Below are 55,161 nucleotides of genomic sequence, written 5' to 3'. Positions count from 1 at the left end.
CGGACCGCCGGGTGGTCGCCATGCGTGCCCGCGAACTCGGCCGCACCCCGGTGGTCGTCGGTGACCGTGTCGGCGTCGTCGGGGATCTGTCCGGCCGGCCCGACACCCTGGCCCGGATCGTGCGGGTCGATGACCGCAGCACCGTCCTGCGCCGCACCGCCGACGACACCGACCCGTATGAGCGGATCGTCGTCGGCAACGCCGATCAACTGCTGATCGTGACCGCACTGGCCGATCCCCCGCCGCGGACGGGCTTCGTCGAACGCGCGCTGGCCGCCGCGTATGCCGGTGGTCTGACCCCGATCCTGTGCCTCACCAAATCGGATCTGGCCGGACCGGACGAGTTCGCGGCGCACTTCGCCGACCTCGACCTCCCGGTGGTTCTCGGCGGGCGCGACGACGAGCTGGGCCCGCTCATCGAGATCCTCGACGGCAAGCTGACCGCACTGATCGGGCATTCCGGGGTCGGCAAATCGACCCTGGTGAACCGTCTGGTGCCGGACGCCGATCGCGCCACCGGCCGGGTGTCGGGAGTCGGCAAGGGACGGCACACCTCCACGCAGTCGGTGGCCCTGCCACTTCCCTCCCGCTCCTCGAGCTTGTCGAAAGGTGAATCACGGGGATGGGTCGTCGACACCCCGGGAATCCGCTCGTTCGGTCTGGCGCACGTCACCCCGGACGAGATCGTCGATGCGTTCGCCGACCTGCGCGACGCCATCGAGAACTGCCCGCGCGGCTGCACCCATCTGGGCCCGCCCGCCGATCCCGAATGCGCGCTGGATCAGCTGACCGACGGCTCGTACCGCCGGGCGATGGCGGTGCGTGAACTGCTGGTCGCGGTCCGCGATACCGGGCCGGACACCGAGGAAGCCGTGTCCGCGGCGCCGGAGCCCCCGAACGCCTGACCGGCTAACGCCGGGCGCGTTTGGCGGCCTTGCGCGACTCGCGCAGGCGGCCCAGCGCGGTCTTCAGACCCTTGGCCCGCGGCACCTGGCCGTCGAAGCGCCGCTCGGATGCGGTCTCAGGAGCGTCGTCGCTGGTGGCCTTCAGGAACCGGTCCGGAAGCGCCAGCTTGTTGATGGTGCGCAGAGTCCGCAGGTACTGCACGGTCAGCGACTCGGTGTTGTACGGAAGGTCGTACTTCTCGCACAGTTCACGCACCGGCACCGAGATCTCGGCCATCCGGTTGCTCGGCAGATCCGGGTAGAGGTGATGCTCGATCTGGTAGCAGAGATTGCCGCTCATGAACGCCATCGCCGGACCCGCCTCGAAGTTCGCGGTGCCCAGCATCTGCCGCAGGTACCACTGGCCCCGCGTCTCGTTCTCGATCGACTCGATGGTGAACTTCTCGGCACCGTCCGGGAAGTGTCCGCAGAAGATCACCACGTACGCCCACAGGTTGCGCGCCAGGTTGGCGGTCAGATTGGCGGTCAGGGTGTGCTTGAAGTTCGGGCCGGTCAGTGCCGGGAACAGGAGGTAATCCTTGCCGACCTGCTTGACGATCTTCTGGGCGAACAGCTTCGCACCCGGTTTGGCTTCCTCCCATGTCTGCTCGCCCTTGAGCACACCGGTCAGGTTGAGGTCGTGCAGACCGATGCCCCATTCGAATCCGGCGGCCAGCAGCAGATTGGAGATCGGCTGGTAGAGAAACTTCGCCTGCCACGGCTCGTCACGGGTCACGCGCAGCAGCTTGTAGCCCACGTCGTGGTCCATGCCGACCACGTTCGTGTACTTGTGGTGGATGTAGTTGTGCGAGTGCTTCCAGTGCGGCGACGCGCACACCATGTCCCACTCCCACGACGTGGAGTGCACCTCGGGGTCGTTCATCCAGTCCCACTGCCCGTGCATCACGTTGTGCCCGAGCTCCATGTTCTCGATGATCTTCGCGGCGGCCAGCGACGCGGTGCCCGCCAGCCACAACGACTTCTTGTTGCTGCCGAACAGCGCGAGACGACCGGCCACTTCGAGGGCACGCTGGGCGAAGATGGTGCGGCGCAGGTAGCGCACGTCGCGTTCACCCAGATCCGATTCGATCCGGCGGCGCAGAGCGCCCAGTTCGGCGCCGAGGGTTTCGACGTCGGCTTCGCTCAGATGCGCGTACTCATTGATGTCCGAGATCGCCATTGCAGTCCATTATGCCCGGGCGGTGATGAGTCCGCGAGACGAGTGGGCGGGAAGATCTCAGGCGGCCGGCGACTGCGGGTCGGTGGACCGGGTGACCACTGCCGACACCGGACGACGACGTGCCCGACGCTCACGCAGAGCCGAGATCGCCGACTTCAGTCCGCGGCGGCGGCCCGTCTCCGGATCGACCACCGACCGCAGGTGCTGCGCCGGGTCGGTCTTGAAGCGCAGTTCCGAAGCGGTCTCCGGGGCGTCGTCCGCGGTGGCCTTCAGGTACTTGTCCGGCAGGGAGAGCTTGGCGATGGTGCGCCACGACTTCGCGTACTGCATCGGGAACGAGCCGGTGGTGTACGGCAGGTCGTATTCGTCGCAGATGGCCTGCACGCGCACCGAGATGTCGGCGAGACGGTTGCTCGGCAGGTCCGGGAAGATGTGGTGCTCGATCTGGTACGACAGGTTGCCACTCAGGAAGGCCAGGACCGGACCGGACCGGAAGTTGGCCGAGCCCAGCATCTGGCGCAGGTACCACTGGCCGCGCGACTCGTTCTCCAGGTCGCGCTTGGTGAACTTCTCGGCACCGTCCGGGAAGTGCCCGCAGAAGATGACGGCGTTGGTCCAGATGTTGCGGATGACGTTGGCGAGCAGATTGGCGCTCAGTGCCTTCCGCCAGCCGAGCTTGGAGCGGGTGACGCCGCCGACGATCGCCGGGTAGACCACGTAGTCCTTGGCGACCTGGCGGCCGATCTTCTCGCCGGCGTCGCGCAGGTCCTTCTTGAACTGCAGCTGCTCTTCTTCGGTGGTGCGCTTCTTGCCGAGCTCGAGGTGCTGGGCGGCGACGCCCCATTCGAAGCCGAGCATGAGCAGGGTGTTCCACAGCAGGTTGCCGAGGTAGAAGGGGCGCCAGCGCTGGTCGCGGGTCACGCGCAGCAGTCCGTAGCCCACGTCGTCGTCCATGCCGAGCACGTTCGTGTACTTGTGATGGATGAAGTTGTGCTGGTGCTTCCAGTGCGCGCTCGGACCGGTGTTGTCCCATTCCCAGGTGGTCGAGTGGACCTCGGGGTCGTTCATCCAGTCCCACTGCCCGTGCATCACGTTGTGCCCGAGCTCCATGTTCTCGATGATCTTGGCGACGCCGAGCGTGCTCGCGCCGGCCCACCACAGCGATCGGCGTGTGGAACCGAAGATCATGGCCCGGCCGGCCACTTCCAGGCTGCGCTGCAGCGCGATCGTGTTGCGCAGGTATCGGGCGTCGCGCTCACCGCGGTCGGCCTCGACCTCGGCGCGGATGGCGTCGAGCTTGGCGCCGATCTCGGCGATGTCTTGATCGGTCAGGTGCGCGTACTCGGGGATGTCGGCAATCGCCACCGGGAACTCCTCACTACGTTTCCGTAACTTACGTAATCGTATGTTACGGAGTCGTAGGTTGTCTACCCCCGAGCTCCATGTCCCTACCGCCCCGTATGAGTGCACTGCGCGCGCGGAGCGGGCTCAGCTCGGCTATACGGGGGAGTTGGGGGCACGAATGGCGGGATCGAACGCGCCCAGACGCGCCCAGCTGTGCCCGATGTGGCCGGACGAATCAGACGGGGGTCAGACGTCCAGGGTGCAGTCGCCGGCGGCGGCGCAGACACAGGTCTGGATCCGCTCGCCCTCGACGTGTTCGACGCCGGTACGCAGATCGCGGACGCAGCCCTTGTCGAGCATGACGACGCAGGTCTGGCAGATACCCATACGGCAGCCGTAAGGCATCTGGACGCCGGCCTTCTCCCCCGCCTCCAGCAGCGTGGTGGCACCGTCGACCTCGATCGACTTGTCGCGAGTGCCGAAGGTGACGGTGCCGCCCTGCGCGCCGTGCGAGCCCCGCTCCAGAGCGAACCGCTCGATGTGGAGACGGTCGGGATGTCCGGCCTTCTCGTACGCGCCCGTCAGCATGTCCAGGAAGCCACCCGGACCGCACGCCCACGTCTGCCGGTCTGCCCAGTCCGGGACCAGCGCGGCCAGCCCCTCGGGAGTGAGCCGGCCGTCGCTGCCCGTGTAGCGCAGGTGCAACGTCATGACCCCCCGGTCGGCGAGCTCAGCGAGCTCGTCGCCGAACATGACGTTGTCGGCGCTCGGCGCCGAATGCACCAGCACGACGTCGCCGTGCCGGCCGCGGCGCGCCATGGTCCGCAGCATCGACATGATCGGCGTGACACCGCTGCCCGCCGTCACCAGCAGCACCTTCTCCGGCAGCGGTTCGGGCAGAACGAATTCGCCGGCCGGAGCGGCCAGGCGTACGACGGTGCCCGGTTCGAGCCCGTTCACCAGGTGCGTCGACAAGAACCCCTCGGGTAGCGCCTTCACGGTGATCGCCACTGTCTTGTCGCCGCGCGAGGTGTCCGGGTCGCTGGTCAGCGAATACGAACGCCACGTCCATCGGCCGTCGACCGGCACACCGATTCCGATGTACTGGCCGGCGATGTAGTCGAACGAGAAGCCCCATCCCGGCTTGATGACGATGGTCGCCGAATCGTCGGTCGTAGGCGTGATCGAGACGATGCGTCCACGCAGTTCGCGCGCGGACCACAGCGGATCGATCAGGTGCAGGTAGTCGTCGGGCAACAGCGGGGTGGTCACCCGGGACACGGCCGCACGCACCCACTGCGCCGCCGCGCTGTTCGCCGACGCCGCTCGCGCGGGCGCCTCGAAACGCTGTCGCCAGTCGACCATCAATCCACCTCCGAGATCAGATCCTTACGGAACCGTAACCTACGGTAGCGTAACCCGGGCTCGAGCGAAAAACTCGGGTTCGTTCTCCGGCGTCAGAGCAGTTCCAGCAGGAAGGGCAACTCCTGCGTCGCATACCAGCCGAGGTCGTGGTCCTCGGCGTCCCCGACCGCCAGCTCCGCGTCCTCGTCGCCCAGATCCGCGGCATCGATCACCTCGACGGCCTTGCGGACCGCCGGTTCCGCGTCGGCACCGTCGACGTGGACCGCCACGACGGCGTCCTTGCCGATCGGACCGGATACCTTCACCACCGCGTCGTCGAGATCGGGACGCGGTGTGGCGTCGGCGTCCTCGGCCACGATCACCACCCGTCGCACGGGACGGTCCGGTTCCTCGTCGGCCGACAACAGCCGAAGGCTGGCCCGCGCGGCATCGCGCATGGCGACCTCGGCGAGTTCCTCATCGTCGCCGGCGGTATAGGCCTCCCGCAGCGCCGGCGTCACCGCGAAACCGGTGGCGCCCAGCGGCATCCACTGACCGTCGTCCAGCAGCCGCTGCACATCCGACAGGGTGGCCGGCAGAAACACTCGCATCGCTCAGATCCCTTCACCGGCACCGCGCGGCAGCGGCGTGTTCCCGGTCAGCAGTTCTTCATAGGACTCGTTCACATAACCGGCCATCGCCGGCAGGTCGGACACCACGTTGCGGTCGGCGAGGAAGCCGAACTCCACCTGGTCGACGTATTCGTTGACGCTGATCGCCATCGCCCGCTGCGCGATCAGCGGCGGCAGCGTGTACAGGCCTCCGACCGGGACACCGCGCACGTACCGGCGGTCGATCAGCGACTCGCTCATGCTGATCGGCACGTTGTAGGAGCGGTGGAACAGGCTGTTGAAGGCGCGTGCCGACCGGTCGGCGAACGGCACCACCCCCAGTTCCCCGAACGGCGGGCGGACGCCGGGGGCGAGCCGCCGCTGGGCCTGCGAGTACCGGTCCGCCAGTCCCGCCACCTGCATCAGGCGGACCGTCGGTGCGTCCTCCCCCAACGGCAGGTCAGTGATGAACTCGGCGCGGCCCTCGCTGAACCAGCCGCTGGCCCCGTCGACCACCGCATCACGCGCGCCCAGCGGCAGGACCGCCCGGACGGTGGTGTCGTGGCCCACCGAGTCGGTGACCGACAGCATCCAGCGACGCAGGACGCCGGTGATGATGCCCAGCACGACGTCGTTGAAGGTGCACTCGTAGCGTTCGGCGATCGTCTGGCAGCCGTCGCGCGGAACATGCGCGAAGGTGACCAGCCGCGCCGACGTCGCCGACGAGTTCAGCGGGCTGTCGGGGGCGGTGTTCACCGCCTGCTGCACCGTCTTGCCGAGGAACCGGGCCGACCGGTCCGCCAGCGACAGGATGTCGGCGATCGGGCCGCCGCCCCGGAACACCGTCTCGGCGAGCTCACCGGGACGCGTCATGGCGTCGGTGATCGCGTTGAGGGTCGTCTCCCCCGGGCCCGGCCGCCGGGCGGGCAGCCACAGGTCGTCCTTGAGCGGCTCGGTGTCCGGCTCGACGTCGGTGATGACCTCGCTGATCTCGGGATGGTCGCCGTTGCCGAGCAGGCAGCGGTGCGTCTTGGTGAGCAGGGCGAGACGCCCGTCGGCCAGCCCCTCGATCAGGTACAGCTCCCAGAGCGGCCGGTCGCGGTCCAGCGGACGCGACAGGATCCGCGCGATGAACTCCTGCAGCTGGTCGGTGGTTCCGGGCTGCGGAAGCGCCGAGAGCCGGACGTGGAAGGTGACGTCGAAGTCGCGGTCGTCCACCCACAGCGGGCGCGCCAGCCCCAACGACACCTCTTCGACCACCTGCCGGTAGCGCGGCATCAGTTGCAGCCGGTTCTCCACCAGCGAGACCAGGCTCGCGTAGTCGAGGGTGCGGTCGGCGTCCGGCTCCAGGATCAGCAACGCGCCCAGGTGGGTGGTCGTGCCAGACCCGTCCAGGAAGTAGAACATCGCCTCTTCGGGCGACAGCCGGTTCACCATGATGGTTGAATCCTATGCCGCGGCAGGCCGGCCGGCCGCACACTACCTCGATGCGTCGCCGGAGACGGCGTTCACAGGATGGTGAACTCGCTGAGGACCCAACGATCCTCCACACGGCGAGGCACGACGCCCGGCCGGGACACCCGGACCGGACTCAGGTCGAGCCGGCCCGCCAGCGCCCGTACCCGGGGCCCGCGGGCGAAGGTGCCGAAGAACTCGGCGGCGCGCTCGCCGCTGAGCTGAACGTGCACCCGGTGCAGCCGCGCACAGCTCTCCCGGTCGGGGCCGCCGTTCTGGATCAGTGCGGTGATCTGCGCCAGCACACCCGATGCGACGCACGGTGCCAGCTGCGACCTCGGGCGCCGCCCGTCGAGCACCTCCAGGGTCCGGGCGAGCGCGGTGATCGCCGCCGTCCGGACCGTGGTCGCGATCTGCAGTTCACCGGTTCGTTCCGGTGCCAGAAGAATCCTTGTCATGCATTGTTCGACGCACCGCAGCCCTCATCGGTTCCACGACACTCCGACATGGGAGAGACCCGGCATGAGAGGGAGAACGAGATACAAGCGAAGACCGCCGGCCACCCGAGGGGTGACCGGCGGTCTCACGTTCTGCGCAGCGCACTCAGTTCTTGCGGCGGTTGCGGCGCTCAGCGGCGCGGCGCTCCTTGCGCGAACCCGTCGGTGCCGCGGCGGCCTCGGGGGCCGAGTGCCGGCCGCCGGCCTGCGGCGACTGGAAGGCCGCCGGAACCTGGTGGCCCTGGCCACCCAGCACCTCAGACGGGGTTCCCGACGCCATCTCCTCGGTCTGCGAGTACTGCTCGGGGTCACCGGCCTCGTCCGGACCGCTGTAGCTCATGGCCGGGTTGGCCGCCGCACCCTCCGGGTCGTACGGGTCGCCACCGGACAGTCCGCTGCCCGACAGCATGTCCGAGACGGTCGCACCAAGCTGCGGCTCCGGCGCCTGGGTCTGCACCTGGGCGTTGAAGAGGAGCTGAACGGTCTCCTCCTTCATGCCTTCGAGCATGCCCATGAACATGTCGTAGCCCTCGCGCTGGTACTCGACCACCGGGTCACGCTGCGCCATCGATCGCAGATGGATGCCCTCGCGCAGGTAGTCCATCTCGTAGAGGTGGTCACGCCACTTGCGGTCCAGGACCATCAGCAGGATCGACCGCTCCAGCTGGCGCATGCCGTCCTCGCCGGCGATGGCGGCGATCTCCGCCTCGCGACGGTCGTAGGCCTTCAGCGCATCGTCGACGACGGCGTCGCGCAGTTCGTCACGGCTGACGTCGTCACGTTCGCCGTACTTGTTGACACCGAACAGCGTGTCCTTGTCGAGCGTGATCGGGTACAGGGTGCCGAGCGCGTCCCACAGCTTGTCCAGATCCCAGTCCTCGGCGTACCCCTCCTGGGTGGCGCTGTCGACGTAGTCGCCGGCGACGTCGGCCACCATCTGACGGATCTGGTCGCGGTGGTCGTCGCCCTCGAGGATCTCGCGGCGCTCGCCGTAGATGACCTTGCGCTGCTCGTTCATCACCTCGTCGTACTTGAGGACGTTCTTGCGGATCTCGAAGTTCTGCTCCTCGACCTGCGTCTGCGCGGACAGGATGGCGCGGGACACCATCTTCGCGTCGATCGGCATGTCCTCGGGCAGGTTGAGGCGCGTCATGATGGTGTCGAGCGCGCCGGCGTTGAAGCGGCGCATGAGCTCGTCACCGAGCGACAGGTAGAAGCGGGACTCGCCCGGGTCGCCCTGACGGCCGGAGCGGCCGCGCAGCTGGTTGTCGATGCGGCGCGACTCGTGACGTTCGGTGCCCAGCACGTACAGGCCGCCCGCGTCACGGACGGTGTCGGCTTCGGCGGCGGCCTGATCACGTGCCACCGCGATGGCCTCGTCCCAGGCGGCCTCGTAGTCGTCGGGGGTGTTGACCGGATCGAGCCCGGCCTTGCGCAGACGGGTGTCGGCGATGATGTCGGGGTTACCGCCCAGCACGACGTCGGTGCCTCGACCGGCCATGTTGGTGGCCACCGTGACCGCCTTGGACCGGCCGGCCTCGGCGACGATCTGCGCCTCCTGCTCGTGGTACTTGGCATTCAGCACCGAATGCGGGATCTTCCGCTCGGACAGCAGCCGCGACAGGTACTCGGACCGTTCGACGCTGGTGGTACCGATCAGGACCGGCTGGCCCTTCTCATACCGCTCCGAGATGTCGTCGACGACGGCCCGGAACTTGGCCTCTTCGGTCTTGTAGATCAGGTCGGTTTGGTCGATGCGCTGCATCGGCTTGTTGGTCGGGATCTGGACGACACCGAGCTTGTAGATCTGCTGGAACTCGGCGGCCTCGGTCTCGGCCGTACCGGTCATGCCGGACAGCTTGTCGTAGAGACGGAAGTAGTTCTGCAGCGTGATGGTGGCGAGAGTCTGGTTCTCCGCCTTGATCTCGACGCCTTCCTTCGCCTCGATGGCCTGGTGCAGGCCCTCGTTGAAGCGACGGCCGTCGAGCACACGACCGGTGAACTCGTCGACGATCAGGACCTCGCCGTTGCGGACGATGTAGTCCTTGTCCTTGTGGAACAGCTCCTTGACCTTGATGGAGTTGTTCAGGTAGCTGACGAGCTGCGAGTTGGCCGGCTCGTACAGGTTGTCGATGCCGAGCTGGTCCTCGACGTAGTTGACGCCGGCCTCGTGCACGCCGATCGTCTTCTTCTTGATGTCCACCTCGTAGTGGACGTCCTTCTTCAGCTGCGGCGCGATGCGGGCGAACTCGCTGTACCACTTGCTCGACGAGTCGGCGGGCCCCGAGATGATGAGCGGGGTACGGGCCTCGTCGACCAGGATCGAGTCGACCTCGTCGACGATCGCGTAGTTGTGGCCGCGCTGGACGAGCTCGTCCAGGCTGTGCGCCATGTTGTCGCGCAGGTAGTCGAAGCCGAACTCGTTGTTGGTGCCGTAGGTGATGTCGGCGGCGTACGCTTCACGACGCTGATCCGGGGTCATGCCGGTCAGGATCACCGCGGTCTGCAGGCCGAGGAAGCGGTGCACGCGGCCCATCCACTCGGCGTCGCGCTTGGCGAGGTAGTCGTTGACGGTGACGACGTGCACGCCGTCGCCGGACAAGGCGTTCAGGTAGGCCGGCAGCACACAGGTGAGGGTCTTGCCCTCACCGGTCTTCATCTCGGCGATGTTGCCGAAGTGCAGGGCGGCGCCGCCCATGATCTGAACGTGGAAGTGCTTCTGGTCCAGGACGCGCCACGCGGCCTCGCGCGCGACCGCGAACGCCTCGACCAGCAGGTGATCGAGCGTCTCGCCGTCGTCCAGGCGCTTCTTGAACTCGGCCGTCTTGGCCTGCAGCTGAGAATCGGACAGCGCTTCCATCTCGTCGGAAAGCGCTTCGACCTGTCCGGCGATGCCGTCGAGCCTCTTGACCATTCGGCCTTCACCGACGCGCAGCAGCTTGTTCAGCACGGTTTCACAGTCCCCATCGGTCGTGAACAAAGAGAATCCGGCCTGCACATTCGTGCAGACCGGATTCCATCGTACCGGTCTCTCCCGGCGCGCCCGTCAGGCGAGGCGAATCAGGCCGTAGTCGAAGGCGTGGCGGCGGTAGACCACCGACGCCTTGCCGGTCTCCGAGTCCTGGAACAGGAAGAAGTCGTGGCCGACGAGCTCCATCTCGTAGAGCGCGTCGTCGACGCTCATCGGCTTGGCTTCGTGGTCCTTGACGCGGACCACCTGACCGGGCTCGTACGGTTCGACGCCGTCGTCCCACTGGTCGGTCTCGGCGGGCGCGGGCGCATCCGGCAGCGCCGACGGCGCGGTGGCTTCGGCGACCGAGATGGGCTTACCGGGACCGTCCTTGCGGATCTTGTTGCGCGACTTGGAGCGGCGCAGGCGCTTCTGCAGGCGGTCGGCGGCCAGTTCGGTGGCGGCGTAGAAGTTCTCGCCGCTGCCCTCGGCCCGGACCACCGGCCCGCTGCCCCGTGCGGTGATCTCCACGACCTGCGCCTGCTTGCTCTGCCGGCGGTTCGGCTCGTGATAGAGAACCACCTCGAACCGGTTGATCGACGAGTCGAAGCGCTCCAGGCGGGACAGCTTGTCGTTGACGTAGGCGCGGAAGTGATCGGGGATCACGACGTTGCGGCCACTCATCGAGACGTCGGCGTCCGGCTCGGCCGGTTCGGTCACGGCCTGCACGTGTGCCGGCCGCTCGAACGCCGAGTTCAGCTCCGCTTCGGTGGGGGCCGGCCCCTTGGGCTCGCGCTGTCCTTTTCGATGAACTACAGACATCCCTTTTCCTCCTCAGCGGTGATCAGAAGATCTACCTCCGACGGTAACCGAGACGCCGATGCTTCTCTACGTTTCGCGGCGCTGTGCCCGAGGGTTCACACAGGTTTCACAGTCGGTCACGCGCCGGCGCACACGAGGACCGCGACCGGAGCCGCTCCGGCCCGGCGCAGGGCGCTCACCGAGACCGCAGCGGTCGCCCCCGTGGTGAGGACGTCGTCGACGAGGACGACCGCCGTATCGCCGCCGGTCACGGCGGCCGGAACCTCGCCGACGGTCACCGCATCCCGCAGATTCGCCAGACGCCGGCCGGCACCGAGGCCGGCCGAGTCGCGCGCCCAGCCCGCGGTCCGCAGGAGGGGTACCGCCGCCACCCGTGGTCCGAGCCGCTCGGCGGCCCGCACGGCGATCGCCGTCACCGGGTCGCCGCCGCGGCGGCGTGCGGCGCCGGCCCGGGTGGGGGCCGGCACCAGGGCGAGGGTCCGGGCGGCGGGCAGGTCGCCCCAGTCAGCGAGGCGCAGCAGCGCCACGGCCAGGAGATCGCCGAGGACCGGCACCAGGTCGGTGCGGCGATGTTCCTTCAGATCGACGACGGCGTTGCGCAGCGGTCCGCTGTAGCGCCCCGCCGCCCACGCCGGAACCCCCGGATCGACGCGGGGACGCAGCGCCACGGGATCGTCGTGCACGGTGCGGTCGCAGCGCCGGCACCACGGGATTCCGTGCCGGCGGCAGCCTCCGCATTCGACCGGCACGGCCAGGTCGACCGTCGCCCCGAACACTCCCCGCGATCGCATGGGACCATCCTCGTCGGCCGGGGCCGGCGACGTCGTTGACCGTCCACAGGCGCGGTCAGCCCGAGGGCGTGACCGGAACGGTGCCCGTTTCGGCGCCGTTCACGGACGTCCAGTACTGATCGGTGCTGGACGCCGAGGTGCCCAGTTCCATCACGCCGCGGCTGTCGGCGGCATAGACCTTGGCGCGGGTCGCGGACACCGCGGACACCGGCGCCTTCAGGTTGCCGGAGACGAGGGTCGACGCCGGCAGACCGGACACCGAGATCCGCATGACCGGGGCGTCGTCGCTGTCACGAACCAGGTAGACGGTGGTACGACCGCCCCAGCCGATCGCCCTGACGGGATCGCTCACACCCACCGAGGCGGGGTGGACGCCGGTCAGTGCCGGCACGCCGCGATCATTGGTCGCCAACGCGGCGAGCAGCACCTTGCCGCCGACGACCAGCGCCACGCGCACACCGTCCGGCGAGACGCGGATCGACGTGATCGGCGACGGGTCGACGGCGGTCACCGCGGCGATGTCGAGCGGCACCAGATTGGGTGCGTCCCCCTCGGTGGTCCACTGCATGGGCCGGCCGTCGACCAGGGTGTAGGCGGTGTCGTCGGAGGCACCGAACGTCGGGGTGGTGATGGCCCCGCCGGTGGTGATCTCGCGGACGTCGCCGCCGTACGGACCGTCGAGCAGCACCTGCCGACCGTCACGGTCGGCGACCGCGGCCACCCGCGCCTGGCCCGCCGAGACGGCGGCGGACCGCAGGTCGTGGGCTGCGCCGAGCGCACCGGGCACCGGTTTGACGCCCGAGTCGCCCACCCGGAACAGTCCTCCGGCACGCACCAGATGCAGGGTGTCGGAGTCCGAGGAGTCCGGGTCCGGGTTGAACGCCGCGACGTCCGCGGTGGTCCAGCCCTCCGCGCGTTCCGGGACGAGCGGGCTGCCGTCCGAGTTGATCAGATAGGTGCCGCGGATGCCGGCCGAGGCCAGCGTCCACACGATCTGCGCGGCCAGCACCGTCCGGTTGCGGGTGTCCGAATCGGAGACGCCGCCCAGGTTCACGGTCACCTGGTCGTGATCGGTGGTGACCGGACCCCGCAGCTCCAGGTCGCTGCCCATGGCGCCGACCGCTCCGGACAGATCCGATCCGGGGCCGGCGAACAGTCCGGTCACCAGCTCGGTCGGGTCGACGGTGTTGCCGAACATCCATCGCGGGTCGCCGACCAGGTGCGTCGCCGTCCGGTCGGCGTAGAACAGTTCCGCCGAACGGTAGGACGCCCCGAACTGGGCGTCGTCGGTGATGCTGCCGACGGGCAGGTCGCCGTCGATCCGCCAGCGTTTGGCATCGCGGGTCAGGTTCAACGGGATCACCATGTCGCCGTCGGCGGGGGTCAGCTGACCGTTGGCGGCCAGCACACCGGTTCGATGGCCGGTCAGACGCAGACGCACCGCAGTCTCGCTGCGCTCGTCGACCAGCACCTGCACGTCCCGCAGCACGGTCATCGGCCCCTGGTCGTCCCAGCGTTTGCCGGCCCCGGCGGTCATGAAACGTCGTGCCGCCTTGTGTCCGCTCGCCGGATCCGACTGCGCTTTCACGAAGTTGCGGACCAGCGTCTCCGGGTCGTCACCGTTGCGCGGCACCGGCACCAGGTTCGCCGGCTGCGATCGGCTGAACTCCTCGATGGGCTGCGGCGCCGACGAGTCCGGGATGGACACGCAGCCGGTCAGCAGCAGACCCACGACGGCCAGCACCGCGGCGACCGCTCCCCTGCGCCCGGTCATCGGCCGCCTCCCGGCGTCGAGGACGGATTCGGGCTGAGGGGCAGCGGACTGCCGAGGAGCTTGTGACCGCGCACCAGCGGCAGTGTGAGCCGGAAGCACGATCCGACGCCGGGTTCGCCCGCCGCCTCCAGCCGGCCGTTGTGCAGGCGGGCATCCTCGATACTGATGGCCAGTCCGAGACCGGTGCCGCCGGAGCGTCGCACCCGGGACGGATCCGACCGCCAGAAGCGGTTGAACACGAGCTTCTCCTCACCGGGTTTGAGCCCGATGCCCTGGTCCCGAACGGTGATGGCGACCGCGTCGCCGTCCGACCGCATGGTGAGGGTGACCGGCTTCTGTTCACCGTGGTCGATGGCGTTGGCGAGCAGGTTGCGCAGGATCCGCTCCACGCGGCGCGGATCGATCTCGGCGAGCACCGGCTCGACGGGCAGATCCACCACCAGTTCGGTGCCCGTGTCGGCGGCGAGCGGCTCCACGGTGGACAGCGCCGCCTCGATCGGGATCGACACGTCCATCTGCTCCGCCGACAGTTCCGCCTGGCCGGCGTCGTGCCGGGAGATCTCCAGCAGCTCGGTCAGCAACGTCTCGAACCGCTCGAGTTCCTTGTCGAGCAGCTCCACCGACCGCTTCTGCACCGGGTCGAGGTCGTCCTTGTTGTCGTAGAGCATGTCGGCAGCCATCCGCACCGTGGTGAGCGGCGTCCGCAGTTCGTGGCTGACGTCGGAGGTGAACTGGCGTTGCAGACTGCCGAACTCCTCCAGGTGCGTGATCTGCCGCTGCAGGCTCTCGGCCATGTCGTTGAACGAGGTCGCCAGCCGGGCGAACTCGTCCTCACCCTCGACCGGCATGCGTTCGTTGAGGCGGCCGTCGGCGAATCGGACCGCCACCCGCGACGCGGCGCGCAGCGGCGCCACCACCTGGCGGGCGATCAGCCAGGCGATGGCGGCCAGCAGGAACAGCAGCACCACACCGCCCAGGAACAGGGTGCTGCGCACCAGACGGACCGTGTTCTCCTCACTGCCCAGCGGAAACACCTGATAGAGCTCGAGATCGGGGATGGTCGATTCGACCGGGGTGCCCACCACGAGCGCCGGAACGTCGTCGGTGCCGCGGTGGACCGTCGTGTACTGCTTGGCGACCTGCCCGCTCGCCACCATCTGCTGCAGCTGCGGGGACACTTCACCGAGGGGACCCACACCGGTGGGCTGCGCGTCCGGGTTGTCCTTGGGGGCCGGCACCATCAGCACCGTGTCGAACGATCCGGCGCCGGTGGTGCTCTGCGCGCTCTCCACGTCCTGGTCGGTCATCAATGCGCGGGCGCGCGCGAGGCGCGTCTGGACCGAGGTGCTGGCGTCGTTGGAGGTGAGCACCCGCTCGACCAGGGCGCGCGAGCGCTCCAGCTGGTTGAGGGCGACCGCTTGCTTGTCGTCCATCAGACGCCCCGTGATCTGGCTGATCACCAGGAAGCCGACGATCAGCAGCACCACGAACGACAGCACCAGCGTCGAGACGACGACGCGCAGCTGCAGCGATCGGCGCCACCGAATGCCGAACGTGTGGCTGACGCGGTGCCCGGTGCGCTGGGCGGACGAGACGGCGCGGTTCAGGCGCCGGCTGTTCAGGGTGCGCCGAACGATCACGGCGGGCCGGCCTTGTAGCCGACTCCCCTCACCGTCAGGACGATCTCCGGGTTCTCCGGATCGGTCTCGACCTTGGCCCGCAGACGCTGGACGTGGACGTTCACCAGGCGGGTGTCGGCCGGATGCCGGTAGCCCCAGACCTGTTCGAGAAGCACGTCGCGGGTGAACACCTGCCGCGGCTTGCGGGCGAGGGCGACGAGGAGGTCGAACTCGAGCGGAGTGAGCGAGATCGGCACGCCGTCGCGGGTCACCTTATGCGCGGGGACGTCGATCTCGACGGGCCCGATGGCGAGCAGTTCGGCGGGCTCGTCGTCGGTGCGGCGCAGCCGGGCACGGATGCGGGCGACGAGTTCCTTCATCTTGAACGGCTTGACCATGTAGTCGTCGGCGCCCGACTCGAGGCCGAGGACCACGTCCACGGTGTCGGACTTGGCGGTCAGCATGACGATCGGGACACCGGATTCGGCGCGCACCGCACGGCACACGTCGATGCCGTTCATGCCGGGCAGCATGAGGTCGAGCAGGATCAGGTCCGGCCGGAACTCGCGCACCGCGGGCAGTGCCAGGCTGCCGTCGGCGACCACGTGCGGCTCGAAGCCTTCGTTCTTCAGCGCGATGGTGAGCATCTCGGCGAGCGACGGATCGTCGTCCACCACCAGGATCCTGGGCGTCATGTCGACCATCGTTCCACTGATGCCCGCGTGACCCCAGGTGACGCGCCGACACCGACGGTCACCGGCCGGGATGCGGGCGGAGGGAACATTTCGGCGGGCCGACGCCTCTAATGTGGAGAAACCCTCCGCCGAGAACGAACGGACCGATGATGAGCGACGTCTTCGACGAGTCGACCGACCACACGCTGGACGATCTGCACGATCTGCATGATCCGGCCGCCCTGGACGGTCTCGACGCCGCCGGCGCCGACGCGTACGACGACGATGCGGTGGCGCTCGGCGACGACGTCGACACCTCCCCGCTGGGCGCCGGCAACAAGGACGAGTACGCCGACCACTGGTTCGAGCAGGCCGTCAACGGCACCTGCGTCCCGGCGAGCGTCGCGCAGATCGTCGCCGAATACACCGGCGAGGACATCCACAGCGAAGACGCCTTCGTCCAGTACGCCGTGGACCACGGTCTGTACCCGGGCGACATCTCGGGCGGGATGAGCATGGAGGCCGGGGTCGAGATGCTCGACGCCGCCGGCGTGCCCGCCACCCTGGAGACCGGCAGCATGGACGAGCTCGACGACATGCTGGAGGACGGGCGGGGCGTGATGATCGCCATCGACTCCGGCTACTGGGATCCCACCCAGGAGGCGATGGACGAGGCGAGCGGCACCGATGCCGGCGCCGATCACTGTGTGGTCGTCACCGAGATCGACGAGGAGGCCGGGGTGGTCTACCTGTCGGACACCGGGCATCCGGAGGGCAACGAGCTGGCCGTGCCGATCGACGAGTTCGAGGAGGCCTGGTCGGAGAGCGACTTCACGATGGTCGTGTGCGACGAGCCGTCACCGAACCTGGACTACCCGACCACCGACGACCACGACGTGGTCCTCGAACCCGATCACGTCCCCGCCCCGCAGGCGCCGGTGGCACCCGAGGAGGTGGTGCCGCACGAGGTTCCCGACCATGCCGGCCCGCTGGACCTGGTGGTCCGTGACCTGGTCGATGGACCGTGGGCGATCCTGCCGGTGGTTCTGGACGCGAGTGTGGTCTCCCCGTCGGGGCGCTGACTCCCCGCTACCATCGTCGCGTGGGAATCCTCGTGGCGATCGAAGGCCTGGACGGCGCCGGCAAGAACACGCTCGTGCGCCGCGTGGAGCAGGAGGCGTCGGCGGGCGGTGTCCGCATGACCACGATCACCTTCCCGAACTACCGGAGGTCGGCGACCGCCGATCTGGCGTCGGCGGCGTTGCACGGCGAGCACGATGCGCTGGCCGGCAACGCGTACGCGATGGCCGCGTTGTTCGCCCTGGACCGGCTCGACTCCCGGGACGCGTTGCGCGCCGCGCAGTCGTCGCACGATCTGGTGTTGTGCGACCGGTATGTGGCGTCGAACGCCGCCTACAGTGCCGCGCGTCTGGCGGAGGGGCCGGACGGCGACGTCGTCGAATGGGTCCGGAGTCTGGAGTTCGGACGGTTCGAGTTGCCGGTCCCCGACCACCAGCTGTTACTGGGCGTCCCGCCGGAGGTCGCGATGTCGCGCGCCGAGGGCCGGGCCGCCGCCGACGCCTCCCGCGCGAAGGACGTCTACGAACGCGACGCCGACCTCCAGACCCGCGTCTACCGCGCCTATCTCGCGTTGGCCGAGACGAACTGGGTGTCGCCGTGGACCGTCGCCGACAGTGACGACGCCGTCGAGGCGATTCTCGGACTGGTCACCCATCCCGCCCGCTGAGCCAAATCCGGTCTTCACGCCCCGCAGGAAGCTCTCGGAGCGCACCGCCCTGTAATCGAGACCACAAGACCTCAGTAGCGGTAGTGCTCCGGCTTGTAAGGCCCTTCGACGTCCACACCGATGTATTCGGCCTGCTCCTTGGTGAGCTTGGTCAGCGTGCCGCCGAGGGCCTCGACGTGGATCCGCGCGACCTTCTCGTCGAGGTGCTTCGGGAGGCGGTAGACCTCGTTGTCGTACTCGTCGTTCTTGGTCCACAGTTCGATCTGCGCGATGACCTGGTTCGAGAAGCTGTTGCTCATCACGAACGACGGGTGGCCGGTGGCGTTACCCAGGTTCAGCAGACGACCCTCGGACAGCACGATGATGCTGTGGCCGTCCGGGAACACCCACTGGTCGACCTGCGGCTTGATGTTGATGCGGGTCATGCCCTCGGCGCCTTCGAGGCCGGCCATGTCGATCTCGTTGTCGAAGTGGCCGATGTTGCCGAGGATGGCCTGGTTCTTCATCTTCTGCATCTGCTCGAAGGTGATGATGCTCAGGTTGCCGGTCGAGGTGATGACGATGTCGGCGTCGCCGATCGCGTCGTCGACGGTGACGACGTCGAAGCCGTCCATCAGGGCCTGCAGCGCGTTGATCGGGTCGATCTCGGTCACCTGGACTCGGGCGCCCTGCCCGGCCAGCGATTCGGCGCAGCCCTTGCCGACGTCGCCGTAACCGCAGACGAGGGCCTTCTTGCCGCCGATCAGCACGTCGGTGCCGCGGTTGATGCCGTCGATCAGCGAGTGGCGGGTGCCGTACTTGTTGTCGAACTTGCTCTTGGTGACCGAATCGTTGACGTTGATGGCCGGGAACTTCAGGTCACCGGCGGCGGCGAACTGGTAGAGGCGCAGCACACCGGTGGTGGTCTCCTCGGTCACGCCCTGCACCGACTCGGCGACCTTCGTCCAGCGCTGCGGATCCTCCTCGAAGGACGTGCGCAGCATCTCCAGGAACACCTTGTATTCGGCGGGATGGTCGTCGTCGGCGGGCGGCACCACGCCGGCCTTCTCGAACTCGGCGCCGCGCAGCACCAGCATGGTGGCGTCGCCGCCGTCGTCGAGAATCATGTTGGCGGGCTCACCCGGCCAGTTCAGCGCCTTCTCCGCGCACCACCAGTATTCGTCGAGCGTCTCGCCCTTCCAGGCGAACACCGGAACACCCTGGGGCTTCTCCTCGGTGCCGTTCGGGCCGACGACGACGGCCGCCGCCGCCTCGTCCTGGGTGGAGAAGATGTTGCACGACGCCCAGCGCACCTCGGCGCCGAGATCGACGAGCGTCTCGATGAGGACGGCGGTCTGCACGGTCATGTGCAGCGAACCGGAGATGCGGGCACCCTTCAGCGGCTGCACGTCCGCGTATTCGCGGCGCAGCTCCATCAGGCCCGGCATCTCGTGTTCGGCCAGACGGATCTCCTTGCGGCCGTATTCGGCGAGCGACAGGTCGGCGACCTTGTACTCGAGTCCGTTGGTGACGTCGACGTCCGTCATCTGTTCCCTCTCGTTGAGTTTCGCGGTCCAGGCTAGTCGGTGTCCGGGTGGGCGGACGCGGCGGCATTGACCGCCGCGGCGTCGCCGGCGAGGCGCCGGCCGACCACCGAGTGGCTGCGGCCGTACACGAGGTAGATCACGAAGCCGAGCGCCATCCACACCAGGAACCGGATCCAGGTCTCGATGGTCAGATTGAACATCAGCCAGGCGCAGGCGAGGACCGCCAGGATCGGCACGACCGGCATGAAGGGCACCCGGAATCCGCGCGGCAGTTCCGGGCGCGTACGACGCAGCACGATCACGCCGACGCTGACGAGGACGAAGGCGAACAGGGTGCCGATGTTGACCATCTCTTCGAGGGTGCCCATCGGGAAGACGAACGCCAGCACGCCGGAAACGATGCCGACCAGCACGGTGAAGCGCACCGGGGTGCCGCGGCTGCCGGTCTTGGCGAGACCGCGCGGCAGCAGACCGTCGCGGGCCATGGCGAAGCCGACACGCGTCTGCCCGAGCAGCATCACCATGACGACGGTGGTCAGGCCGGCGAGGGCACCGATGTTGACGGCCCATTCGGCCCAGGTGACGCCGTGCGCCTTGAACGCGGTCGCCAGCGTGGAGTTCCCCTTCAGCTCGGTGTACGGCACCATGCCGGTCAGAACCAGGGAGACGCCGACGTACAGCACCGTCACGATGCCCAGGGATCCGAGGATGCCGCGCGGCAGGTTCTTCTGCGGATCCTTGGTCTCTTCGGCGGTGGTGGCGACGACGTCGAAGCCGATGAATGCGAAGAACACGAGCGAGGCGGCCGCCAGCAGGCCGTACCAGCCGAAGGTGCTGTCGCCGGCGCCGGTGACCCACGAGAACAGCGTCTGATGGATGCCGCTGCCGGTGTCGGCGGTGTGCTCGGCCGGCGGAATGAACGGCGAATAGTTCTTGGTGTTGATGTAGAACAGGCCGGCGACGATCACCAGCAGCACCACGCTCACCTTGATGGCGGTGATCACCAGCGACACCATCGACGACAGCTTGGTGCCCAGCGCCAGGAGCGCGGTGAGCACCGCGATCAGGAGGGCGGCCGCCCAGTCGAACTCGTGGCCGCCGATGGCGATCAGATTGTGTCCCTCCCCGATCACGTTGCCGAGGTATTGGGACCAGCCTTTGGCGACCACCGACGCGGCGAGCGCGAATTCGAGGATGAGATCCCAGCCGATGATCCAGGCGACGAACTCGCCGAAGGTGGCGTACGAGAACGTGTAGGCGCTGCCGGCGACCGGGACCGTCGAGGCGAACTCGGCGTAGCAGAGGGCGGCCAGACCGCAGGCGATCGCGGCGAGGACGAACGCCACCGACACGGACGGTCCGGACACGTTGCCGGCAGTGCGCGCGGTGGTGGTGAAGATGCCGGCGCCGACCACGACGGCCACACCGAAGACGGTCAGGTCGACGGCGGTCAGATCTTTACGGAGTTTGGTGTCCGGCTCGTCGGTGTCGGCGATGGACTGCTCGACGGACTTGACCCGCGAGAAGAGGAGACTCATGCGGTCGGCCTTCCGGTCAGAGGGCGAATGATCGCGTCAACGTTAGCGAACCGTCCGGTGCCGTCGCCGCGGTTCCCTCAGTTGCCGCCGCCGTCGGCGGTGCTGTTCTCGTCGCCGAACCATCCGGTCTTGAGGCGGTCGTAGGTGCCGTCTTCGCGGATCCCGAGCAGGGCGTTGTCGACCTGCCGGCGCAGGTCGTCGCCGACCTTGAACGGAAAGCCGTAGTCCTCGGGTTCGAAGATGGTGCCGGTGGTCTGGACTTTGCCGGCGCCGTCGTGGGAGGCGTAGTACTGCTCGACGGGGGCGTCGAGGACGGCGGCGTCGACGACACCGTCGCGGACGGCTTCCATCGCAGCCCGATTGTTCGGGTAGTACTTCATGCCGAGGCCGAGCGTCTTCAGATAGTCGTCGCCGGTGCTGCCTTCGAGGCCGGCGACGGTCTTGCCGGCCAGGTCCTGCGGCGACTGGATCTCCGAGTCCAGGCTCTTCACCGTCAGATCGGCGCTCAGGTTCGCGGTGTAGAACGAGGTGAAGATGATCGCCACGAACGCCCACAGGATCACCAGCACGATGGTCAGCGGGTGCCGTGGACTCGCTTCGCCGGCGCCGACCAGCGAGCCGATCATGCGCCGGTAGGACTGGAAGATGCCGGGAAAGAAATCCCTGTCGACATCGGAGTCCGGGTGCCGGCGCTCGGTCAGCCAGTAGAGGAATGCGGGAACCAGACCGAGCAGGGCGGCCGTGGCCAGCCACACCAGCATCTGCCAGGTGAACAGCAGCTTGAGGAAGCCCACGAGACTCGGGCCCTCGTGCTTGTTGCTCGCCGGCACCAGGATCTGCAGTCCAGCGTTGAAGAACGGCTGGGTGAAGTCGAAGTCCTGGGTCCGCTTCGCGGTGATCGAGACGGCGCCGACGGCCGTGTCGGCCTGACCGTCGGTGACGGCGGCGAGTTGCCCCTTCACGTCCGGAGTGTCGACCCAGATGGTGTTCCAGTTGTTGCGCTGGGCGATCTCGTCCCACAGGTCGATCGAGAATCCGGTGGGTTGCTGTCCCGGGACCATCGGGTTGACGAACGGGATCACCTGGTGGATGGCGACCTTGACGTCTCGGGGTGCACCCGGGGCGGCGTGGACCGGTCCGACCATGCCCGGGCTCAGCGCGGACAGCGCGACGATCAGCAGTGCCGCGACGGCGCCGACGACGCGCCGCAGCAGCCGGGTCACGGCTCTCCCCGGTCGATGTCGGGCTCGAGATAGATGACGCGGGTCTGCGGGACGGCGGCGCGGACGCGGGCCTCGGCGGCGTCGATGGCCTTGGCGATGGACGTGGCGTCGCTGCCGGGGGCGATGGCGATCTTCGCGGCGAGCATCAGTTCGTCGGGTCCGAGGTACTGGGTCTTCATGTGGATGATGCGGTCGACGCCGTCGCCGGGGAGCGCGGTGCGGATGGCGGCATCCTCGTCGTCGGTGGCGCCTTCACCGATCAGCAGGCTCTTCATCTCGACGATGAGCACGATGGCGATCATGCCGAGCAGAACACCGATGCACAGGGTGCCGATGCCGTCCCAGACGGGATCACCGGTGGCCATGCTCAAACCGACGCCGGCCAGCGCGAGCACCAGACCGATGAGCGCACCCGAGTCTTCCAGCAGCACGACGGGCAGTTCCGGGGTGCGGGCGTTGCGGATGAACTGCCACCAGGACGACGAGCCCTTGAGTGGCCGTGATTCCTTCATCGCGGTGAGGAAGCTGTAGCCCTCGAGTGCGATGGCGACCACCAGGATCGCGATGGCGACGTACGGCGACTCGAGTTCGTGGTCGCCGGCGTGCTGGATCTTGTGCACGCCTTCGTAGATGGCGAACAGCGAGCCGAGGCTGAAGATCACGAGGGCCACGACGAACGAGTAGAAGTAGCGGTCGCGGCCGTAGCCGAACGGGTGCAGTCTGTCGGCTTCCCGCTTGGAGCGGTTCTGGCCGAGCAGCAGGAGGCCCTGGTTGGAGGTGTCCGCGATGGAGTGCACGCCTTCGGCGAGCATCGACGACGATCCGGTGATCGCCCAGCCGATGAACTTGGCGATCGCGATTCCCGCGTTGGCGGTGAGCGCGGCGAAGATCGCCTTCTTGGATCCTTCAGCAGACAACGGGCTTCTCTATCTCTCCACCCGGCCCTCCGGACCGGGCGCGCGGGCACTCGACTCTGCAAGAGTAGTGCCGCGCGCCCGGTTTCGGCCGGATTGCGGGGTGCCGGCCGTCAGGTGGTGAACGACCGTCCGACGCGCTGATCGGTCTCCTGCATGCGGGCGCTGGCTTTGGCGACACCGGTACCCAGACCGTCCAGACGCATGCGGGCGTCGTCGAAGAGCCGGTCCCATTGGTTCTGCGCCGACTGGTACTGGGCGGCGCCGCCGGATTCCCAGCGTGCCGCCAGCGCGGTCACCTGGCGTTTGAGTTGCCCCGAGAGATCCTCGAGCTGTGCGAATTGTCCTTTGAGATCGCCGGACAGATCCCCCAGTCCGGCGAAGTTGTAGCGGATGACCGGTTCGGTCATGATTTCCCCCTTGTGTCGATGGTGGCGCCCGGTCAGGGCAGGGTCAGGCTGCCGGCGGCGGCCTGGGTGATGGCGCTGCCGGCGGCGGCGTCCTGGTCGTCGTATCCCCGGAAGCCGGTGGTCAGCTTGGCCTCGATGTCGTCGAGGGCCTGCTCGAGCCGTGTCGCGGTGGCATGCCAGTCCGTGTGCGTGTGGTCGAACGTGCGGGCGGCGGTGCCTCCCCAGTCCGAGAGGCCGCCGGCCGCCGACGCTTTGATCCGCCCGATGATGCCGCGCATGTCGCCGACGATCCCTTTGATGCTCGACGCGGCGGCCTGTCCGCCGGGTACGTCGAGATTCAATCCGTGTTTCACCTGTCACTCCTTCTCGTCACCGCCGGGCCGACGGTCGGCCCGATCCGGTCGTCTGTCCCGCCGCCGGAGCGGAGGTCGATGTCGTCGCCGGGCCGCGTCTCGGCCATCGGCTGTCCCGGTGTGCCGGCCGGGCAGGTCCAGCCGGGCGCGGGCGCCGATTCGGTGGCCGTCTGTGCGTCGGAGCTGACCGGGCAGCCGGCCGGTGGTTCGACGGCCACCGGGTCGGTCACCGGTGCTTCAGGGATCGACAGCTCGGTGGTCGTGGCGGGTCCCGGCATGCCCACGGTCGCGGGCCGCACCGTCGGCGGCGCCGGGGTCGCCGGGGTCGCGGCCGGGGTTGCCGGCGATGCCGCCGCCGTGACGGCCGGCGCGACCGGTGCTGCCGGTTGAGTGGCCGGGTCTCCGGCGTGCGGACCCGTATCGGGTGCACCGCCCAGGTTCGCCAGGTACTGCGCACCGGCGGTGATGAGCGGCGCCGCACGTTCCAGCAGGTCGGCGGCCTCGGTGAGCGCCGACGCGGTAGCGGGCGGCGCGGTGACCGGTACGGGCGTTCCGGCCGCGATCACGGACGCGGTGGGGCCAGCGAGTTCGGCGCGGGTGGCCGCGACGACGGCGAGAGCCTCCCCGAGTCCTTCGGCGGCGAGTCCGACCGCAGCGGCCTGCCCGGGCGGCGTCGCGAGCAGTGGGCCGGTGGCCGCGATGGCGGCGACGGTCTTGGCGGCGATCCCCTGAAGCTCGGCCAGTCCGGCGGCCACGATCGCCAGGGCGGCCTCGACGTCGGCGGACAGGGCGGTCCCCTGGGCCGCCAGAGCCCCCGAATCCGCCGAGGCCCGGGCCGTCTTCGCGGCAGCGGCCGGCCCGGAGACACCCGTCCACACGCCGTCCAGACCACGCAGGGCCCCGGCAGCGGTCGTCATGCCGGTCTCCAGCGTCTGCGCCGCGCCGGTGAGCGTGACGGTGGGATCGAACGCCCCGCCCGGGAGCGTTCCGTGACCGAAGGTGCCGAGAAGATCGTGGACGGGAGCCAGCAACGTCCCCGGATCGAGTGCCGGCAGGTGCGGAACGGGGAGGCCGGCCAGCAGATCGGACGGTGTCCGGTCGAGAAGTGCGGGCAGCCCGGTCGGTGCGAGGAGCTCGCCGACGGTCGGTTCGGCCGGCGCGGTCATCGGGTCACCCCGGCCGCCGCGACCGCATCCGCGCCGTGGACCGCGGCCAGCCCGCCGAGCGCGGCCGCCGCACTGGCCGACTGCACGCCGGCGAGCGCCGCCACCGACGCCAGGTGATTGGCATGCGCGACGCTGAACGCGGCGAGGAACTCCTGCCCGATCAGTCCGAACGCCGCCGCCATCGCCGCCCCCTGGGCGACGGCGTCGGTGGTACCGGCCGCGCCGGTCGCCGTGGCGAGTGCGGTCTGCGTCGCGGCGAACCCGTGCACCGCCTGAGCCTGCACGATCATCTCGGTCATCGGTGGTCCTTCCCGTCCCGGTCCTGTTCTGACGCAGCGGAGCGCGGTTCGGTTCCCTCGACACGCCCCGCGGCCGGGTCGACGTCGTCGCGGTACTCGGCGAGGAACGCCTCGGTGATCTCCGAACGGCGGCGATCGGCGTCGTCGGCGGCGTCGCGGGCGGCCGCGCAGATCGCCTCACCGAGCAGAGCAGGATCCCCGTGTGCCGCCCCGGCGGCGAGCACCAGGGAGGTGAGCCGGCCGGTCGCGTCGACCGTCGCCACCACCCGCCCTTCGTCGGCCGAACCGGTCCCGGCGAGCGCGGTGAGGTCGTCGTGGGCGCGCGCGCGAGGATCTCCAGACGGGTGGCCGCGTGGGCGACGATCGCGTCGAGAGAGGCCGTCATCGACGTACTCCCCACAGGGCGGCCGCCGACTCTTCCAGTTCGACCACCCGGCGTCTGCTCGCCAGTCCGAGCGCGTCGAGGGTCTCCGCCGGGGTGCCGCGCTCGATGAGGTGCAGCCGATGCCGGTGGTCGGCACCGGCCCGCGCCACCGCACACAGCGCGACGATGCGGGCCGCGAGCCGCTCCGGCGTCACGGACAACTGTGCGCGACCGATCCGCACCGACACCGGAATGCCGTCCGGAGTGGTGGTCACGGTCAGGCCGCCGCAGGGCGAGGCGGCGTGGACGAGGTCGTCGGCGGAGTGATCCATGCCGCTTAGACGCACGCGCGGCGAGTTCGGTTCCATTCCTCCGTCGTGCGCGTGGCATCCCCCGGACACTCCTAGGTTCGTCCGCACCGGAACCACCCCGGCTCCGGACGAGAGGGGATCACCATGACCGACCACGACGTGCACACCGCCGACACCGACACCCTGCCGCCCTGGCTGCGCCCGCCCCACGAGCGTCGGCGCGGACCGGACGACCGCACACCGCCGGCGCCGACGCGATCACCGCTGCGCCGCCCACCGGTGCCCGCACCGGTCACGTCGGCTGTCCCCGCACCGGTCACGCCGGCCGTCGCCGGACCGGGCCCCGCGCTCGACGAGGTGGCGTTGCTCCGCAAGGCGCGGCGGGCGCCGGCAGGCGGATGGCGGCGCGCGGTGCACACGCTGTCGGCGGGGGCGATCAATCCGGGTGAATCGCCGGCAGAGCTGGAGTACCAGGAGCTGCTCGACCGGGTGCGTCGCCCGGTCCGCGGCGACTACCGGATCGCGGTGCTGTCGCTCAAGGGCGGCGTCGGCAAGACGACCACGACGGTCGGCCTGGGATCGACGTTCGCGGCGTTGCGCGGGGACCGCGTGATCGCGGTGGACGCCAATCCCGATCTGGGCACACTCGCGCAGCGCGTGCCGACGCAGACCACGTCGACGGTCCGTGATCTGCTGGCCGACCCGGCGATCCATCGGTATTCGGATGTCCGGGCCCATACGTCGCAGGCACCGAGCCGGCTGGAAGTGCTCGCCTCCGAACGGGATCCGGCGGCCGCCGAGGCGTTCAGCGAAGACGAGTACCGCGGGGTCATGCGGATTCTGCAGCGCTACTACAACGTGGTCCTGACCGATTGCGGCACCGGGATGAGTCATTCGGCGATGGCCGGCGTCCTCGATCTGGCCGACGCGGTGATCCTCGTCAGTTCCCCGGCGCTCGACGGCGCGCGCAGTGCCGGCGCGACACTCGACTGGCTGGCCGGGCACGGGTTCGGGCATCTGATCAGTCGCGCGGTGGTGGTGCTCAGTTCGGCGCGGCCCGGGGCGTCGGCCATCGACATGGATCAGCTCGCGCAGCACTTCCTCAGCCGGTGCCGGGCGGTTCAGACGATCGGATTCGACGACCATCTCGCCGAGGGCGCCGACGTCGACCTCGAACTGCTGAACAAGCGGACCCGGCGGAGTCTGGTCGAGCTGGCCGCGGTGATCGCCGACGATTTCGGCGGCACGAGTCTGCGCCGTCACCCGCCGTTCCTGCCCGACTGACGCGTCACTCGCCGCGCGTATCCGGGAGTCCTGCGGTTGAATGGAGGCTGAAGCACCGGCGGCCGGCCGGTGACAGGAGGTCACATGTCAGCCCCCGAGACCTCGGCGACGGCGGCCACCGCCGTGCCGACTCCCCCGGTGCGTCTCGAGTACCGGACGATCCACGGGTATCGCCGTGCGTTCCGCATCGCGGGCAGCGGTCCGGCGATCCTGCTGATCCACGGCATCACCGACAACTCGTCCACCTGGGACGAGGTGATCGGCGACCTCGCGCGAACGCACACCGTGATCGCGCCGGATCTCCTCGGCCACGGCCTCTCGGACAAGCCGCGCGCCGACTATTCGGTGGCGGCGTTCGCCAACGGCATGCGAGATCTTCTGGTGGTGCTCGGCATCTCCAAGGTCACGGTGGTCGGGCATTCGCTCGGCGGCGGCGTGGCCATGCAGTTCTGCTACCAGTTCCCGCGCTTCGTGGAGCGCGCGGTGCTGGTCGCGCCGGGTGGGGTGAGCGACGGCGTCACCCCGTTCCTGCGCATGGCGGCACTGCCCGGGGCGCGCACCGTCATGCGGGCGCTGTCGCTCCCCGGCGTGCTGCCGGCACTGCGCGGCACCGCGAGGGCGCTGAGCCGCATCGACGACTCCGCCGGACTGCCCGAGCGGCTGGCGCCCCGCCACTGGTTCGTCGACCATCCGGATCTGCTGCGCGTGGTGGGAGATCTGACCGACTCCGAGGCGCAGGCCGCGTTCGTGCGGACGCTGCGGTCGGCGGTGGACTGGCGCGGCCAGTCGATCACCACCCTCGACCGGGCGCATTCGGTGGAGAACCTGCCGCTGCTGATGATCTGGGGCGACCGCGACCCGGTGATTCCGGCCCGTCATGCCGAACTGTTCGGTGCGGTCGTTCCCAGCGCCCAGGTGGAGATGTTCCCCGGTTCCGGGCATTTCCCGTTCCACGACGATCCGGAACGTTTCGTCGGCCTGGTCGAAGACTTCATCGCACTCACCGATCCGATCGAGTTCGATCCGGTCCGGTGGCGCGAACTGATGTCGTCGGGGCAGCGCATCGACGGATTCGACGGCGATCAGAAGCTGCTCGACCAGGTGCGCCTGGCCATGGAGGACGAACGCAACGCGAGCTGACTGAGGTCACCCTCATCCGTTCGGATGACATGCATCACGGTATGGGATGATTCGGTGATGAGCTACCCCCAGCAACCGCAGCACGGCGGTGCTCCCGGTCCGCAGAATCCCGTCCCGTACCAGGATCCGAACATCCCGCAGGCCTATCCGCAGGCACAGCAGCCGTACCCGGTGAATCCGTACGCGCACCCGCAGCAGCCGTACGGTCAGCCGCAGCCCGTCTACAGCCAGCCGCAGCAGCCGTACCCGGGCCAGTACCCCGGTCAGCCGCTCGCACCGGGTTATCCGGTCGCGTACGGCGCGACGCCGCTGGCTGCGGCCGGCTACTCCGACAAGGACAAGACCACCGCTGGACTCCTGCAGCTGCTCCTCGGCGGATTCGGTGTGGGCCGCTTCTACCTCGGCTACTCGGGTATCGGCGCCGCCCAGTTGTGCCTGACCCTGCTCGGGTGGCTCACGTCGTGGATCTTCGGTATCGGCCTGATCCTGGTCGTCGGCGTCGGTATCTGGGCACTGGTCGACGCGATCATGATGTTCACCGGCAAGGTCCCCGATGCCCAGGGAAGGCCGCTTCGATGACCCAGCCGCCCTATCCGGGACCCCAACAGCCGCCGACCGGCCCCCAGCAACCGTTCCCCGGCCCTCCCGCGGGGGTTCCGTTCCAGCCGAACATGCCGCAGCAGCCGATGGCGATGCCCGGCAGCGGCCAGCCGATCATGGAGCAGCCACTGGTCCAGATCGGCGACGTCGTCGTGACGCAGAACCAGGTGATCACTCCCACCGGAACCTTTCCGGTCAAGGGTTCACAATGGGCCGTCACCGACATGTCCACGACCACGGAGAAGATGTCGACGGTCGGCCTCGTGCTCGCCCTCGTCGGATTCTTCCTCGTCTGTGTTTTCAGCCTGTTCTTCCTGCTCATGAAGGACAGGACGACCACCGGCTTCGTTCAGGTCGTCGTCCGGGGCACCAACGGCGTACAGCACGTCACCAACATTCCGGCGACGTCGCCGGCCACCATGGCGGACGTGTCGGCGCGCGTGAACTATGCGCGGTCGGTCGCCCAGATCAACGGCTGAGTCCCGGTCTCCGGTGTCGTTCACGGCCGGCATCTGACGGCACACGGCACCGTTGCGCCTGTGCCGCCGATCAGGTGCCGCAGCAGCCGCCGTCGACGTCGTCGGCACGGCGCACGTCGCGGGTGCGGGCGTTGCGGGCCGTCCACTCCGATTCCGGCGGGTAGTCGACGCGGGAGAGGGTGAGCCCTCGTGCCTGCGCGACCGGTACCTCGGCGCTGCGTGACGTCGCCTGCAGCAGCGCGCGGCACCAGTCGAGGTTCCGGCGGCCGTCGCCCACGCTGGCGACCGCACCGACCAGCGACCGCACCATCGACCAGCAGAACGCGTCGGCCTGCACGGTCGCGGTCAGGACGTCACCGTCACGGATCCAGGTGAAGCACTGCAGTTCCCGGATGGTCGTCGAACCCTCCCGGTACCGGCAGAACGCGGCGAAGTCGTGCAGACCCACCAGACTCGCGGAGGCGGCATTCATGGCGTCCACGTCCAGGGCGCGCGTCCAGTCGGCGGTGGTCCGCGCAGACAGCGGTTCGGCACCCCACCGGGCGTCGGTGAGCCGGTACGTGTAGCTGCGGGACAGGGCCGAGAAGCGGGCGTCGAAGTCGTCGACGACCGCGTCGACGGCCTTCACCCGGACGTCGTCGGGGAGCATCTTCGCGAGCCGCCGCACCAGCCGCGACGGATCGCCGTCGATGGAGCGGGACTGCAGAGACACCGCCGGCACATCGCAGTGGGCCACCTGCCCGGTGGCGTGCACCCCGGCATCGGTGCGTCCGGCGACGGTCAGGCGCACCGGCGCCCGCAGCACCGTCGACAGAGTCGACTCGAGGGTCTCGCACACCGTGCGGCGCCCGGGCTGCGTCGCCCATCCGGCGAAGTCGGTGCCGTCGTAGCCGATCAGGAGACGCAGACGAACGAGCCCGCCGCCGGAGGTACCGGTGGCGGGCTCGTTCATGGGCGTGGCGCTCAGCGCGCTCGCTTACTTCTCGTCAGCCGAAGCGTCGCCGTCTTCGTCGGCGACCGCATCGGCGTTCTCGACAGCGGCGTCATCGGCCTTGTCCTCGACGGCCTCGACGACGTTGTCGTCAGCCTCGTCGGCGACAGGCGCCTCAGCGGCCTCGTCAGCCGGCTTGTCGGCCTTCGCGGCGGCAGCCTTCTTGGACGCGGCGGCGCGCGTGGAACGCGAAGCCTCCGACGACGCGGTCCGCTCCTTCACCAGCTCGATGACGGCCATCGGGGCGTTGTCGCCCTTCCGGTTCTCGACCTTGATGATGCGGGTGTAGCCACCGTCACGGTCCGAGTAGAACGGGCCGATCTCGTCGAACAGCTTGTGAATGACGTCCTGGTTGCGGAGGTCCTTCATCACGTTGCGGCGGTTGGCCAGCTGGCCGGCCTTCGCCTGGGTGATGAGCTTCTCGGCGTAGGGACGCAGACGCTTCGCCTTGGCTTCGGTGGTGGTGATGCGGTCGTGCTCGAAGAGCGCGGTCGCCAGATTGGCCAGAATCGCCTTCTGGTGGCTGGCCGACCCGCCGAGACGGGCACCCTTAGTGGGCTTGGGCATTGTTCTCTCCTAGGAGGTGTTCGTGAGCTACAGCTGCTCGGTCTCGGCGAAGTCCTCGCCCGCGTCGTCGGTGTACGAAGCCTCATCGCTCCAGGTGCCGGTGGCCGGGTCGTAACCGGCGACCTGCGACGGATCGAAGCTGGCCGGGCTGTCCTTGAGGGACAGACCCAGACCGTGAAGCTTCACCTTCACCTCGTCGATCGACTTCTGACCGAAGTTGCGGATGTCCAGCAGGTCCGATTCGGTACGAGCGACCAGCTCGCCGACGGTGTGGACGCCCTCACGCTTCAGGCAGTTGTACGAGCGGACGGTCAGCTCCAGATCTTCGATCGGAAGGCTGAACGCGGCGATGTGATCGGCCTCGGCGGGCGACGGACCGATCTCGATGCCCTCGGCCTCGACGTTGAGCTCACGTGCCAGGCCGAACAGCTCGACCAGGGTCTTGCCGGCCGACGCCAGGGCGTCACGCGCGGTGATGGAGTTCTTCGTCTCCACGTCGAGCACCAGACGATCGAAGTCGGTGCGCTGCTCGACGCGGGTGGCCTCGACCTTGTAGGTCACCTTCAGGACCGGCGAGTAGATCGAGTCGACCGGGATACGGCCGATCTCGGCACCCGTGGCCTTGTTCTGCACGGCCGGCACGTAGCCGCGGCCCCGCTCGACGACGAGCTCGATCTCGAGCTTGCCCTTGTCGTTGAGGGTCGCGATGTGCAGATCCGGATTGTGCACGGTGACACCGGCCGGCGGCACGATGTCGGCACCGGTGACTTCACCCGGACCCTGCTTGCGGACGTACATGGTGACCGGCTCGTCCTCGTCCGAGCTGACCACGAGGCCCTTCAGGTTCAGGATGATGTTGGTGACATCCTCCTTCACGCCGGGAACGGTGGTGAACTCGTGCAGGACGCCGTCGATGCGGATGCTGGTGACCGCTGCGCCCGGGATGGACGACAGCAGGGTGCGCCGCAGCGAGTTGCCGAGGGTGTAGCCGAAGCCCGGCTCCAGCGGTTCGATGACGAACTTGGAACGGTTCTCGGCGATGACCTCTTCGGACAGAGTCGGTCGCTGTGAAATGAGCATTGGTGTGGACTTCTCCTTCGACCGCCCGCTATATGACGGTCTCGAGGGTGGACCCGGCAGTTAGCTGACTGCTGGGTTGATTACTTGCTGTAGAACTCGACGATGAGCTGCTCGGTCAGCGGGACCTCGATCTGCTCACGCTCGGGCACGTTGTGCACGAGGATGCGCAGGGTCGAAGGAACCACCTGCAGCCACGCCGGAACCGGACGGTCGCCGAGGGTCTCCTGGGCGATCTGGAACGGGGTGGTCTGCAGCGACTTCGGGCGGACGTCGATGATGTCGTACTGGCCGACGCGGTAGCTGGGCACATCCACGCGAACGCCGTTCACGGTGAAGTGGCCGTGGCTGACCATCTGGCGGGCCTGACGACGGGTGCGCGCGATACCCGCGCGGTACACGACGTTGTCCAGTCGGGTCTCGAGGATCTTCAGCAGCTCGTCGCCGGTCTTACCCGAGCGGCGGTTGGCCTCCTCGTAGTAGCGACGGAACTGCTTCTCCATGACGCCGTAGGTGAAGCGAGCCTTCTGCTTCTCCTGCAGCTGGAGCAGGTACTCGGTCTCCTTGATACGCGCGCGACCGTGCTGGCCGGGCGGGTACGGGCGACGCTCGAAGGACTTGTCGCCTCCGACGAGGTCGACGCGGAGTCGACGGGACTTCTTGGTTGCGGGGCCGGTGTAACGAGCCATTGGTTTCTCTTCCTCCCTCTCGCTTAGACCCGGCGCCGCTTGGGCGGACGGCAGCCGTTGTGGGGCTGCGGGGTCACGTCGGAGATGGTGCCGACCTCGAGGCCGGCTGCCTGCAGCGACCGGATGGCGGTCTCACGACCCGAACCCGGTCCCTTGACGAACACGTCGACCTTCTTGACGCCGTTCTCCTGCGCCTTGCGGGCGGCGTTCTCGGCGGCGAGCTGCGCCGCGAACGGCGTGCTCTTACGCGAGCCCTTGAAGCCCACGTGGCCCGACGAGGCCCAGCTGATCACGTTGCCCTCGGGGTCGGTGATCGAGACGATGGTGTTGTTGAACGTCGACTTGATGTGAGCGTGCCCGAGCGGAACGTTCTTCTTATCGCGACGGCGAGTGCCCTTCTTGGGCCCGGCAGCGCGTGACTTCGGAGGCATTACTTCTTCTTTCCGGCGATGGTCTTCTTCGGGCCCTTACGCGTGCGCGCATTGGTCTTGGTGCGCTGACCGTGGACCGGCAGGCCGCGACGATGACGCAGACCCTGGTAGCAGCCGATCTCGATCTTGCGTCGGATGTCGGCCTGCACCTCGCGGCGCAGGTCGCCCTCGACCTTCACGTTGGCCTCGATGTACTCGCGGAGCTTCGAGACGTCGGCGTCAGTGAGATCCTTCGCGCGCAGATCGGCCGAGAGACCGGTCCCGTCGAGGATCTCCTTGGAGGTGGTACGACCAACTCCGTAGATGTATGTCAGTGCGATCTCCAGCCGCTTTTCGCGGGGGAGGTCCACACCTGCAACACGTGCCATGTGGCGATTCCTTCACTTGTCAGAGGTCTGCTCCCAGTCCGTCCCGAACTCTGCGTCGGGCCCCGGCCTCTGGTCCGGGGGTAGGCGCGCACTCGTCTGCGCGTGCTGGTGCTGGAAGTTTCATCAAGATGGAGACGATATTCAGTTGTGTTGTTCTTCAAGCGACCTGAAGAAGGACGCTGATCAGCCCTGACGCTGCTTGTGACGCAGGTTGTCGCAGATCACCATGACCCGTCCGTTACGACGGATCACCTTGCACTTCTCGCAGATCGGCTTGACGCTCGGCTTGACCTTCACGTCAGCTTCTCCTTATTTGAAGTTCCGGACTCGCGGGAGCCCGGTGGCCTACTTGTAGCGGTAGACGATGCGACCGCGGCCCAGGTCGTAGGGCGAGAGCTCTACGACGACCCGGTCCTCGGGCAGGATGCGGATGTAGTGCTGCCGCATCTTGCCGCTGATGTGGGCGAGTACCTTGTGGCCGTTCTCCAGCTCGATGCGAAACATCGCATTGGGCAGGGGTTCGACGACACGACCCTCGACCTCGATGGCTCCGTCTTTCTTAGCCATGTCCTCCACGATTCTGGGTCTGCCTGGCGGCATTCCCGGTCGAATCAGTTGTCTTCCGCTACGGTCGGTTCATCGGCGGCTTCTCCGCCCGCGCCGGTCACCTGCGAGGCGACCGGTTGAAGGCATGCGTCACCGCACGACGCACCGAGGTTCTATCGTACGCGGCTCGCCGCGGTAGGCCAAACCGTCGCGCACCGCCCCTGATCTGCGAGACTCGTGTCATGTCCGACAACGCGAACAGCTTTCTCGCCAGCACCGTCATCACGGGTGTGACCCTGTGGATCGCCCAGGTCCTGGTTCCCGACATGTACTTCGATTTCGGCGACGTTCACAATCTGCTCGGCAAGATCCTGATCGTGCTGCTGGTGGCGGCGGTGTTCGGTCTGATCAACGGTTTCCTGCGGCCGATCGTCCGGTTCCTGGCGATCCCGCTGTACATCCTGACGCTCGGCCTGATCAGCTTCGTCATCAACGCTCTCATGCTGATGCTGGCGGGGTGGCTGACCGGCCACATGCCGTGGGGCCTGCACGTCGGCGGCTTCTGGAGTGCGGTGTGGGGCGGCATCGTGATCGGCGTGGTCGGCTGGCTGGTCGCGATGGTGCTGCCGGACCGTCTGACCGACCGCGCGCGGCGCTGACGTGCGCGCCGTCGTCCAGCGGGTCTCGTCGGCCGCGGTGACCGTCGACGGCCAGACCGTCGGTGCCCTCGACCTGGGCGATGGCGAGCTGGGCCTGGTCGCGTTGATCGGCGTGACCCACGACGACGATGCGGCGGCGGCCGCGAAACTCGCCGACAAGATCTGGCGGCTGCGGATCTTCACCGGCGGCGACGGTCCCGAGCGGTCGGCGGCCGACGTCGGCGCCCCGATTCTGGTGATCAGCCAGTTCACCCTCTATGCGAACACCGAGAAGGGCCGGCGGCCGTCGTGGAATGCGGCGGCACCCGGACCGGTGGCGGAGCCGCTGGTCGACGCGGTGGCCGACGGTCTGCGGGCCGCGGGTGCGACGGTGGCGACCGGACGCTTCGGCGCCCACATGGAGGTCGCGCTGTGCAACGACGGTCCGGTCACCCTGATCCTGGAGACCTGACTCGCCCCGGCACGCTCCTGAGCTCCCCACGCTCCTTGAGCCTGTCGAAAGGCCCCCTACGCTCCTTGAGCTTGTCGAAAGGAGCTCGCTTCGACAAGCTCAACGAGCGCGACGAGACGAGCGCGGCGAGTCAGTTCATGCACCACTTGCCGTCGACCTTGCTGGCCGTCTCCGACGGTGACGGCATCGTCTGACCACCGAGCACCATGTCGGCGTCCACCGTGGCGGTATCGCCGTCGATGGTCACCTTCTTGACGTCGATGGTCATGTTCGGCGACACCTTCTCGGCGAGGCCGCCGATGTCGATGCCCAGATCCTTGCCGAGATCGCCGAGAGCGTCGTTGATGTCGCGGGTCAGGCCCATGTCCTCGAACTGTTTGCGTGCCTGCGATCCGCCGCAGAACTGGTCGACGGCCTTCGAGTACTGGCCGGCGCTCATGTACTTGCCGAAGTCCTCGTAGACCTGTGCCACCTCGCGTTCCTGCTTGCGGTCACCGAATCCGCCGCCGTGACCGAGAGGTGTCAGCGCGAGGACGCCGGCGGCCACCACGAGCACCGCCAGCAGTGCTCCGGCGACGATCAGCGGAATCCGCCAGGGCGAGCGTGCCGCCGAGGCGGGTGCGTCGGACGGCGGAACGGTCGGCGGCTGCGGCGGCTGCCCGCCGGGATACGGCTGCCAGCCCTGCGGATCGGAAGGATTCTGCGGACCGGTCATCGTGAACTCCTACTCCCCCGGGCGGACCGTCAGGATGCGCGGCCCGTCCTCGGTGACGGCGACCGTGTGCTCCCAGTGGGCGGCACGCGAACCGTCGTCGGTCACCACGGTCCAGTCGTCGTCGAGGACATGAGTATCACCCGAACCGAGCGTCAGCATGGGCTCGATGGCCAGAGTCGATCCGACGACGAGGTCGGGTCCGCGCCCGGGAGCGCCTTCGTTCGGCAGGAACGGGTCGAGGTGCATCTCGCGGCCGATGCCGTGACCGCCGTAGCCGTCGACGATGCCGAACGGGCGGCCGAACGTCTTCTCGGCGGCGCGGGTACCGGTCTCGATGGCGTGCGAGACGTCGGTGAGGCGGTTGCCGGGAAGCATGGCGGCGATGCCGGCCTCCATGGACAGGCGGGTCGCCTCGGACAGTTCGCGATCGGCGGCCGACAGGTCGCCGACGCCGAACGTCCACGCCGAATCGCCGTGCCAGCCGTCGAGGATCGCGCCGCAGTCGATGGAGACGAGGTCACCGTCGGCGAGCACGACCGTCGACGACGGGATGCCGTGCACCACGACGTCGTTGACCGACGAACAGATCGATCCCGGAAACCCGTGATAGCCCTTGAACGAGGGCACCGCCCCGTTCTCGCGGATCAGCGTCTCGACGATCTCGTCCAGGTCGAGGGTGCTGACGCCGGGTTTGGCGGCATCGCGTGCCGCGACCAGTGCGGCACCGACGATCGCGCCGGCGGCGGCCATCGCGTCCAGTTCGCCGGGCGAACGGAACGGGACCGGCTTGCGCCTACGGAATCGACCCACCGGGTGAGGGTCAGGCCTGGCCGAGAGCCGACATCACGCGCTGGTGGACCTCGTCCACGTCGCCCATGCCGTCGATCTCGGTGATGCGGTCGCCGTAGTAGTCCAGCAGCGGTGCGGTCTCGTCGTTGTAGACCTTCATCCGGTTGCGGATGACGTCCTCGGTGTCGTCGGCGCGACCGCGGGCGAGCATGCGCTCGACGACGGCGTCCTCGTCGACGACGAACGACAGCACGCCGTCCAGCGAGACGTTCATGTCACCCAGGATGCCTTCGAGGGCCTCGGCCTGCTCGACCGAACGCGGGAAACCGTCGAGGATGAAACCCTTGGCGGCGTCCGGCTCGGCGAGCCGCTCACGCACCATGCCGACGGTGATCTCCGGCGGCACCAGGTCGCCGGCATCCAGGTACTTCTTGGCTTCGAGGCCGATGGGCGTGCCCTGCGAGATGTTCGCGCGGAACAGGTCACCGGTCGAGATGTGCGGGATACCGAGCGATTCGGACAGCAGCTCCGCCTGGGTGCCCTTGCCGGCGCCGGGAGGACCGAGGATGACGAGTCTCACTTCAGGAACCCTTCGTACTTGCGTTGCATCAACTGGCTGTTGATCTGCTTCAAGGTGTCGAGGCCGACGCCCACCATGATGAGCAGCGCCGTGCCGCCGAACGGCATGTTCTGAAGTGCGTTGCCGCCGCCACCGATCTGCAGGAACAGGTTCGGCAGGATCGCGATGATGCCGAGGTACAGCGAGCCCGGCAGGGTGATGCGGCTCAGCACGTAACTCAGGTAGTCGGCCGTCGGCTGACCCGGACGGATACCCGGGATGAAGCCGCCGTAGCGCTTCATGTCGTCGGCCCGCTCCTCCGGATTGAAGGTCACGGCGACGTAGAAGTACGTGAAGAAGATGATCAGCAGGAAGTAGGTGAGGATGTGCACCCAGTCGGTGGTCTTCACCAGGTGGTCCTGAACCCACTGCTCCCAGCCGGTGCCGTCGCCGCCGCCGGTGACCATGATGATCAGCTGCGGGATGTACAGCAGCGAGGAAGCGAAGATGACGGGGATGACGCCCGCGGTGTTCACCTTGATCGGAATGTAGGTGGACGAGCCGCCGTACATCTTGCGGCCCACCATGCGCTTGGCGTACTGGACCGGGACCCGTCGCTGGCCCTGCTCGATGAAGACCACGGCGATCAGGATGAGCAGCGCCGCGAACAGGACCAGGCCGAAGACCAGGCCGCCGCGGGACTGCAGGATCTGCTTGCCCTCCGCCGGGAAGCGGGCGGCGATACCGGCGAAGATCAGCAGCGACATGCCGTTGCCGACGCCGCGCTCGGTGATCAGCTCACCGAACCACATGACCAGGATCGCGCCGGCCGTCATGACGAGGACGATCAGGATCAGGGTGAAGATGCCCTTGTCGGCCAGGAACTGGCCGTCGTCGCAGTTGTCGCCGGCACCCTGCAGGAGGTTGCCGTTGGCGGCCAGGGCGACGATGCCGGTGGCCTGCAGCAGTGCCAGCGCCACCGTCAGGTAGCGGGTGTACTGCGTCATCTTGTTCTGGCCGGACTGGCCTTCCTTGCGCAACTGCTCGAAGCGCGGGATGACCACGGTCAGCAGCTGCACGATGATCGACGCCGTGATGTACGGCATGATGCCGATCGCGAAGACCGACAGCTGCAGCAGTGCGCCGCCGGAGAACATGTTGATCAGCGAGTAGATCTGGGCGTTGTCGCCCTGATTCGCCGCGTCGACACACTCGTTGATCTTGCGGAAGTCGACGCCCGGAGACGGAAGCGTCGCACCGAAGCGGTACAGCACGAGGATGCCGAAGACGAAGAAGATCTTCTTCCTCAGTTCTGGCGTCCGGAAGGTCGCCATCAGGCTGGCAAGCACTAACTCCTCCTACCACCGCCGGCCGTGGCCGCGATGCTCAGGCGTCTGACGTCTATAAGTCTTCGATTGCGTGCACCCACCCGGGGCGGCGTGCAGAGGCACCGAACTGAAACTCTAACAGTGAGCCAAGCACCACCGGCCAGGAGCACCGTCTGCGAGTCCGGGAAGTCCGGTTCGCGTCTGGTGCACCTGGCCGGTGATGGTTCAGCTCTCGCGCACAGGCTGTGTCTTACAGCTCGGTCGCGGTACCGCCGGCGGCGGTGATCTTCTCCTTGGCGGCGCCGGTGAACTTGTCGGCGGTGATGTTCACCTTCACCGACAGGTCACCGTCACCGAGGACCTTCACCAGGCGGTTCTTCCGGACGGCACCGGCGTTGACGAGATCGTCGACGCTGATGTCACCGCCCTTCGGGAACAGCTTGGCGATGTCGCCGACGTTGACGACCTGGTACTCGATCCGGTTGCGGTTCTTGAAGCCCTTCAGCTTCGGAAGACGCATGTGGATCGGCATCCGGCCGCCCTCGAAACCGGCGGGCACGTTCTTGCGGGCCTTGGTGCCCTTGGTGCCGCGACCCGCGGTCTTACCCTTCGAGCCCTCACCGCGACCCACACGGGTCTTCTCGGTCTTCGCACCCGGTGCGGGGCGAAGGTGGTGCAGCTTGATCGCACTCATTACTTAACCTCTTCGACAGTCACGAGGTGCCGGACCACGTTGATGAGACCGCGGTTGATCGGGGTGTCCTCGCGGGTGACGGTCTGGCGGATGCCCTTGAGGCCAAGGGTGCGCAGGCTGTCACGCTGGTTCTTCTTGGTACCGATGGTGCCCTTGATCTGGGTGATCTGCAGCTGTGCCATGGTTACGCTCCTGCTCCTTCGGTCGCTGCGGCAGCAGCGGCGGCGCGAGCGCGCAGCATGCCGGCCGGGGCGACTTCTTCGACGGTCAGGCCACGACGGGCAGCGACCTCTTCGGGGCGCTGCAGCGACTTGAGAGCCGCCACCGTGGCGTGCACGACGTTGATGGCGTTGTCCGAGCCGAGGCTCTTGGCGAGCACGTCGGTCACACCGGCGCACTCGAGCACGGCACGCACCGCACCACCGGCGATCACACCGGTACCGGCGCTGGCCGGACGCAGCATGACCACACCGGCGGCCTCCTCACCCTGAACGGGGTGAGTGACGGTGCCACCGATCATCGGGACGCGGAAGAAGTTCTTGCGAGCCTCTTCGACGCCCTTCTGGATCGCGGCCGGAACTTCCTTGGCCTTGCCGTAGCCGACACCGACCATGCCCTGGCCGTCGCCGACCACCACGAGGGCGGTGAAGCTGAACCGGCGGCCACCCTTGACCACCTTGGACACGCGGTTGATGGTCACGACGCGCTCGAGCTGATTCCGCTCCTCGCGATCGCGACCACCGCGCTGGTTGTCGCGACGATCGCCGCGGCCGCGACGCTCGCCGCCACCGCGCTGATCGTTGCTGTTGCTGTTGTTGCCGGCGGGTCCGTTTCCGCCGTCACGCTGACGTCCGGGCATCAGAGGTTCCCTCCGGTCTTGCTGGTGTAGATGGTCATCAGAACTTCAGGCCTCCCTCACGGGCGGCGTCGGCCAGAGCCGCGATGCGGCCGTGGTACTTCTTGCCGCCGCGGTCGAAGACGACCGACTCGACGCCGGCGGCCTTGGCGCGCGAAGCGACCAGTTCGCCGACCTTCTTGGCCTGGGCGCTCTTGTCGCCGCCCGCAGCCTGGACGTCCTTCTCGATCGAGCTGGCGGCAGCCAGGGTCGTGCCGGTCAGGTCGTCGATCAGCTGCACGTGGATGTGGCGGCTGCTGCGCTTGACGGCCAGGCGCGGACGCTCGGCCGTGCCGTTGACCTTCTTGCGCAGACGGTAGTGACGGCGGTTCGTCGCGGTGCGACGACGCGTCGAAGCGTCCTTGCCGATGGGGGTGCGATCGATGGTTTCACTCATTGCTTACTTACCCGTCTTTCCGACCTTGCGACGGATCTGCTCGCCTTCGTAGCGGATGCCCTTGCCCTTGTAGGGGTCCGGACGCCGCAGGCGGCGGATGACCGCAGACACCTGGCCGACCTTCTGCTTGTCGATACCCGAGACCGAGAACTTGGTCGGCGTCTCCACCGCGAAGGTGATGCCGTCCTGTGCCTCGATCAGAACCGGGTGGCTGTAGCCGAGGGCGAACTCGAGGTCCTTGCCCTTGGCCTGGACGCGGTAACCGACGCCGAAGATCTCCATGGTGGTGGTGTAACCCTGGGTCACACCGACGACCTGGTTGTTGATCAGCGAGCGGGTCAGGCCGTGCAGGGCACGGTTCCGGCGCTCGTCGTTCGGACGGGTCACCACGATGGTGTTGTCTTCCTTGGCGACCGTGATCGGCTCGGAGACGGTCAGGCTCAGTTCGCCCTTCGGGCCCTTCACCTTGACGTCCTGGCCGTCGATGGTCACGTCGACACCAGCGGGGATCTCGATGGGGTTCTTACCAATACGCGACATTGTGTTCGTTCCCCCTACCAGACGTAGGCGAGGACTTCGCCGCCCACGCCCTGGTTGGCTGCCTGGCGGTCGGTGAGGAGGCCGGACGACGTGGAGATGATGGCCACGCCGAGGCCGCCCAGGACCTTGGGCAGGTTGGTGGACTTCGCGTAGACCCGCAGGCCAGGCTTCGAGACGCGGCGGAGACCAGCGATGCTGCGCTCCCGGCTCGGGCCGTACTTGAGGGTCACGGTCAGCTTCTTGCCGACCTCGGCGTCCTCGACCTTGTAGTCGGTGATGTAGCCCTCGCGCTTGAGGATCTCGGCGATGTTCACCTTGATCTTCGACGACGGGAGGCTCACCTCGTCGTGGAACGCCGAGTTGGCGTTACGCAGACGCGTCAGAAAGTCTGCGATCGGGTCAGTCATGGTCATGGTTGACCGTCAACCTTTCTCGTAGCGGTTCCCATACAGCGGCCGGATGACCGGTGGGCCTTCCACGAAGTGGACAGTTGTGCAAGGTTCTTCCCTGCCGATGCCGTTGGCTTTTCGCCGGCACCGGCGGGGTATGAAGTTGTGGTTCCCGGGGGCACAGTTCACCCAGGCAACCGCTCAAGTGTGCCAAACCCGGGCCGATAAGGCCAAATCGCGGCTTCCCCGACGGCCCGTGGGCCATCCTGATGGTCGTACGTCACCCTGTGGGGAGGGAATCGACTTGCCTGTCTTTCTTCGACGCCTCGTTCCGGTCACGGTGCTTCTGGCGGGCCTGGCTCTGGTCCCGGTGGTGGCCGCACCCGCCGGGGCGGATCCGGGCCGGACGGTGTGGGCGTGCCATCCGCGAATGCACGACGACCTGTGCGACGGGTCGCTGGCCACCACGACCGGGTATCCGCCTCGGACGGTGGGCTACCGGAAGGCGTCCGACCCGAAGGTCGACTGCTTCTACGTCTATCCGACGTCGACCACGCAGACGACGCCCAACTCGGATCGCCGGATGACACCGGAGATCGCCCGCTCGATCGTCGAGCAGGCCCGGATGTTCTCCCGCGTCTGCCGGATGTTCGCGCCGATGTACCGGCAGGAGACGTTCGCGGCGCAGCCGAACAAGCAGTCGTACGTGTACACCCCGCAGGCGGAGATCGCCTATCAGGACGTCCGGTCGTCGTGGAACGACTATCTCGCGCACGACAACCACGGCCGGGGCGTCATCCTCATCGGTCATTCGCAGGGCGCCGCGCACCTGGCACGTCTGATCCGCGAGGAGATCGACCCCGATCCGTCCGAACGCGGCCGGCTGGTCGGGGCGATCCTGGGCGGCAGCCCCGTCTACACCGCGACCGGAAAGACCTCCGGCGGCATGTTCGCGAACATCCCGGCCTGTACACGGACCGGGCAAGCGGGCTGCGTGACCGCTTTCGTCACCATGGACGAGAACGTGAAGGACGTGCAGGCTCCGGTCGGCGGCGACTACTGGCCGTACCCGTATCCGAAGCCGGATCCGGCGAAGTTCGAACGGATCTGCACCGATCCGGCCCGTTTGAGCGGCGCGAAGAGTCTGACCCCGTTGATCAACCTCGACTACCCGTTCGGCGGTCCGCTGCTCGGCGGCGAAGCGCTGGGATGGCGGGAGCTGCCGAACGCCGTCCACTTCGAGATGTGTGCGCCGCGGTGAATCGCATTGGCTGGCCGAGGGCTTCAACGGAACGCCCGATCCGGTGCTGGCGGCGATGGTCCCGCTCATGACGAAGAACGGCAACTGGCATGTGCCCGAGATGAATGTGGCGATGGGCAATCTGATCCGGATCGCGCAGAGGCAGACCCGCACCTACCTGGCGCGCTGACCGCCCGTCAGCGGCCGGGGCGGCCGTCGTCGTCGCGGTGCTTGAGCGACTCGCGGCGCAGGAGATAACCGGAGACCAGGGCGACGACGCCGCCGGCGACGATCCCGAACACGTGGTCGTTCAGCACGAGCGTCAGGATGACGGCGACGACGGCGCCGAGGAGGATCGCGGTCGCCCACACCTGCGCCGCACTCGCCTGATGGAACATGCGTCCATCTAACTCACGCGCGCCCAGCTTGTCGACGCCTGAGCCCCTCCCCCACGCTCGTCGAGCCCCTCCCGCTCGTTGAGCCCGTCGAAGCGAGCCTCCCCACGCTCCTTGAGCTTGTCGAAGCGAGCCTCCCCACGCTCGTTGAGCCCGTCGAAGCGAGCCCAACGCTCGTTGAGCCTGTCGAAGCAAGCCTCCTTTCGACAAGCTCAAGGAGCGTGGGGGCTCAAGGAGCGTGCGGGCTCAAGGAGCGTGGGGCTCCCGCTACTTGATGGGTGGATCGGCGGGCAGGACGTGTTCGCCGGTCTTGTCGCAGGCCAGGGCCAGCGACGAGATGTACTGCTTGCTGCCGTCCGGGGCGGGCAGCGCCGAGGCCAGCATGTCGGGACGCTCGAACTCGGTCTGGGTGACGCAGCACCACAGCTTGGCGTCGCTCGGGTTGCCGTTCTCGTCGAACATCGGCAGGTCGATGCCGTCGTTCTTGCGCCGCAGGTAGTAGCGCCCCTTGGTGGCGATCGCGAGGATCGGCGGGAGCACGACGGCCAGTGCCGCCGCCACCAGCGGCGAGTACGGCGCGATGCCTTCACCGAAGACCCCGAAGAACACCATGATCGAGGCGCCCGCGGCGACGATCACCGAGACGAAGCCGACCGGGTTGATCGCGTACAGCATGCCGCGACGGAACTCCGGCGTCTTCGGGCTGATCTTCAGGATGTGCTTGTTGACCACGATGTCGGTGGCCACCACCACGATCCAGGCGATACCGCAGTTGGCGTAGAAGTTGAGCAGCTCGGACAGGAAGCTGAACATGTTCGACTCCATGAGCACGAGTGCGATGACCAGGTTCACGACCACGAACACGAGGCGGCCCGGGTAGGTCTTGGTGACACGGGTGAACGAGTTGGTCCACGCCAGCGACCCCGAGTAGGCGTTGGTGACGTTGATCTTCAGCTGCGAGATGACCACCAGGATCACCGCGAGAGTCATGGCGAGCCAGGACGGCATGAAGTCCTCGTAGATCATGACGAACTGGTGCACCGGCTCGTTGGCGACGCCGGTGCTGTCGGCGACGTGGCCGATCAGGTAGACGGCCAGGAAGAGGCCGGCGATCTGCTTGAACGCACCGAACAGCACCCAGCCCGGGCCGGCGGTGATGACCGCGGTCCACCACTTGCGGTTGTTCTCGGGAGTCTTGGGCGGCATGAAGCGCAGGTAGTCGATCTGCTCGGCGATCTGTGCGATCAGCGACAGGCAGACGCCGGCGCACAGCATGATCCCGGCCCAGCTGACGCCTTCACCGAGCGGCTTGCCGTCGGAGTCCACACCGGAGAAGCTCAGGAAATCGCTCACCGATCCGGGGTGCGCGGCGACCAGGTAGATGAACGGGCCGACCATCATGATCAGCCAGAGCGGCGTGGTCCACACCTGCAGTTTGGCGAGCGCCTTCATGCCGTAGATGACCAGCGGCAGCACGATGAGCGTGGATGCCAGATAGCCGATCCACAGTGGTATGCCGAGGCCGAGTTTGAGGCCCTGCGCCATGATCGAGCCCTCGAGGGCGAAGAAGATGAACGTGAACGACGCGAAGATCAGGTTCGTGACCACCGAACCGTAGTAGCCGAAGCCGCTGCCGCGGGTGATCAGGTCGAGGTCGATGTTGTAGCGGGCCGCGTAGTAGGCGAGCGGGAATCCGGTCACCACCACGACGGTCGCGAACAGCAGGATTCCCCACAGTGCGTTGCCGGTGCCGTGGGCGATGCCGATGTTGGCGCCGATGGAGAAGTCCGCGAGGTAGGCGATGCCGCCCAGTGCCGACGTGGCGACCACGGCGGTGCTCCATCGGCGGTAGCTGCGTGGCGCATACCGCAGCGTGTAGTCCTCGAGTGTCTCTTTGAGCGCTTCACGCTCCGCGGGATCGGATGCGCTGGGCTCCGATCCCTTCACGACCACATCGGTCATGGCTTCTCCCTCGTCGTGGACGGCCCCTCGCCGCCCGTGTACGACGAACCTACGAATGCGGCGTGTAGCCCTCGATGCCCCGATATTGCGGTTGCGTTACCGGGGCGCCGAGGTGTTACATCCGCTGTCGGCCGCGCAGCGTGTCCCAGACTCGTCGTGGAGCCGTCATCGAACGCGTGGGCGCGATGAGCAGCGCTATACGGGGGAGTTGGGACAGGAAGCGCGGGTCAGGCGGTGCCGGTGCGGCGCCGGGTCCGGAACGCGACGGTCGCCGCGAACACGATCCACAGGCCGACGAGGACGACGGTCAGCCGAATGCCGAGGGTCTCGAGGTCCGCCGAGCCGACCGCGGCCACCACACCTCCCCAGCCGAACGTGTCGGCGCCGACACCGGCGAGCTGGACGATGGCGACCAGGATGGCGACGGCCGCGGAGATGCCGGTCATCACCAGGGCGTAGGGCACGGCGCGGCGGCGCGGTCCGGTCACGTCGTCGACAGGCTGCCAGGCGTAGGCGCGACGCATGAGGGCGCCCTGCGCGGTGTCGAACAGCGACATGCCCGCGGCGAACAGGATCGGCAGTGTCATGACCGCCCACCACGGGACCTGGCCGAGGGTCGCCGCGCCCGCCATCGCCAGCAGGCCGATCTCGGTGGCGGTGTCGAAGCCGAGACCGAACGCGAACCCGACGCCGAACATGCGGGACGGACGATCGATCAGCGACTCGAAGCGGCGCATGAGCCACCACATCGGGCCGCCCTGGGGCGCCGCATCCTCGGCCCGCCGGGCCTGGATCAGCGACCAGATGTTCACGCCGGCGATCAACAGCAGGAAGATCGACGAGACCGTGGGCCCCCAGATCCCGCTGAACAGGTGGACCCCGGAGTCGTCGTTGCCGATGGCGTGGGCGGCGGCACCGATGCCGAGCGCGAGCGCCGCACACAGCAGCACGACCACCATGGAGTGGCCGAGGGAGAACCACAGGCCGACGGTCGATGCGGGTCGTCCGCGGGTGACGAACCGGCGGGTGGTGTTGTCGATGGCGGCGATGTGGTCGGCGTCGAAGGCGTGCCGCATGCCGAGTGCGTAGGCACCGAGTCCGACGGCCAGCGCGGCCGGTCCACCGACCTCGTAGCGCACCCCTGACGGCACGACCACGAGAAGCAGAAGCCCCCAGCCGACGATGTTGAGTCCGGCGATCACCGCGGCGGCGACCGGCCACGACGACAGGCGGCCGACGGGAGCGGTGGGCGAGGTCTGCTGTGTCATACGAGGGTTCCCATCTGTGCGTTCTGGTTGTCGGTGGTGGAGGCGAGGGCGTCGGCGCGCCAGGCGTCGAAGACGTCTTCGAGTGGGCTGTGGTGGAGGCGGTGACCGAGGTGGCGGGCCAGGGCACCGGGACCGGCGAGGGCCATCGCACCGCGCTCGTCGGCCGGTCGGCGGCCGGCGATCAGCACCGTGTCGAACACGCGCGCCTCGCCGAGGATGCCCGGCACCGGCCGGTCTCCGCGGACGTCGGTGTCCTCCACCAGCAGCGGCACGTCGTCGTACGAGATCTGTGAGACGAGCCGGGCGCGGCCGCCCCGTTCACCGCTGCGGCCGAGGACCGTGGTCTCGCGGATCACGGCGGTCGCCCCGGCCTCGGCCGTGACGGTCAACGTCCGGGTCAGGTCGGCGCCGTCGGCGACGACGGTCTCGCGCCCCATCCACAGCAGCGTGGCGTCGGCACCCAGCACCACGTCGACGGTCCAGACCGACGGCTCACCGACCACGTCGGCCGTATCCGGGCGCCCGGTGCCGTAGGCGACGGTGCCGCCCACCTCGGTCAGTTCCAGGGTGCAGCCGTCGCCGACGCGGATCCTCACATCGAGCCGGTCGCCGCCGAGCAGCATCGCCCCACCGGCCACCAGCGCGAGGTGCGCGGTGGTCTCGGTGCGGTCGAGCAGGCGCGGCACCAGCACGGTGCCCGCGCCCGCCGACATCGTCACGCGGGCCCGGGGGGCGGCGCGCTCGATCTCGACGACGGTGGACTGCATCGGTCAGTGACTGTGCGAGTGGTCGTGGCTGTGGTCGTGGTCGTGGCTGTGAGTGAAGCCGCCGCTCTCCGAGTCGTCGGCGTGGAAGTGCGGCGCCATGGGACCCGGATCGATCGGCGTGTGGTCGCCGACCCGGTGGGCGGCGATCATCGACAGCACCCAGTCCTTCAGGGCGGCCACGGAGACGTCGTCGTGGCGGGACAGCGCCAGCACCGGGCCGCCCTCACGGGCCGCGGTGGCGTCGGACACCATCTGCGGCAGGTCGACGCCGACGTGCGGGGCGAGGTCGGTCTTGTTGACCACCAGCAGGTCGGCGCGCCCGATGCCCGGACCGCCCTTGCGGGCCACGTCGCCGCCGCCGGCGACGTCGAGGACGAAGATCTGGGCGTCGATCAGCGCCGGGGAGAACGTGGCGGTGAGGTTGTCGCCACCGGACTCGATCAGGACCAGGTCGAGCGGAGCGAAGTCGCGTTCGAGGTCCTCCACCGCCAAAAGGTTCTCGGTGACGTCGTCGCGGATCGCGGTGTGCGGGCAGGCGCCGGTCTCCACCGCGCGGATGCGTTCGGGGTCGAGAACGCCGGCGGCCTTGAGCAGGCGCGCATCCTCGTCGGTGTAGATGTCGTTGGTGATGACGCCGATGGCGATCTCGTCGGCGAGCGCCCGGCACACCGTCGCGATGAGCGACGACTTGCCGGTGCCGACGGGACCGGCGACGCCGAGACGGAACGAACGGGTCTGTGTGTCAGGCACGGAACAACCTCTGGGTCATGACCGCGTGGGCCTGCGCCCACTCTTCGGTCTGCGGAGCACCCGGCGCGGGGATCGCGTCCGGGTCGGTGAGGGCGGCCAGTGCGGCGACGAACGGTTCACCGGCGGCACAGGCGTCGAGGACCCAGCCGCTCACCACGGCCGGATCCTGGGGTTCGAGTTTGAGGACGGCCGCGCACGCGGTGGCGGCGTCGTCGTAGATCGCGAGCCGCACCAGGTCGGGAGCCGCGATCCCGGCGGCGACGGCAACCGCACCGAGCACGACCGGCCGGCAGGGTGCGGCGGCCATCTGGTCGACGGCGGCGAGGGCGGGATGCTCGGGCCACTGCGAGCGGGCGAAACGAAGGTAGCCGCGGGCCTGCGCGATCGACGCCTCCCGCAGCGCGGGAGCGGGGGTTCGTGCCGCCCAGGCGGCCTGGACCCGATCGGCGGCGTCTCCTTTCGACAGGCTCAAGGAGCGTTGCGACAGGCTCAAGGAGCGTTGCGACAGGCTCAAGGAGCGTTGCGACAAGCTCAAGGAGCGTTGCGACGCACTCATCGAGCGTTCCGGCCCGCTCCTTGAGCCTGTCGAAAGGACGGCACGCGCGACGGCGGCGGTACCCGCCTCGGTACGGGTGACCGTGCCGGCACGACCGATCAGGTACTCGCGGATCCGTTCCGGCGGCAGCCCGCCGCGGAGCGCGGGTTCCACCCCGGCCGAGTAGGCATGGCCGCCCGTCGGCAGCCGGGCGTCGGCCAGCAGCATCGCGGCGAACCGACTCGCCCCGCTCGCTTCGCTCCCGGCGGCGGACCGACCGCTCACGTCGTTCCCAACAGCGGTGTCCACGTCAGAACATCTGGTAGAGCTGGGCGAGTGGCAGCCGCTCGGCGGGAGCAGGGGTCACCGGGTCGCCGTCGATGGAGATCTCGAAGGTGTCCGGCCGGATGTCGATCGCCGGCAATGCGTCGTTGACCTTCATGTCCTTCTTGCCGATCTCCCGGGTCGGCTTGAGGGGCACCAGGGCGCGGCGCAGTCCGAGTCGCCCGGCGAGCCCGTCGTCCAGGGCTGCGGGCGACACGAACGTCACCGACAGGTCCGGTCCGATCGCGTCGCCGAACGCGGGCCGCTGCAGCACCGGCTGAGGGGTCGGGATGGAGGCGTTGGGGTCGCCGAGTCCGGCCCAGGCGATGGCACCGCCCTTGATGATCAGATCGGGGCGGACCCCGAACAGCGCCGGCGACCACAGCGTGAGGTCGGCGAGCTTACCGGTCTCGATGGAGCCGATCTCGTCGTCGAGGCCGTGCGCGACGGCCGGATTGATCGTGTACTTGGCGACGTAGCGTCGGGCCCGCTGGTTGTCGGCGGGACCGTCGTCGAGCGCCCCGCGTCGCGCCTTCATCACATGCGCGACCTGCCAGGTGCGTGTGATGACCTCACCGATGCGGCCCATCGCCTGAGCGTCGGACGATGTGATCGACAGGGCGCCCATGTCGTGCAGGATGTCTTCGGCCGCGATGGTCGTGGCCCGGATGCGGGACTCGGCGAAGGCGAGGTCCTCGGGTACGGCCGGGTTGAGGTGGTGGCACACCATCAACATGTCGAGGTGCTCGGCCACCGTGTTCACGGTGTGCGGCAACGTCGGGTTGGTGGAGCCGGGCAGCACATGCGGCAGCGACGCGATCGACAGGATGTCCGGGGCGTGACCGCCGCCGGCGCCCTCCACGTGGAAGGCGTGGATGGATCGGCCCTTCATGGCGGCGATGGTGGAGTCGACGAATCCGGCCTCGTTGAGAGAATCCGAGTGCAGGGCCACCTGCAGGCCCCACTCTTCGGCGGCGGTGAGCGCCGCATCGATGGCGGCGGGCGTCGAGCCCCAGTCCTCGTGGACCTTGAGGCCTCCGGCGCCGGCGAGCGCCTGCTCGGCGAGGCCTTCGGCCGACACGGTGTTGCCCTTGCCGAGCAGGACCACGTTGACGGGCAACGGGTCGAGCGCCCGATGGATCTGGGTGAGATGCCAGGCGCCGGGCGTGACGGTGGTGGCTTTGGAGCCTTCGGACGGTCCGGTGCCGCCGCCGATGACGGTGGTGATGCCGGTGGCGAGCGCTTCGTGGATCTGCGACGGCGACAGCAGGTGCACATGCGAGTCGATGGCGCCGGCGGTCAGGATCCGGCCCTCGCCGGAGATGACGTCGGTGGACGGGCCGATCACCAGGTCGGGGTGTACGCCGTCGGCGATGTCCGGGTTGCCGGAACGGCCGAGCGCGACGATGCGGCCGTCGCGGATACCGACGTCGGCCCTCTCGATGCCCCACCAGTCCAGGACGATCACGTTGGTGATCACGGTGTCGGGGGCCCCGGGCGCGGGCCCGTCGGGTCCGGCTCCGGCGGCACGGGTGCGGGTGCCCTGGTTCATCGATTCACGAATCGACTTGCCGCCGCCGAAGACCGATTCCTCACCGCCGAAGGTGTGGTCCTTCTCGATCTCGATCCACAGGTCGGTGTCGCCGAGGCGCACCTGGTCTCCGACGGTCGGGCCGTACAGGGCGGCGTACCGTTCGCGGTCGATGCGCGCCATCAGAGCCGCCCTCCCTCGGTCTTGCCCATCGCGATGCCGGGTACCCGGCGGGCGCCGCGGAAGGCGACGGCGGCGACGGTTCGCGAGGCTCCGGGCTCGAAACGCTGTGAGGTGCCGGCCGGGATGTCGAGGCGGAAGCCGTGGGCGGCCTTCCGATCGAACTGCAGGGCACTGTTGGCGTCGGGCAGATGCAGATGGGAACCGATCTGGACGGGACGGTCGCCGGTGTTCTCGATGACGAAATCGAGGCGTTCGTCGGCGGTCCGGTCGGCGTTGATCTCGAGGGTTCCGGGGCGGACGCGCACGGCGCCGGGAGCGGAGTGAGCGGGCCGGGTCGGTCCGGCGCCGGGCCCGCTCGTGGAGTTGGATGACATCGGCGCTCCTAGTCGATCGGCTGGTGCAGGGTGACGAGCTTGCGGCCGTCCGGGAAGGTGGCCTCCACCTGGACTTCGGTCACCATCTCGGCGACTCCGTCCATCACGTCGCCGCGGGACAGCACCCGGCGTCCGGTCTCGGCCAGTTCGGTCACCGGCACCCCTTCGCGGGCGCGTTCGATGACCCAGGTGGACAGCAGGGCGACGGTCTCCGGGTAGTTCAGGGCGATACCGCGCGCATGCCGGTCCCGCGCCACCATGCCGGCCACGGACAGCAGCAGCTTCTCGGTGTCTCCGGGGGTGAAGTGCACGGGTCCTCCTGTCGTCGCGGGCGTCGTCAGGGCACATGCTGCCATTGATCTGGAGCTTCCTCCGACCACTTCTGTGCAGGTAGACAGTGTTTTCCGAGGTCGTCACCGACGGTGTCACGAGAACGTCATAAACGCGCAACAGCCGAGAAACCCCGTCCGCGCCCTAGACTGCGATCAGCAACCCACGACAGGAGACGTCATGAGCGACAAGAACGCCCACGAGCAGAAGATCGAAGAAGAGGAGAAGGCCAAGCAGGCCGAGCGCGATCGCCTCGAGCGCGAAGAGGAGGAGCGTCTGAAGTAGACGCTTCGTAGGATCTGCCGAACCGGGCCCCTTCGGGGGCCCGGTTTTCTGTAGGCGTTCTGATTGTTCGCCTTCTGCGCCGGTCGCACCCTTGGTCGCTATGAAGACCACGACCGCCACCCCGAACCTCGCCGGCTCGCGTCCGGAAGACGAGAAGCTTCCGCTCTGGACGACCCTGAGCTACGGCGTCCAGCACATCCTCGCCATGTTCGGTGGCGTGATCGCGGTGCCGATCATCATCGGCGGCGCCGCCGGGTTGAGCGTCGAGCAGAAGGCGGTCCTGGTGGGCGGCTGCCTGTTCATGTCGGGTCTGGCCACCCTCGTGCAGACGCTCGGGTTCCCCGGCGTCGGCTCGCAGCTGCCGCTGGTGCAGGGTGTGTCGTTCGCGACGGTCGCCACCATGCTGGCGATCATCGGCGACGACGGCACGCACGGACTGCGCACCGCGTTCGGCGCGATCATCGTGGCCGGCCTGATCGGTCTGGCGGTGATCCCGCTGTTCGCGAAGATCGTGCAGCTGTTCCCGGCGGTGGTGACCGGTTCGGTGATCACGGTGATCGGCCTGTCTCTGATGCCGGTGGCGGCACGCTGGGTCACCGGCAACGAGACCGTGACGGTCGACGGCAAGTCGGTGGCGAACCCGGACTTCGCGAATCCCGCCAACATCGGGCTGGCCATGCTGACGCTCGCCCTGATCCTCGCGTTCTCTAAGGTCAAGAAGCTGACCCGTGTCGCCATCCTCCTGGGTCTGGTGGTGGGCACGATCGTCGCCGCACTCTGCGGAAAGATCGATACGTCGGGCGTGCACGGCACCGGTGTGGTGGGCTTCCCGGAACCGTTCGCGTTCGGCATGCCGGTGTTCGAGCTGGCCGCGATCGTCTCGATGACCATCGCGATCCTGGTGATCATGGTGGAGACGACGGCCGACATCCTGGCCGTCGGCGAGGTGGTCGAGACCGACGTCGACACCAAGCGCGTGGCCCGCGGTCTCCGCGCCGACATGGGCGTCTCCGCGATCGCGCCGGTGTTCAACTCGTTCCCGGCGACCGCGTTCGCGCAGAACGTGGGTCTGGTGGCGCTCACCGGAATCAAGAGCCGGTTCGCGGTGGCCGCCGGCGGCGGCGTCCTGCTGCTGCTCGGTCTGTCGCCGATGGCCTCGGCCGTGGTCGGCATGATTCCGAGCCCGGTGCTCGGTGGCGCCGGCATCGCCCTGTTCGGCACCGTCGCGGCCAGCGGTATCCGCACGCTCACCAAGGTCGACTACAGCGGCACCACCAACATCCTGGTGGTCGCGGTGTCGATCGGCATGGGCCTGGTGCCGGTGGTCTCGCCCGAGTTCTGGTCGGGCCTGCCCACGTGGGCCGGCACCATCCTCGAGTCGGGAATCAGTTCGGCGGCGATCACCGCGGTCCTGTTGAACCTGCTGTTCAACGTGTGGCGGCCGGTGGAGCCGTCGGGCATGGCGATGGCCGCGGCCCGCGCCCGCAACGTCAGCGACGTCGAGATGAGGGTGCTGGCCGAGGGCGGCTCGTTCGAGGCCGGGCAGACCGTGAAGGTGAAGCCGGTCGAGGACACCGAACCGATCGCCGCCCACTGACCGCCGCCGGGCGGCATCCGGCGACGGGAATCCGAACGCGCGCGTTGCGTGCGCGAAACATTCCGACAACATCCGGTTCCTAGCGTGCATGACGAACCGTATTGGAGGTTTCGCCATGCAGCTGCGGCAGTTGCTCGATCACCCGGACCTGGGTCTCGAGCTGCTCGTTGACCCGGGCGCGGCACGGGAACTGGAGATCGCGCGCGTGTTCGTCACCGACCAGCCGCTGCCAGAGCGCTATCTGAGCGGCGGTGAACTGCTGCTGACCGGCATGCTGTTCCACAGCGGCGAGCCCGGAGATTCGGACTCGTTCGTGGCGTCGGCGATCGCCGGCGGGGCGATCGCGATCGGGGCGGGGATCGACCATCTAGAAGGCATCCCCGAGCATTTCGTGGAGGCCTGCCGGACGCATCGGCTACCGCTGTTCTCGGTGCCGGCGGACGTCTCGTTCGCCCAGATCATCGACGAGTTCATCGCCCGTACCGCCGATCGTGCACAGCGTCTTCGCGCCGCCCTGGATCAGTCGCGGCGGCTGCTGTCGTCGCTGGCGGCCGGCCGGGAGCTCGACGATCTGGCGTCGACGGTGGTCGGCACCACCGGGATCGGCTGCAAGATCCTCACCGCCACCGGGCGGCGGGTGTGCGCTCTCGGGCGTCCGTTGACCGAAGAGGAGGTGGACGAGATCCTGCGCGCCGCACACGACAGCCGCCACTTCCCGCTGGCGGTCGGGCGGCGCACCGTCATTCCCGTCGGCCGGGTCCGGGATGCGGCACGCGCCTGGTATCTGGTGGTGGACACTCCCCCGTCGACGCTCAGCGTCGAGGCCATGGACGGGTTCAGCGAGTTCGCGTCGATCGCGGCACTGCTGCATGCCCGCGACACCGAGTCGGACGCTCTGCTCGACCGGCACGACGATCTGGCGATCAGCGAGATGCTGTCGGATCCGACCAGCCCGGGCAGCGGAGTGATTCTGGTGGTGCGGTGCCGGGAACCCGAACGGGTGCGGCCGTTGGTCCGGGATGTCCTGGCCGGGGTCGCCGGCCGGGCCACCGTCGCCGTGTCCGACGGGGACGTCGTCGCGCATGTCGCCACCCGGTCCCCGCAGGGCCTGGCCGAGACGCTGCGGCTGCAGTTGCGGCGGGTCCTCGATCTGCTCGACGGACCGTTGTCGATCGGGTACTGCGAAGTGACCGAGGAATCGGGGCTGGGCGGGGCGGTGCGCGGGGCACGGCAGGCATCCCGGTTCGGCGACGAGGACCTGTCGGTGACGTCGGCGGCCGAACTGGGTACGGCGGCCGCCCTGTTCTCACATCTGCCCGACCAGGTGCGGATCGACTTCGTTCGCCAGGTGCTGGGCCCGTTGGAGGATTACGACGCCGCGACCGATGCGGGTCTGCTGGAGACGCTGGTGCAGTTCATGGACAACGGCTGTTCGTGGGTGCGGACCGCCGATGCCATGCACATGCACCAGAACACGGTCCGCTACCGGATCGCGCGCACCGAGCAGCTCACCGGCCGGAATCTGGCCGACATGGGCGACCGCGTCGACATCCGGCTCGCCCTCGATCTGCGATGAGCGCGTCAGCTGCCCCGGTAGGTGGAGTAGGCGAACGGCGAGAGCAGCAGCGGCAGATGAACCTTGCCGGTCCGCAGGTCGACGGTGATCGCGACCTGCGGGTACAGGCCGTCGGGGAAGTGGTCGCCGGTGTGGTAGATCGCGGTGTACCGGCCCGGGCGGACGAGAGCGAAACCGGGGATCCGGCCGTCGGTGTCGGTGATGCCGTCGGCGACCGGTCCGTCCGGCCCGATCAGTTCGACGCGCATTCCGACGACGGGACGGCCGGTGGTGGTGTCGAGGACGTGGGTGGAGACGGGCACGTTGGCCGGCAGCAGGGCGGCCAGGCGCGACCGGTTGATGGCGGCCAGTTCCCGGCGGACCACCGTGTTCTCGGTACCGGGGTCGTTGGCGAGGCGGGTTTCGAGGAGGCCGAGCAGTTCGTCGGGCTTGCGGCCGGCGGCCGCCACCAGATAGACGTGCCCGAACCGTTCCTCGTAGCGGGCGTTGGCGTCGGCCATACGTCCGGCGAAGTCGTCGCCGGCGGCCAGGACGGCGGCCTGCTCCCGCGCCGACGCGGCGTGGCCGGACCGCTCCCCGATCCGGGGGTGGCCGTCGAGC

General features: G+C 68.4%; 62 protein-coding genes and 1 pseudogene (2 of these 63 cut by a window edge). 13 read left to right on the top strand and 50 right to left on the bottom strand.

The window, feature by feature from the left end; genetic code table 11:
* Positions 1-905, top strand: partial view of a ribosome small subunit-dependent GTPase A gene (gene rsgA, locus QM774_RS14300; protein ID WP_414976514.1) — the 3' portion only. The gene continues 163 nt to the left of window position 1, outside the view; only the last 905 of its 1,068 coding nucleotides appear in the window; its start codon lies off the left edge, out of view; its stop codon occupies positions 903-905.
* A gap of 4 nt (positions 906-909) precedes the next feature.
* On the opposite strand, the gene QM774_RS14295 is transcribed toward rsgA, so the two are convergent.
* The 12 genes from QM774_RS14295 to mtrA all read right to left on the bottom strand — a co-directional run bounded on the left by QM774_RS14295 (position 910) and on the right by mtrA (position 16,035).
* Positions 910-2,124, bottom strand: coding sequence for a fatty acid desaturase family protein (locus QM774_RS14295; protein WP_414976513.1), 1,215 nt, complete (start codon positions 2,122-2,124; stop codon positions 910-912).
* Positions 2,125-2,181: 57 nt separating this feature from the next.
* The gene (locus tag QM774_RS14290; protein WP_414976512.1) at positions 2,182-3,489 is read right to left on the bottom strand and encodes a fatty acid desaturase family protein; all 1,308 of its coding nucleotides are present in this window, start codon (positions 3,487-3,489) and stop codon (positions 2,182-2,184) included.
* Between the two features lie 225 nt (positions 3,490-3,714).
* The gene (locus tag QM774_RS14285) at positions 3,715-4,833 is read right to left on the bottom strand and encodes a ferredoxin reductase (protein ID WP_414976511.1); all 1,119 of its coding nucleotides are present in this window, start codon (positions 4,831-4,833) and stop codon (positions 3,715-3,717) included.
* 92 nt (positions 4,834-4,925) lie between these two features.
* Entirely contained in the window at positions 4,926-5,423 is a 498-nt protein-coding gene (locus QM774_RS14280) for a DUF6912 family protein (RefSeq protein WP_414976510.1), read from the bottom strand.
* Positions 5,424-5,426: 3 nt separating this feature from the next.
* On the bottom strand, positions 5,427-6,860 hold the full coding sequence (locus QM774_RS14275) for a wax ester/triacylglycerol synthase domain-containing protein (protein ID WP_414976509.1): 1,434 nt from the start codon (positions 6,858-6,860) through the stop codon (positions 5,427-5,429).
* A 71-nt stretch (positions 6,861-6,931) separates the two neighbouring features.
* Complete coding sequence (locus tag QM774_RS14270) at positions 6,932-7,336, bottom strand: Rv3235 family protein (protein ID WP_414976508.1); 405 nt, start codon at positions 7,334-7,336, stop codon at positions 6,932-6,934.
* A gap of 145 nt (positions 7,337-7,481) precedes the next feature.
* On the bottom strand, positions 7,482-10,325 hold the full coding sequence (secA, locus tag QM774_RS14265; RefSeq protein ID WP_414976507.1) for a preprotein translocase subunit SecA: 2,844 nt from the start codon (positions 10,323-10,325) through the stop codon (positions 7,482-7,484).
* A gap of 96 nt (positions 10,326-10,421) precedes the next feature.
* Positions 10,422-11,147: a ribosome hibernation-promoting factor, HPF/YfiA family gene (gene hpf, locus QM774_RS14260; RefSeq protein ID WP_414976506.1), complete on the bottom strand. Its 726-nt coding sequence runs from the start codon at positions 11,145-11,147 to the stop codon at positions 10,422-10,424.
* Positions 11,148-11,263: 116 nt separating this feature from the next.
* Positions 11,264-11,938 carry a ComF family protein gene (locus tag QM774_RS14255; RefSeq protein WP_414976505.1) on the bottom strand — a complete coding sequence of 225 codons (675 nt, stop codon included), beginning with the start codon at positions 11,936-11,938 and terminating at the stop codon, positions 11,264-11,266.
* Between the two features lie 55 nt (positions 11,939-11,993).
* Positions 11,994-13,712, bottom strand: coding sequence for an LpqB family beta-propeller domain-containing protein (locus QM774_RS14250; protein WP_414976504.1), 1,719 nt, complete (start codon positions 13,710-13,712; stop codon positions 11,994-11,996).
* Positions 13,709-15,319, bottom strand: a complete 1,611-nt coding sequence (gene mtrB, locus QM774_RS14245) for an MtrAB system histidine kinase MtrB (RefSeq protein WP_414976668.1) — start codon at positions 15,317-15,319, stop codon at positions 13,709-13,711. Before mtrB ends, QM774_RS14250 begins: the two co-directional genes overlap by 4 nt.
* Before the next feature lie 29 nt (positions 15,320-15,348).
* A complete protein-coding gene (mtrA, locus tag QM774_RS14240) occupies positions 15,349-16,035 on the bottom strand; it encodes an MtrAB system response regulator MtrA (protein ID WP_414976503.1) in 687 nt (228 codons plus the stop codon).
* A gap of 140 nt (positions 16,036-16,175) precedes the next feature.
* Between mtrA and QM774_RS14235 the strand changes: the two genes are divergently transcribed.
* A complete protein-coding gene (locus tag QM774_RS14235; RefSeq protein WP_414976502.1) occupies positions 16,176-17,087 on the top strand; it encodes a hypothetical protein in 912 nt (303 codons plus the stop codon).
* A 20-nt stretch (positions 17,088-17,107) separates the two neighbouring features.
* Positions 17,108-17,752, top strand: coding sequence for a dTMP kinase (locus tag QM774_RS14230; RefSeq protein WP_414976501.1), 645 nt, complete (start codon positions 17,108-17,110; stop codon positions 17,750-17,752).
* Positions 17,753-17,823: 71 nt separating this feature from the next.
* On the opposite strand, the gene ahcY is transcribed toward QM774_RS14230, so the two are convergent.
* The 10 genes and pseudogenes from ahcY to QM774_RS14180 form a co-directional block, all read right to left on the bottom strand.
* Positions 17,824-19,278: an adenosylhomocysteinase gene (gene ahcY / locus QM774_RS14225; RefSeq protein WP_414976500.1), complete on the bottom strand. Its 1,455-nt coding sequence runs from the start codon at positions 19,276-19,278 to the stop codon at positions 17,824-17,826.
* Positions 19,279-19,310: 32 nt separating this feature from the next.
* The gene (locus QM774_RS14220; protein ID WP_414976499.1) at positions 19,311-20,816 is read right to left on the bottom strand and encodes an APC family permease; all 1,506 of its coding nucleotides are present in this window, start codon (positions 20,814-20,816) and stop codon (positions 19,311-19,313) included.
* 77 nt (positions 20,817-20,893) lie between these two features.
* On the bottom strand, positions 20,894-22,039 hold the full coding sequence (locus QM774_RS14215; RefSeq protein WP_414976498.1) for a transporter substrate-binding domain-containing protein: 1,146 nt from the start codon (positions 22,037-22,039) through the stop codon (positions 20,894-20,896).
* Positions 22,036-22,956: a cation diffusion facilitator family transporter gene (locus QM774_RS14210; protein WP_414976497.1), complete on the bottom strand. Its 921-nt coding sequence runs from the start codon at positions 22,954-22,956 to the stop codon at positions 22,036-22,038. The genes QM774_RS14215 and QM774_RS14210 overlap by 4 nt, the downstream gene beginning before the upstream one ends.
* A 110-nt stretch (positions 22,957-23,066) precedes the next feature.
* Complete coding sequence (locus QM774_RS14205) at positions 23,067-23,363, bottom strand: WXG100 family type VII secretion target (RefSeq protein WP_414976496.1); 297 nt, start codon at positions 23,361-23,363, stop codon at positions 23,067-23,069.
* Positions 23,364-23,395: 32 nt separating this feature from the next.
* A complete protein-coding gene (locus QM774_RS14200; RefSeq protein WP_414976495.1) occupies positions 23,396-23,716 on the bottom strand; it encodes a WXG100 family type VII secretion target in 321 nt (106 codons plus the stop codon).
* Positions 23,713-24,882: a hypothetical protein gene (locus QM774_RS14195; protein ID WP_414976494.1), complete on the bottom strand. Its 1,170-nt coding sequence runs from the start codon at positions 24,880-24,882 to the stop codon at positions 23,713-23,715. Before QM774_RS14195 ends, QM774_RS14200 begins: the two co-directional genes overlap by 4 nt.
* Positions 24,879-25,181, bottom strand: a complete 303-nt coding sequence (locus QM774_RS14190; RefSeq protein ID WP_414976493.1) for a hypothetical protein — start codon at positions 25,179-25,181, stop codon at positions 24,879-24,881. The genes QM774_RS14195 and QM774_RS14190 overlap by 4 nt, the downstream gene beginning before the upstream one ends.
* Positions 25,178-25,492, bottom strand: a pseudogene (locus tag QM774_RS14185) (YbaB/EbfC family nucleoid-associated protein); the annotation flags it as partial. The pseudogene QM774_RS14185 and the gene QM774_RS14190, both read right to left, overlap by 4 nt.
* Positions 25,493-25,562: 70 nt before the next feature.
* Positions 25,563-25,877: a hypothetical protein gene (locus QM774_RS14180; protein ID WP_414976492.1), complete on the bottom strand. Its 315-nt coding sequence runs from the start codon at positions 25,875-25,877 to the stop codon at positions 25,563-25,565.
* A 123-nt stretch (positions 25,878-26,000) separates the two neighbouring features.
* Here QM774_RS14180 and QM774_RS14175 point away from each other — a divergent pair, with 123 nt between their 5' ends.
* The 4 genes from QM774_RS14175 to QM774_RS14160 all read left to right on the top strand — a co-directional run bounded on the left by QM774_RS14175 (position 26,001) and on the right by QM774_RS14160 (position 29,359).
* Positions 26,001-27,140: an AAA family ATPase gene (locus QM774_RS14175; protein ID WP_414976491.1), complete on the top strand. Its 1,140-nt coding sequence runs from the start codon at positions 26,001-26,003 to the stop codon at positions 27,138-27,140.
* Between the two features lie 84 nt (positions 27,141-27,224).
* The gene (locus QM774_RS14170; protein WP_414976490.1) at positions 27,225-28,280 is read left to right on the top strand and encodes an alpha/beta fold hydrolase; all 1,056 of its coding nucleotides are present in this window, start codon (positions 27,225-27,227) and stop codon (positions 28,278-28,280) included.
* Between the two features lie 57 nt (positions 28,281-28,337).
* Positions 28,338-28,859: an NINE protein gene (locus QM774_RS14165; protein ID WP_414976489.1), complete on the top strand. Its 522-nt coding sequence runs from the start codon at positions 28,338-28,340 to the stop codon at positions 28,857-28,859.
* On the top strand, positions 28,856-29,359 hold the full coding sequence (locus tag QM774_RS14160; RefSeq protein ID WP_414976488.1) for a hypothetical protein: 504 nt from the start codon (positions 28,856-28,858) through the stop codon (positions 29,357-29,359). The genes QM774_RS14165 and QM774_RS14160 overlap by 4 nt, the downstream gene beginning before the upstream one ends.
* 70 nt (positions 29,360-29,429) lie before the next feature.
* Here the strand turns inward: QM774_RS14160 and truA are convergent, their stop codons facing one another.
* The 8 genes from truA to infA form a co-directional block, all read right to left on the bottom strand.
* Positions 29,430-30,311, bottom strand: coding sequence for a tRNA pseudouridine(38-40) synthase TruA (truA, locus tag QM774_RS14155; RefSeq protein WP_414976487.1), 882 nt, complete (start codon positions 30,309-30,311; stop codon positions 29,430-29,432).
* A 24-nt stretch (positions 30,312-30,335) separates the two neighbouring features.
* Positions 30,336-30,917, bottom strand: coding sequence for a 50S ribosomal protein L17 (gene rplQ, locus QM774_RS14150; protein ID WP_414976486.1), 582 nt, complete (start codon positions 30,915-30,917; stop codon positions 30,336-30,338).
* A 27-nt stretch (positions 30,918-30,944) separates the two neighbouring features.
* A complete protein-coding gene (locus tag QM774_RS14145) occupies positions 30,945-31,997 on the bottom strand; it encodes a DNA-directed RNA polymerase subunit alpha (RefSeq protein ID WP_414976485.1) in 1,053 nt (350 codons plus the stop codon).
* 80 nt (positions 31,998-32,077) lie between these two features.
* Positions 32,078-32,683 (bottom strand): 30S ribosomal protein S4, encoded by a 606-nt coding sequence (rpsD, locus tag QM774_RS14140; RefSeq protein ID WP_414976484.1) that lies wholly within the window; start codon positions 32,681-32,683, stop codon positions 32,078-32,080.
* A 23-nt stretch (positions 32,684-32,706) separates the two neighbouring features.
* Positions 32,707-33,114 carry a 30S ribosomal protein S11 gene (rpsK, locus tag QM774_RS14135; RefSeq protein ID WP_414976483.1) on the bottom strand — a complete coding sequence of 136 codons (408 nt, stop codon included), beginning with the start codon at positions 33,112-33,114 and terminating at the stop codon, positions 32,707-32,709.
* Complete coding sequence (rpsM, locus tag QM774_RS14130) at positions 33,114-33,482, bottom strand: 30S ribosomal protein S13 (protein WP_414976482.1); 369 nt, start codon at positions 33,480-33,482, stop codon at positions 33,114-33,116. The genes rpsK and rpsM overlap by 1 nt, the downstream gene beginning before the upstream one ends.
* A gap of 183 nt (positions 33,483-33,665) precedes the next feature.
* Positions 33,666-33,779, bottom strand: a complete 114-nt coding sequence (rpmJ, locus tag QM774_RS14125; protein WP_009679193.1) for a 50S ribosomal protein L36 — start codon at positions 33,777-33,779, stop codon at positions 33,666-33,668.
* Between the two features lie 48 nt (positions 33,780-33,827).
* On the bottom strand, positions 33,828-34,049 hold the full coding sequence (gene infA / locus QM774_RS14120; RefSeq protein WP_005187701.1) for a translation initiation factor IF-1: 222 nt from the start codon (positions 34,047-34,049) through the stop codon (positions 33,828-33,830).
* A 221-nt stretch (positions 34,050-34,270) separates the two neighbouring features.
* Here infA and QM774_RS14115 point away from each other — a divergent pair, with 221 nt between their 5' ends.
* Both QM774_RS14115 and dtd read left to right on the top strand, forming a co-directional pair.
* A complete protein-coding gene (locus QM774_RS14115; RefSeq protein WP_414976481.1) occupies positions 34,271-34,687 on the top strand; it encodes a phage holin family protein in 417 nt (138 codons plus the stop codon).
* Position 34,688: 1 nt separating this feature from the next.
* A complete protein-coding gene (gene dtd, locus QM774_RS14110) occupies positions 34,689-35,138 on the top strand; it encodes a D-aminoacyl-tRNA deacylase (RefSeq protein ID WP_414976480.1) in 450 nt (149 codons plus the stop codon).
* A gap of 130 nt (positions 35,139-35,268) precedes the next feature.
* On the opposite strand, the gene QM774_RS14105 is transcribed toward dtd, so the two are convergent.
* The 10 genes from QM774_RS14105 to rpsH all read right to left on the bottom strand — a co-directional run bounded on the left by QM774_RS14105 (position 35,269) and on the right by rpsH (position 41,468).
* Positions 35,269-35,853, bottom strand: coding sequence for a hypothetical protein (locus QM774_RS14105; protein ID WP_414976479.1), 585 nt, complete (start codon positions 35,851-35,853; stop codon positions 35,269-35,271).
* A 9-nt stretch (positions 35,854-35,862) separates the two neighbouring features.
* On the bottom strand, positions 35,863-36,663 hold the full coding sequence (gene map / locus QM774_RS14100) for a type I methionyl aminopeptidase (RefSeq protein WP_414976478.1): 801 nt from the start codon (positions 36,661-36,663) through the stop codon (positions 35,863-35,865).
* Positions 36,664-36,673: 10 nt separating this feature from the next.
* Positions 36,674-37,222, bottom strand: a complete 549-nt coding sequence (locus QM774_RS14095) for an adenylate kinase (RefSeq protein ID WP_414976477.1) — start codon at positions 37,220-37,222, stop codon at positions 36,674-36,676.
* Entirely contained in the window at positions 37,219-38,550 is a 1,332-nt protein-coding gene (gene secY / locus QM774_RS14090) for a preprotein translocase subunit SecY (protein WP_414976476.1), read from the bottom strand. Before secY ends, QM774_RS14095 begins: the two co-directional genes overlap by 4 nt.
* Positions 38,551-38,779: 229 nt before the next feature.
* Positions 38,780-39,223 carry a 50S ribosomal protein L15 gene (gene rplO / locus QM774_RS14085; RefSeq protein ID WP_414976475.1) on the bottom strand — a complete coding sequence of 148 codons (444 nt, stop codon included), beginning with the start codon at positions 39,221-39,223 and terminating at the stop codon, positions 38,780-38,782.
* Complete coding sequence (gene rpmD, locus QM774_RS14080) at positions 39,223-39,405, bottom strand: 50S ribosomal protein L30 (protein ID WP_414976474.1); 183 nt, start codon at positions 39,403-39,405, stop codon at positions 39,223-39,225. Before rpmD ends, rplO begins: the two co-directional genes overlap by 1 nt.
* 2 nt (positions 39,406-39,407) lie before the next feature.
* A complete protein-coding gene (gene rpsE / locus QM774_RS14075; protein WP_414976473.1) occupies positions 39,408-40,082 on the bottom strand; it encodes a 30S ribosomal protein S5 in 675 nt (224 codons plus the stop codon).
* Between the two features lie 37 nt (positions 40,083-40,119).
* A complete protein-coding gene (rplR, locus tag QM774_RS14070) occupies positions 40,120-40,515 on the bottom strand; it encodes a 50S ribosomal protein L18 (RefSeq protein ID WP_414976472.1) in 396 nt (131 codons plus the stop codon).
* A gap of 3 nt (positions 40,516-40,518) precedes the next feature.
* Entirely contained in the window at positions 40,519-41,055 is a 537-nt protein-coding gene (rplF, locus tag QM774_RS14065; RefSeq protein WP_414976471.1) for a 50S ribosomal protein L6, read from the bottom strand.
* Positions 41,056-41,069: 14 nt separating this feature from the next.
* Entirely contained in the window at positions 41,070-41,468 is a 399-nt protein-coding gene (gene rpsH, locus QM774_RS14060; protein WP_414976470.1) for a 30S ribosomal protein S8, read from the bottom strand.
* A gap of 280 nt (positions 41,469-41,748) precedes the next feature.
* Here rpsH and QM774_RS14055 point away from each other — a divergent pair, with 280 nt between their 5' ends.
* Both QM774_RS14055 and QM774_RS14050 read left to right on the top strand, forming a co-directional pair.
* Positions 41,749-42,705 (top strand): DUF3089 domain-containing protein, encoded by a 957-nt coding sequence (locus tag QM774_RS14055; protein ID WP_414976469.1) that lies wholly within the window; start codon positions 41,749-41,751, stop codon positions 42,703-42,705.
* Positions 42,692-42,874 carry a hypothetical protein gene (locus tag QM774_RS14050; protein WP_414976468.1) on the top strand — a complete coding sequence of 61 codons (183 nt, stop codon included), beginning with the start codon at positions 42,692-42,694 and terminating at the stop codon, positions 42,872-42,874. Before QM774_RS14055 ends, QM774_RS14050 begins: the two co-directional genes overlap by 14 nt.
* 7 nt (positions 42,875-42,881) lie before the next feature.
* Here QM774_RS14050 and QM774_RS14045 read toward each other — a convergent pair whose 3' ends face one another.
* The 9 genes from QM774_RS14045 to QM774_RS14005 all read right to left on the bottom strand — a co-directional run bounded on the left by QM774_RS14045 (position 42,882) and on the right by QM774_RS14005 (position 51,084).
* Complete coding sequence (locus QM774_RS14045) at positions 42,882-43,082, bottom strand: hypothetical protein (RefSeq protein WP_414976467.1); 201 nt, start codon at positions 43,080-43,082, stop codon at positions 42,882-42,884.
* 264 nt (positions 43,083-43,346) lie between these two features.
* Complete coding sequence (locus tag QM774_RS14040) at positions 43,347-45,041, bottom strand: purine-cytosine permease family protein (protein ID WP_414976466.1); 1,695 nt, start codon at positions 45,039-45,041, stop codon at positions 43,347-43,349.
* 227 nt (positions 45,042-45,268) lie between these two features.
* Positions 45,269-46,309 carry a HoxN/HupN/NixA family nickel/cobalt transporter gene (locus QM774_RS14035; protein WP_414976465.1) on the bottom strand — a complete coding sequence of 347 codons (1,041 nt, stop codon included), beginning with the start codon at positions 46,307-46,309 and terminating at the stop codon, positions 45,269-45,271.
* Positions 46,306-47,076, bottom strand: a complete 771-nt coding sequence (locus tag QM774_RS14030) for an urease accessory protein UreD (protein ID WP_414976464.1) — start codon at positions 47,074-47,076, stop codon at positions 46,306-46,308. The genes QM774_RS14035 and QM774_RS14030 overlap by 4 nt, the downstream gene beginning before the upstream one ends.
* A 3-nt stretch (positions 47,077-47,079) precedes the next feature.
* On the bottom strand, positions 47,080-47,826 hold the full coding sequence (gene ureG, locus QM774_RS14025) for an urease accessory protein UreG (protein WP_414976463.1): 747 nt from the start codon (positions 47,824-47,826) through the stop codon (positions 47,080-47,082).
* Positions 47,819-48,589, bottom strand: coding sequence for an urease accessory UreF family protein (locus QM774_RS14020; protein WP_414976462.1), 771 nt, complete (start codon positions 48,587-48,589; stop codon positions 47,819-47,821). Before QM774_RS14020 ends, ureG begins: the two co-directional genes overlap by 8 nt.
* Positions 48,590-48,671: 82 nt before the next feature.
* On the bottom strand, positions 48,672-50,399 hold the full coding sequence (locus tag QM774_RS14015; protein ID WP_414976461.1) for an urease subunit alpha: 1,728 nt from the start codon (positions 50,397-50,399) through the stop codon (positions 48,672-48,674).
* A complete protein-coding gene (gene ureB / locus QM774_RS14010; RefSeq protein ID WP_414976460.1) occupies positions 50,399-50,773 on the bottom strand; it encodes an urease subunit beta in 375 nt (124 codons plus the stop codon). Before ureB ends, QM774_RS14015 begins: the two co-directional genes overlap by 1 nt.
* An 8-nt stretch (positions 50,774-50,781) precedes the next feature.
* The gene (locus QM774_RS14005; protein WP_414976459.1) at positions 50,782-51,084 is read right to left on the bottom strand and encodes an urease subunit gamma; all 303 of its coding nucleotides are present in this window, start codon (positions 51,082-51,084) and stop codon (positions 50,782-50,784) included.
* Positions 51,085-51,488: 404 nt separating this feature from the next.
* On the opposite strand from QM774_RS14005, the gene QM774_RS14000 reads away from it, so the two are divergent.
* Together QM774_RS14000 and QM774_RS13995 are read left to right on the top strand one after the other, a co-directional pair.
* Complete coding sequence (locus QM774_RS14000; protein WP_414976458.1) at positions 51,489-52,985, top strand: nucleobase:cation symporter-2 family protein; 1,497 nt, start codon at positions 51,489-51,491, stop codon at positions 52,983-52,985.
* A gap of 88 nt (positions 52,986-53,073) precedes the next feature.
* Positions 53,074-54,561, top strand: a complete 1,488-nt coding sequence (locus QM774_RS13995) for a helix-turn-helix domain-containing protein (protein ID WP_414976457.1) — start codon at positions 53,074-53,076, stop codon at positions 54,559-54,561.
* A 5-nt stretch (positions 54,562-54,566) separates the two neighbouring features.
* On the opposite strand, the gene uraD is transcribed toward QM774_RS13995, so the two are convergent.
* Positions 54,567-55,161, bottom strand: partial view of a 2-oxo-4-hydroxy-4-carboxy-5-ureidoimidazoline decarboxylase gene (gene uraD / locus QM774_RS13990; RefSeq protein WP_414976456.1) — the 3' portion only. It continues 215 nt past the right edge of the window; only the last 595 of its 810 coding nucleotides appear in the window; its start codon lies off the right edge, out of view; the stop codon is at positions 54,567-54,569.

It is taken from the genome of Gordonia sp. (in: high G+C Gram-positive bacteria), from assembly GCF_047600565.1.
Taxonomy (GTDB): Bacteria; Actinomycetota; Actinomycetes; order Mycobacteriales; family Mycobacteriaceae; genus Gordonia.
Note: the sequence above shows the minus strand (reverse complement) of the source record. Positions and strands in the feature narration are given on the sequence as shown.

Bases quoted from the DNA above. Each gene is read 5' to 3' on its own strand.
- QM774_RS14275 (WP_414976509.1), bottom strand. From the start codon at position 6,860: ATGGTGAACCGGCTGTCGCCCGAAGAGGCGATGTTCTACTTCCTGGAC.
- QM774_RS14170 (WP_414976490.1), top strand. From the start codon at position 27,225: ATGTCAGCCCCCGAGACCTCGGCGACGGCGGCCACCGCCGTGCCGACT.
- QM774_RS14035 (WP_414976465.1), bottom strand. From the start codon at position 46,309: ATGACACAGCAGACCTCGCCCACCGCTCCCGTCGGCCGCCTGTCGTCG.
- rpmD (WP_414976474.1), bottom strand. From the start codon at position 39,405: ATGGCACAGCTGCAGATCACCCAGATCAAGGGCACCATCGGTACCAAG.
- QM774_RS14190 (WP_414976493.1), bottom strand. From the start codon at position 25,181: ATGACCGAGATGATCGTGCAGGCTCAGGCGGTGCACGGGTTCGCCGCG.
- QM774_RS14270 (WP_414976508.1), bottom strand. From the start codon at position 7,336: ATGACAAGGATTCTTCTGGCACCGGAACGAACCGGTGAACTGCAGATC.
- QM774_RS14235 (WP_414976502.1), top strand. From the start codon at position 16,176: ATGAGCGACGTCTTCGACGAGTCGACCGACCACACGCTGGACGATCTG.
- hpf (WP_414976506.1), bottom strand. From the start codon at position 11,147: ATGTCTGTAGTTCATCGAAAAGGACAGCGCGAGCCCAAGGGGCCGGCC.
- rpsE (WP_414976473.1), bottom strand. From the start codon at position 40,082: ATGCCCGGACGTCAGCGTGACGGCGGAAACGGACCCGCCGGCAACAAC.
- QM774_RS14280 (WP_414976510.1), bottom strand. From the start codon at position 5,423: ATGCGAGTGTTTCTGCCGGCCACCCTGTCGGATGTGCAGCGGCTGCTG.
- QM774_RS14020 (WP_414976462.1), bottom strand. From the start codon at position 48,589: ATGCTGCTGGCCGACGCCCGGCTGCCGACGGGCGGCCATGCCTACTCG.
- rplR (WP_414976472.1), bottom strand. From the start codon at position 40,515: ATGAGTGAAACCATCGATCGCACCCCCATCGGCAAGGACGCTTCGACG.
- QM774_RS14205 (WP_414976496.1), bottom strand. From the start codon at position 23,363: ATGACCGAACCGGTCATCCGCTACAACTTCGCCGGACTGGGGGATCTG.
- QM774_RS14175 (WP_414976491.1), top strand. From the start codon at position 26,001: ATGACCGACCACGACGTGCACACCGCCGACACCGACACCCTGCCGCCC.
- QM774_RS14255 (WP_414976505.1), bottom strand. From the start codon at position 11,938: ATGCGATCGCGGGGAGTGTTCGGGGCGACGGTCGACCTGGCCGTGCCG.
- QM774_RS14250 (WP_414976504.1), bottom strand. From the start codon at position 13,712: ATGACCGGGCGCAGGGGAGCGGTCGCCGCGGTGCTGGCCGTCGTGGGT.
- QM774_RS14285 (WP_414976511.1), bottom strand. From the start codon at position 4,833: ATGGTCGACTGGCGACAGCGTTTCGAGGCGCCCGCGCGAGCGGCGTCG.
- rplQ (WP_414976486.1), bottom strand. From the start codon at position 30,917: ATGCCCAAGCCCACTAAGGGTGCCCGTCTCGGCGGGTCGGCCAGCCAC.
- rpsM (WP_414976482.1), bottom strand. From the start codon at position 33,482: ATGGCACGTGTTGCAGGTGTGGACCTCCCCCGCGAAAAGCGGCTGGAG.
- ahcY (WP_414976500.1), bottom strand. From the start codon at position 19,278: ATGACGGACGTCGACGTCACCAACGGACTCGAGTACAAGGTCGCCGAC.
- QM774_RS14195 (WP_414976494.1), bottom strand. From the start codon at position 24,882: ATGACCGCGCCGGCCGAACCGACCGTCGGCGAGCTCCTCGCACCGACC.
- QM774_RS14145 (WP_414976485.1), bottom strand. From the start codon at position 31,997: ATGCTCATTTCACAGCGACCGACTCTGTCCGAAGAGGTCATCGCCGAG.
- QM774_RS14165 (WP_414976489.1), top strand. From the start codon at position 28,338: ATGAGCTACCCCCAGCAACCGCAGCACGGCGGTGCTCCCGGTCCGCAG.
- QM774_RS14015 (WP_414976461.1), bottom strand. From the start codon at position 50,399: ATGGCGCGCATCGACCGCGAACGGTACGCCGCCCTGTACGGCCCGACC.
- QM774_RS13995 (WP_414976457.1), top strand. From the start codon at position 53,074: ATGACGAACCGTATTGGAGGTTTCGCCATGCAGCTGCGGCAGTTGCTC.
- QM774_RS14000 (WP_414976458.1), top strand. From the start codon at position 51,489: ATGAAGACCACGACCGCCACCCCGAACCTCGCCGGCTCGCGTCCGGAA.
- ureB (WP_414976460.1), bottom strand. From the start codon at position 50,773: ATGTCATCCAACTCCACGAGCGGGCCCGGCGCCGGACCGACCCGGCCC.
- mtrA (WP_414976503.1), bottom strand. From the start codon at position 16,035: ATGGTCGACATGACGCCCAGGATCCTGGTGGTGGACGACGATCCGTCG.
- infA (WP_005187701.1), bottom strand. From the start codon at position 34,049: ATGGCTAAGAAAGACGGAGCCATCGAGGTCGAGGGTCGTGTCGTCGAA.
- truA (WP_414976487.1), bottom strand. From the start codon at position 30,311: ATGAACGAGCCCGCCACCGGTACCTCCGGCGGCGGGCTCGTTCGTCTG.
- QM774_RS14105 (WP_414976479.1), bottom strand. From the start codon at position 35,853: ATGACCGGTCCGCAGAATCCTTCCGATCCGCAGGGCTGGCAGCCGTAT.
- QM774_RS14030 (WP_414976464.1), bottom strand. From the start codon at position 47,076: ATGCAGTCCACCGTCGTCGAGATCGAGCGCGCCGCCCCCCGGGCCCGC.
- QM774_RS14040 (WP_414976466.1), bottom strand. From the start codon at position 45,041: ATGACCGATGTGGTCGTGAAGGGATCGGAGCCCAGCGCATCCGATCCC.
- rpsK (WP_414976483.1), bottom strand. From the start codon at position 33,114: ATGCCTCCGAAGTCACGCGCTGCCGGGCCCAAGAAGGGCACTCGCCGT.
- QM774_RS14115 (WP_414976481.1), top strand. From the start codon at position 34,271: ATGTCCGACAACGCGAACAGCTTTCTCGCCAGCACCGTCATCACGGGT.
- rpsD (WP_414976484.1), bottom strand. From the start codon at position 32,683: ATGGCTCGTTACACCGGCCCCGCAACCAAGAAGTCCCGTCGACTCCGC.
- QM774_RS14220 (WP_414976499.1), bottom strand. From the start codon at position 20,816: ATGAGTCTCCTCTTCTCGCGGGTCAAGTCCGTCGAGCAGTCCATCGCC.
- QM774_RS14180 (WP_414976492.1), bottom strand. From the start codon at position 25,877: ATGGATCACTCCGCCGACGACCTCGTCCACGCCGCCTCGCCCTGCGGC.
- QM774_RS14045 (WP_414976467.1), bottom strand. From the start codon at position 43,082: ATGTTCCATCAGGCGAGTGCGGCGCAGGTGTGGGCGACCGCGATCCTC.
- rplO (WP_414976475.1), bottom strand. From the start codon at position 39,223: ATGAGTGCGATCAAGCTGCACCACCTTCGCCCCGCACCGGGTGCGAAG.
- rpsH (WP_414976470.1), bottom strand. From the start codon at position 41,468: ATGACCATGACTGACCCGATCGCAGACTTTCTGACGCGTCTGCGTAAC.
- rplF (WP_414976471.1), bottom strand. From the start codon at position 41,055: ATGTCGCGTATTGGTAAGAACCCCATCGAGATCCCCGCTGGTGTCGAC.
- QM774_RS14295 (WP_414976513.1), bottom strand. From the start codon at position 2,124: ATGGCGATCTCGGACATCAATGAGTACGCGCATCTGAGCGAAGCCGAC.
- QM774_RS14160 (WP_414976488.1), top strand. From the start codon at position 28,856: ATGACCCAGCCGCCCTATCCGGGACCCCAACAGCCGCCGACCGGCCCC.